Below are 56,147 nucleotides of genomic sequence, written 5' to 3' on the forward strand. Positions count from 1 at the left end.
GTTCAGGTCATTGGCTGCCCTCGCCGACGTCTGGACACGCTCGGCATTCTGCTGCGTGACCTCATCCATCTGGGCGATCGCCTGGTTGATCTGCTCGATACCACGCGTTTGCTCATCCGACGCCGAGGCGATTTCCCCCATGATGTCGTTGACCTTGAGTACCGACGCCACGACCTGCCCGATAGAGGATTCCGCTTTCTTGACCAGTTCGGCGCCACCGCCGATTTCCTGGGCGGAACCGTCGATCAGGGCGCGAATCTCGCGTGCGGCATCCGCCGAGCGACCGGCCAGGTTGCGCACTTCGCCGGCCACAACTGCAAAGCCTCGCCCCTGTTCACCGGCGCGCGCCGCCTCGACCGAGGCATTGAGTGCGAGGATGTTCGTCTGGAAGGCAATCGAGTCGATGACACCGATGATCTCGGACACCTTGCGTGAGCTTTCGGTGATGCGATCCATGGTGGTCACGACCTGCCCCATGACCTCGCCGCTTTCGCGCACGGCCCCGGCGGCATTGCTTGCCAGCCCGCTGGCTTCACGCGCGTTGGCCGCGTTCTGCTTCACAGTCGCTGTCATTTCTTCCATGCTCGAGGCAGTTTCCTCGAGCGAGGCCGCCTGCTGCTCGGTACGCGATGACATGTCCTCGTTGCCTGTAGCGATATCGTGCGATGCCGGACGCACCACGCTGACACTGTGATTCACGTCCTTGACGATGCTGCCCAGGCTCTTGCGCATGGTGTTCAAGGCACTCATGAGCTGGCCCAGCTCATCGTTACGCTGGCTGGGCATGTCAGCGCCCAGGTTGCCGGCCGCAATCTGGCGGGTAAACGCTACCGACTCCGTGACCGGCCGCAGGATGGCGCGAATCATCAAGGCCCCCATGAGGATCAGTAGCGTCAGCCCCACCAGCAGCAGAGCCGCCTGAAACAACCACATGCGTTGCTCTTCAGCAGCAGCCTGCTCGGCCAAGGCGCGTGCCTGCGCCTGCTTTTCGGCGATCAGCTTGTTGATCTCCTGCGAAATGGCGTCACCTTCGGTCTGCAATTCACCGATACTGTCCTGCAGGGCCATAAAGGCCTTGAAGGCATCCTCGCCGCGCAGCACGTCGACGGTAGCCTGAAGGTCGTCAGTCAAGTAACCGGACAGTCGATCGGCGAAGGCCTGGGTCAGCGCCGAGTGGTTGTTCGGGCGATCGAATTCGTTCCACCTTGCGGTAATGCGTTCGATCAGGTCCTGCAACTCATCGGCACGCTCGCCGCGAGTGTCGAGCAACTCGAGCCGCTCGCGACGTGCCAGCGACTGGTGGCTCTGCGTTGCCAGTTGATCGATTTTCTGCAGGCGCGCCACGTCTTCCAGCCCATCCTGATTGAGACGCGTGAAACGTTCCCCGGCTTCGTTCAAGGCATACAGGCCCATCCCGCCACTTGCCAGCACCAGCACGGCGGCTGCGCCGATCAGCGTGACCAGGCGAGCGCGCATGGAGCGCACGTTGGTCCGCGCCAGGCGCGCGACAAGGCCACGTCGACGCAACTGGCCGCGATCCAGCCGGTAATGCTTGGTAGTGCCTTCACGAAGCTGTGCATAGGCCTGTTCGGCGCGCTGGCAATCTTCTTCCGTCGCCTTGACGCGTACCGAGGCGTAGCCCTGGATCTCGCCCCCTTCGAAAATGGGCGTGACACTGGCATGAACCCAATAATGATCACTATTCTTGCGGCGATTCTTGACCAGGCCCTCCCAGGAATTCCCGGCCTCGATGGTCTGCCACAAGTCCGCGAAGGCAGCTTCCGGCATGTCGGGATGGCGGACTATGCTGTGCGGCGCCCCGATCAACTCTTCGGCGCTGAAGCCACTGACCTCGATGAAGGCCGGATTCACGTAGGTGATCCGCCCCTTCAAGTCGGTACGCGAAATCAGATAGCTATCATCATCGAGGACATATTCCCGGTGCGTGACCGGCTGGTTGTTTTGCATGGCGCTTCCCCTGTTCCTGGAATCCGGGCCCCCTCTGGCCCCGATATTTCTTATTGTTCCTAACGCTGACCCGACAGGCCCCGCCGGCTGAAAGTCAGCCGCGCGGGGCGCTCCCCATTGTGAGGGTCGTGCAGCGTTACTTGGCTGTACGGTCGACCAGTGCCATTTCCTCACTGGTCAGCAGCTTGTCGATGTCGACCAGCACCAGCATGCGGTCATCCAGGCTACCCAGGCCACTCAGGTAATCGGAGGACAGGGCCACGCCGAATTCCGGCGCCGGCTTGATCTGGTCGGGCGACAGGGTCATGACGTCGGAGACGCCATCGACCACGATGCCCACTACACGCTCGGCGACATTGACCACGATGACGACGGTCTGGCCGCCATACTCGACCTTGTCGAGGTGGAACTTGATGCGCAGGTCGACGATCGGCACGATCACGCCGCGCAGGTTGGTCACGCCCTTGATGAAGTCCGGTGCATTGGCGATACGCGTGACGTTCTCGTAGCCACGGATTTCCTGCACCTTGAGAATATCGACGGCGTATTCTTCATCGCCCAGCGAGAAGACAAGAAACTCGCTGCTCTGGGTGTCGAGGGCAGCGGCGCTGGCCTGCTGAAGCTGGTTACTGGCCTGGGAGACGGCGGTCATGACGGAAGTACCTCCTGAACGAGCTGGGGCTGTGGGTCGTTGTTACGGCGCGGCGCCTTGCGCCGGCTGAGGCGATGCAGGTCGGCAATATCGAGGATCAGCGCGACGCTGCCATCGCCAAGGATGGTGGCCGCGGAAATTCCCGGCACCTTGCGATAATTGGTTTCCAGATTCTTGACGACAACCTGCTGCTGCCCGACCAGGTCGTCGACGACCAAGGCATAGCGGCGGCCTTCTCCCTGCACGATGACCACGATGCATTCGGTGAGCTTGGTCCGCGCTCCCTGCACATCCAGTACCTGGTGCAGGGCGATGACCGGCAGGTATTCGTCGCGCACCTTGAGCAGCAGGTCGTTGCCGGCCATGGAATACAGGTCGTCCTCGTTGGGCTGTAGCGATTCGAGTACGGCGCCCAGCGGCAGGATGAACACTTCATCTCCGACCTTGATTGACATGCCGTCGAGAATCGCCAGCGTCAGCGGCAGCACAATGCGGGTCGTCGTTCCCTGGCCTTCGCGAGACACGATTTCGACATGCCCGCCCATCGCCTGGATGTTGCGCTTGACCACGTCCATGCCGACGCCCCGGCCGGACACGTCGCTGACCTTTTCCGCCGTGGAGAAGCCCGGCGCGAAAATCAGTTGCCAGACCTCGTCATCACTCATGCTGTCGGACACCGCCAAGCCGTTGGATTCGGCCTTGGCCAGCAGCTTCTTGCGATTAAGACCAGCACCGTCGTCGATGACTTCGATGAGGATATTGCCGCCCTGGTGCTGGGCAGACAGTGTGAGCTTGCCGGTGCGCGGCTTGCCCGCGGCCTCGCGCTTGTCCGGCGACTCGATACCATGGTCGAGGCTGTTGCGCACCAGGTGGGTCAACGGGTCGATGATGCGCTCGATCAGGCTCTTGTCGAGCTCGGTGGACTTGCCTTCGGTCACCAGTTCCACATCCTTGTCGAGCTTGGCCGCAAGATCGCGCACCAGACGCGGGAAACGACTGAACACGTAGTCCATCGGCATCATGCGAATCGACATGACCGCTTCCTGCAGGTCGCGCGCGTTGCGCTGCAGCAGGTTGAGCCCGTTGTGCAACGCACTGTGCGTCACGCCATCGAATTCGCTGGCCGTCTGATCGAGCATCGATTGGGTGATGATCAACTCACCGACCAGGTTGATGATCTGGTCGACCTTGTCGACGGGCACGCGCAGCGAACTGGACTCACTACCGCTCTTGGCCTTGTTCGACGCAGCCTTGGCAGGTGCCTTGGCCGCCTTGTCGGCAGCGGGTTTGGCCTGCTCGGCCGGGGCCGGGACTTGCGCCTTGGTGGCGGCCGGCTTGCTCTCGACTGCCGGCGCATCGTCCGCCCTGGCCTCGACAGCCGGTGTTGCAGGTGCGGAAGCCGCCCCTACGCTACTGATCTGGAGCTGTTCAGGCTCGACGATGAAGCACATGACGGCTTCGATATCGTCAGTGCTGACGCCGGTCTGCAGGATCACTTCGTAGCGCTTGTCATCGCCGCGCTGCTCGCGAATCTCGCCTAGCTGCCCCAGTTCCTCGACCAGCAGCTCGCGATCCTTGTCATTGACGTTCAACAGCGCCACGCACAGGGCACCGCCTTCGACGGATGCTGTCTCGGCGGCTGACTCCTCGGGCGTCTCGGCTTCCGCTACCGGTTCCGGCTCGGGCGGCGGCGTCGGCTGTGCCGCGGCAGTGGCATTACCGGCACTGTCGCCCATCGACTTGCCCAACTCATCCAGGGCCAGTTGCTTGAGGGTCTTGCAGATGCGCTCAAAGGCTTCCGGATCGGGCTCGGCGCCATTGCGATAGGCGTCCAGCTGGTCGTGCAACATATCCTTGGCTTCCAGAAAGGTGTCGACGATATCGCGGCGCAGCGTGAGTTCTCCACGGCGCGTGTGATCGAGCAGGTTTTCGAGAATGTGAGTGGTTTCCTGCAGCACGAGGAAACCGAACGTTCCCGCGCCACCCTTGATGGAATGTGCTGCACGGAAGATGGCGTTGAGCTGTTCCGGGTCGGGATCGTCGACATCCAGCTCGAGCAGGTGGCGCTCCATGTCGCCCAGAAGCTCCTCCGCCTCCTCGAAGAACGTTTCATAGAATTCAGTAATATCCATGTTCTAATCCACTCAGGTCTCAAGGGGCATTGAGCGCATCGTTGAGCGACTCCAATGCCATATTGGGTATCACCACGGCCGATTCGTCCGGCACGTTAGTGCCTGCCGGCGAGGCAATCTTTGGCGGCGCTTCCGACCAGGTCTGCACGCTCTGGTTGGTGATCGACGTGGCTGCGCGCTTGTCCAGCACGAGGATGCTGATCCGCCGGTTGGCGGCATCGCTGCCGTCTACCTCGTGCAGCGGCACGCGAGCGCCCATGCCGGCAACGCGTAGCAGCTTTTCGGCATCGAGCCCGCCAGCGACCAGCTCTCGCCGCGACGCATTGGCGCGGTCCGCCGACAGTTCCCAGTTGCTGTAGCCCTTCTCACCATTGACGTAGGGCAGGCTATCGGTATGGCCACTCAGGCTGATGCGGTTCGGCAACTCGTTGAGCACCGGCGCAATGGCACGCAGGATGTCGCGCATGTAGGGCGCGACGCGGTCGCTGCCCAGCTCGAACATGGGGCGTTTCTCAGAATCGACGATCTGGATGCGCAGCCCCTCCGGGGTCATCGCCATGCGCAACTGCGAACGCAATTCACGCAGGTTCGGCTTGCTCTCGATCACCGACTCGATACGCTTTTCAAGGTTGATCAGCCGGCGCTGCTCGTCGCTGGGACGCGTTTCCTGGCGGCGGTCGATACGCATCTGCTCGCCGTCGACATGCGCCGGATCGGGCCCACCGCCCGGGATGGCACTGGTACTCGCCGTGTTCTTGTCGCCGCCTGCCATGGCCACCGGCAACGGCGTGCGAAAGTACTCGGAAATACTCTTGAGTTCCGCCGGCGATGCCGTCGATAGCAGCCACAGCACGAGGAACAGCGCCATCAGGGCGGTCATGAAATCGGCATAGGCGATCTTCCAGGCACCACCATGATGCCCGCCCTTGACCGACTTCTTGCGCTTGACGATGACAGGACGATGGGCACCGCTCATGGTCCCCCCACTGAGCTTTTCGAGTTGCGGACGTGATCTTCCAATTCATTGAAGGTCGGACGTTCGGCGGTGTAGAGCGCCTTGCGCCCGAACTCCACGGCCAACTGCGGCGCGTAGCCGTTGAGGCTCGCCATCAACGTGACGCGAATGCAATGCAGCATCTTGACCGCTTCAGCGATCTGCTGATGGATACGCGCCGCCAGGGGGTTGACGAAGCCATACGCCAGCAGGATGCCCAGGAACGTGCCGACGAGCGCGTGGGCAATGAGAATGCCCATCTCCGCCGCGCCCTGGTCGGCCGAGCCGAGTGCATGCACGACCCCCATGACCGCGGCTACGATCCCGAAGGCCGGCAAGCCGTCGCCGACCGTCTGCAACGCATGCGCCGGGACTTCCGCTTCATGCTGGAACGTCTCGATCTCGTGCTCCATCAGTGCATCGATTTCGAAAGGGTCCATGTTGCCGCTGACCATCAAGCGCAGGTAATCGGTCAAGAAGGCCATAACCATGGGATCGGCCAGCAGCTTGGGATAATCCGCGAAAATGGCACTGTTCTGGGGGTCGTCGATGTCGCGCTCTATACCCAGCATGCCGTCGCGACGCGCCTTGGTCAGCAGCTTGTATTGGAGTGCCATCAGCTCCATGTACATGAGCTTGTTGTACTTGGCCGTCCGCTTGAGCTTGGAAAATGTGCGGAACGTTGCCTTGATGGCCTTGCCATTGTTAGAGGCCACGAAAGCGCCGACGGCTGCACCGCCGATCATGACCAGTTCGGCAGGCTGATAGAGTGCGCCCAGATGGCCGCCTACCATCAAGTAACCGCCGAAGACCGACGCGATAACGATGAAATAGCCGATGGGGATTAACACGCGTTCATGTCCTCGTCTTGCAGAATGAGTTACTTATTGGTTGTTATCGGCAACACTGCAGTGACCTTGAGGGCAACGAACCCACAGATTTCGCGCATAAAAAAACCGCAGCGTCATTCAGCTGCGGTTGCGTGGAGGGCGGCTTGTTCAGGCCTGGCGAGCCTGCACCATCGGCAAGGCATCGTCATCGCACTTGGCCCGGCGACCCGCTTCGATCGCCTCGCGACGCTTGCGCGTCTTGCCGGCTCGCGACGGCGGCTGGCAAATGCCGCAGACAAAATCGTGAGAGGGGGTATGCGCATGCACCACGAAGCGGCCACTGCAACTGGTGCATTTGCTCAACTCCAGCATGTCGCTTTCGAAGAAACGCACCAGCGTCCAGGCCCGTGTCAGCCCGAGCACCGGCTCGGCGTCTTCAATCGCAAGTTGTTCGAGATAGAGCCGAAACGCCCTGACGAACGCGCTCATGCGCTCGCAACCGTGGTCGTTCACCAGGCGCTCGTAGATGTTGTAGAACAATGACGAGTGAATGTTCGGCAACCAGGTGATGAACCAGTCGGTGGAGAACGGCAGCATGCCCTTGGGTGGAGACATGCCGCGCACCTCCTTGTACAGCTTGATCAAGCGTGCACGACTCAGGTCGGTTTCCGTTTCGAGTACCTGCAGCCTGGCACCGAGTTCAATCAACTCGATGGCCATCTGGACCTGCTGCATCTCGCTGACCAGACTCTTCTCGGCCATGTCGACTTACCCCGCCTGGAGATTGGAGCGGGTCGGCACGGAGGCCATCAGCAGCGCCGCATGTGTCTGCCCCAGGCCCTGCTCGCGCGGGTCGGTGGTGAGCTTGAGCAACTGTTCGGGATCGTCGAAGCACAGGCGGCACAGCAACTGGTTGGTACGCGACAGTTGGCCCAGTTGCTTTACGGACAACGAAGCCAGCATATCGGCCATGGGTTCGCTGATCTTGAGGCGGAACATGGCAGTGGTACGGTCTTCATTGATGAGGCGCTGTACCAGCAGCAGGTACGAGAGGTTGATGTCCTGGATGTCGTTCAGAAGGCTGTCAGTCAACATGGTTTGTCATTCCCTGCGTTTGCGTAATCGATGGCCTAGGGCCATTCGTTTATTATGAGCCTGTCTCCGATAGACGACTCTTGGTACTTCATTGTGTACCTATTGTGAGACGTTTTTATGAAACGTTGCAACACGCTACGCAGAAGAAATGACTAAAGTTCTAATAAATTTGACGGAACGCAAGAATGCTTGACTAACCTGCTGTATCGCAAAGGATATTTTTCTTTATATACATTTAGTCACAATGTACAAAAGTTAAATTCCCAATGGTTCGTTAAACGTTACAAAACCACTTCAACGCAACGTCACTCTTGCTGAGAATCGATGTCATGTACCCAGGCCAGAAGTTCTGCAATGACCTGATACAATGTAGGCGGAATACGTGCATCCAGATCGACCTGCATCAGCAGGCTGACGAGTTCCGGCGCATCGTGAACGAAAATTCCCTGTGCCTGGGCCTGGCTGACAATGCGCTCTGCCAACTCGCCATACCCCTTGGCCAGCACGGTAGGCGCACGATCGCCCCCCTGATAGGCCAAGGTAACGGCCTGGCGGCGCCTGCTGGGTAACTCTCGTTCCTTGCTCACGGCGCGTCTCCCTCTGATGCCTCGCGGCGGGGCAAGATACTGACCTTGATATCAGACAGGCCACAACGGCCAAGGCGGGTCTCGAGATCCTGGCTTGCTGCCTGCAACGTGGCGAGACTGGCAGTGTCGGCACACTCCAGCGTCATGTTCAACGACGACTCTCTGAGATAGACATTGACACCCAGCGTACCCAAACGAGGTAGCTGTAATGTCAGTTGGCTATGCCAGACAGCCTCTTCGTCGTCGTTTCCCTCACCGCTGGGCTCACCACCCTTTCCTCCCTGCCTATCCATCGCCTCGGGCACGTGAATCGCCAGCGCCATGAACATCCCCGACCAGAGATCGCCCTCCCAGCGAAGCGTTGGCGTGACCATGAGTTCAAGCTGATGCCGCACGATACCCTGTAACGCATCGTCCGCCCGCCCATCGCTGCCCGAAATGGATGGCCGCGGTGATTCCTGCATGGCATCGTCCGCCAGGTTGGCTGTCTGCCCCTGGGCAGGTTGCGATTCTCCTGGCGCCGCCGGGACCTGGGCGCCCTGCATCACGGCGGGAGCGGACGACGATGACGTATAGACCAGCGGGGACTGGGCATGAGGTGGGACCTGGGGCTGAATCCGTCCCGGTGCCCCGCCCAGTTCAAGACGGCTGCCAGCCAGAAGACCTCGATCCTGCCCCTCTACCGGCATGGAAGAAGCGGAGGGCTGCGGTCGCTGCAAGAAAAACTGCATCTGGGGTTCACGTTCCAGCAGCGAGCGTGCCATATCGCCGCGGTGCCATCGGGCCAGATGGGACTCGTAGAACAGGCCTGACGTTTCGATACTCTGGCGCAACCGTGAGGCAAGCTGGGCAGGCTCGACCGACTCGCCGGCTGCCGCCAACGGTGCGGTGGACTTGACCACGGAAGGCGGCGCCGGGAACTTGACCAGAATGTCGGCAATGCTGCGCGCCGCCGCACTGAAATGGGTCCGCGTCGAGGCCGGTGCCAGGGACGAGGAATCCGAACCTGGCAGCGCAGATGGACGGTCGCCTATCGCACTCTGGCGCTGGAGCGCCGCCTGCTCGGCATTGAGCCGGGAGTCACTGTGCACCGCCCGGGGAGCGTGCCCCTGGGAAAGCGGCTTGACCGGCTCCAGCATTTCCCGATGGGCTTGCGTCTCGACACGCTTGCCCAACACCTCATGCAGAAGCGTGTCGAGAATCGGCGTGATGATACCGCTCACCGACGCCCTTGATCGATTGGCGTGGGCTTGCCTGCCACGGATCCATAGGCCCGTGACATGTCACGACGGCGGCGGGTGTCGCCGATGAGTCCACTCAACTCATCCCGGCGGGCTTCCAGGCGCTGACGCACTTCGGCATCCTGCTCCAGGATACGTTCGAGTAGATCGGCCTTCCTTTGCATGTCCGCCCAATCCAGTGTGTAACCTGCTTCCAGGCGCTTCAAGTCCTCGACCGCCACCACATATACGGATTCTTCCTGCACGAGATGCGCCCACTCGCCCTGCCGGGCCCAGTCCAGCATCCGCGCAGAGCGCTGCAGCAGCTTCTCGTAGCCTGCAAGCACCTCGTTTGCCGCCGTCATCAAGCTTAACTCCTTGCCTGCGGGGCGATTTCACGCCAGGCAGAACTAATGTCCTCAAGCAGCTTCGCCGCCTCGTCGAGACGCTGCTCGTCATTGCGTAGATTGGCCTGTAGAAGTAAGCGGCTAATGTAATCATAGAGCGAGCCGAGATTGTCGGCGATATCGCCGCCCTTCTCCCGATCCAGCGCCGCCAGCAATCCGTTATTGACGATATCGATCGCCTTGGAGAGCGCCTTGCCCTTCTCCGTCACATTACCCGCCTGCATATGCAGCTTGGCCGCCCGAATCGATGCCTGGGCACCCTCGAACAGCATGACGATCAACTGATGGGGCGATGCCGACATTACTGCAGACTCGACCCCTACCCGGGCATAAGCACCGGCACCACGCATGGAATTCATTTCACGCCTCCCTTACTGGCCCAACTGGGCATTCATGGCCTCGAATTGCTGACTCAGGTAACTTGTCGTCGAGTTCATCTGAGCAACAAGAGAATCCATTGCCGCAAATTGCTTTCGGTAACGCTCGATGGTGGCATTGATACTGCTTTCCACCCTGTCGTAACGTTCGCCTAGGGAGTCAATACTCTTTTCCAGCCCGCTAGTTGCCGTATCGAGAATCCCGTCGCTTTTCAGCATGGGCTCCATAACAGCATCAAGCTTATCCGCAAAACCATCAGTCACTTCATCGCCACTGAAGAATTGGCTCAGGCTTGCCGGACTACTAGCCAGCAAGCCGTTAAGTTTATCCGCATCAAGCTCGAGGCTCCCATCGAGCTTCAGGTCGATACCGATGTCGGAGAGCCGTTGTAGCGTACCCGTACCCAGCGAGTCACTCATGGCACTCCGGAGTCGGTTGTCAATACTTCGAGTAGTGGAATCGCCAAGTAGAGTCCCTGCACTGTCGCTAGCAGCGTTATATGCCGTTAACGTATCCAAGGTCTTTTGCAGGGAGTTGTAACTATCAACGAAGGCCTGAACGTCAGCAGTGATGGTTTCACTGTCTTGCACGACATTGATCGTAGAGGTGCTACCTTCACTCACCAAGTTCAGCGTCACGCCTTGAATGGCTTCTTCTAGCTGATTCGACTGGCTAGTGATGGCCAGTCCATTGACTGTTAACTCCGCGTCCTGTGCCGCAACTGTTTCTGTTAGACGAGAACTGGTTGTACTATGGTGCAGCAGATCATCCAGCGCTGTATTGTCTGTCGAGCTAATCTCCATCGTGGATGTTGTTCCGGTTTCCTTGGAAGACAGCACCAAGCGATGTGGCTTATCCCCTCCTACATTGACTATCGAGGCGGTAACGCCAATTCCTTCACCATTGATCGCATCACGGATGTCCTCGAGCGAGCTGGCGCCATCCGCAACACTGATGTTGTGTGTGGTTCCATTTTGGGTGATGGAAATCGTTCCCGCGCCGGTACCAATCTGAGCAGTCTTATCCGCAACGCCTCCAGTCGCCAGTGATTGCGCCTTGGCCAGCTTGGCCACATTTACAGTATAACTACCCGGCACTGCATCCGTGCCGGCCGCAGCAGTTACCCCATCGCCTGTAACACTACTGGTCACGGCCTGGAATGTATCGGCCTTGTTGAGTTTCTTGGTGGCTTCTTGAAATTCTGTCAGAGCGGACTCCAACTTGCCATAAGCGGATATCTTTGCCTGGTAGCTTTTCTGCTGTTGGACGATCGGGGTCAGTTTTTGCCTTTCAGCAGACTGCAACTGATTGAGCAGGCCATTCAGGTCCAGCCCTGTACCGATACCCAGTGAAGCAATACTCGCCATGCGACTCCCCTATTCATGAGGCCTTTTTACCAGCCCATGGAGAACCCGACGTCTCGAAAAGGCTGGCGATAGCTATTCATTTCACTGTATCGGCGAAAATGGACTGGGCTTTAGGGTAAAAGCAGGGGTCAGTGACAGAGCTAACGCTGTGCGCCATCATAGGGGCTTTTCGTGGCGCGACCGAGCCAGGCCGATGCCCATTGCAGAACAGACACCAAGGAAGCCGTCATGGATTCGACCAACCTGTTTGCCGACTACCGCCGCTGGCAGACATTCCAACGCCAAGACAAGCTGCAGCGCGAACATGCCGCCGCACTGCGCAAGCTGGCCGACTCGGGCGCCATGGCCAGCCGTGTCACTGAAGCCTACCGCAGCATGGCTGACAAGGGTGCCAAGGAAAACGCCTGTTATCGCACGCTTTTCGAGCGCAAGCGCGACAACGGCGAGTCGCTTGCCTGCGAAGGCTGGCTGTTCGTGCGCCGTGTCCTCGCCGAGGGGGGCACGACACGTGTCCGCGCCACCCTGCTGGAATCCTTCACGCTCGAGGATGGCGCCATCGAGCCAGGCAGCAAGCCTGCCAGCAAAGTCACACTGGAAATCTTCGATGAAATCCTCGTCAAGCGCAGCATGACCATGGGATGCCGAATCGACCGCCACGACCAGCCGCAAGACATTCGCTTCGTGACCTTCTTGGATAGCGTGCGTGGCGATCTGGCCAAACTGATGAAGCAATGAATATCCCACTGACTTTCGCGGCGCTTCGCTTCGGACACAACTGAATGGGACTCGCAGGCTGGCTGACACGCAAAAAGCACGTCTCGCTGTGGGTCGTCAAGCAAATCGACGACGGCTTGCTGCATGTTTGCGGCAAGGGCAGCGTAATGGCCGACAGTAAGCTCAGTGAAACGCTTCGCCAGCTGCGTGAAGGCAACTTTCAGGGGCCGGTGCGCATGGGGGGCAATGATGCCGTACTTAATTCGGCACAGTTCGCCACGTTGATTCCCGAGGAGGAGTTTCGCCTCGTCAACGACAACGAAGCCCTGTGGCAGAATCGCCCCTGGCAGCTTGCGTGGGTGCCCCAGCGCTGCTGGCTTCACGAGGGGCGTCTGACCAGCCAGCCGGTCGACTTCCAGGGTCAAACCCGCCGAATCAGTGTGGAAGACACCAGCCAGATTCGCGCCAAGGCCGAAGCGCCGCGGACCAGAAGCGAGTTCGTTTCTATCGAGCCACTCGGCCATACCACACCCGGGTGGCAATTGGTCGATAGGGATGACGACTCATCTCATTCATAAGGACTGCAATGACAGCACCCATTAACTGGCGCCAGCTCGCGCCTTTTCTGGCATTGATGATTCTGGTGGCGCTCAACCTGCGCCCGGCGCTGTCTTCCATGGCGCCGATGCTGGTACGCATCCAGCAGGATATTGGCCTATCGGCCATGGCGATCGGCGCTCTGACTACGCTACCCGTGCTTTGCCTGGGCATCTTCGCCCCGCTCGCCCCATGGCTTATCCAGCGCGTTGGCGCAGAGCGCACGCTCAGTCTGGCCTTGCTGTTGCTAGGCTGCGCGCTCGTACTGCGTGCCAATAATCAGCCTTTTCTACTCTACACAGGTACTTTGCTCGTCGGCGCCGCGATCGGCATCGCGGGGACGCTGCTACCCGCCCTGGTCAAACGCGAACTACCCCAGGGGGCCGATATCGTCACCGGCGTTTACACCATGGCGCTGTGCCTGGGTGGCTCGCTTGGCGCGGGACTCAGCATTCCGCTGGCCAATGCCTTGGGGAGCTGGCAACTCGGGCTGGGGAGTTGGGCCCTGCTGGCTTTCCTCGCCTTGGTTGCCTGGCGATTGCGCATGCCGCACCCTCGCCCAACCCGCCCCACCACGACCACACCGGCCATGCCCAAGGTACGCCTGCTGCGCAACCCGCTTGCCTGGCAGGTCACTGGCTACATGGGCAGCCAGTCGGCGCTAGCCTATATCGTGTTCGGTTGGCTGCCCGTGCTGTTGCAGCGCCGCGGCCTCGGCGAGGCCGAAGCGGGCTGGCTGCTCGCCGCCTCCGTCATGGGTCAGCTGATCACAGCGCTCGCCGCGCCCTGGCTGGCGCGCCTGGGTCGCGATCAACGCCCGACGATCTTGTTGCTGCTCAGTTGCACGGCGGCAGGCATCGTGATTCTTCTTCAAGCCCCACTCGCCTGGCGCTGGCCGGGTGTCATTCTGCTTGGCCTGGGCCAGGGCGGCAGCTTCAGCATGGCCTTGACACTGATCGTGCTGCGCAGCGCCAACTCCCGCCTGGCCGGCAAGCTATCCGGCATGGCCCAAGGGATTGGCTACAGTCTCGCCGCCACCGGCCCACTACTGGTCGGCATCCTGCTGGAATACAGTACCGGCCTCGATACACTGACTGGCGTGCTGCTGGCGTTTGTCGCTGCCGCCATGGCCTGTTCGCTACTGGCTGGCCGACAGCGTCAGCTCGACTTGGACGAGCAAGGACGGCTGATCACTGTTCACCGGTAAGCCTATGGCCTTTGACCTGACAAAGAAGGTGGCAAAATGCCACCTTGCGCGCCATAATGCGCCAAATAGCGTGAGGACCCACCATGGCTATCAGTATCAAGCTATCCGATGAACTCGTTGATCAGGCACGCCGCTATGGTCACGTTTTCCAGCGTTCGACACCCAAGCAAATCGAGTACTGGTCTCGTATCGGCCAGATTGCCGAGGAAAATCCCGACCTACCCTACGCCTTCATCAAGGAAATACTGCTGGCTGATCAGGAAGCCAAGGACGGCCAGCTCACCTCTTACGAGTTCGGCCCCAACGAACGATGAAGGTGATGCAAACGCCCCGTTTCCAGCGGGCCGCCAAGAAACTCAAGCGTAGTCAAAAAGCGGACCTGGATAACGCGATTCGCTGCCTGATCGAAGAGCCTGACATTGGCGACGTCAAGGTAGGCGACCTGGCAGGCATTCGTGTCTACAAATTCAAGATGACCGGCCAGCTCACCTTGTTAGCCTATCGCTACGACGATGGCGAACTTACCTTGACGCTGCTCATGTTAGGCAGCCATGAAAACTTCTATCGCGACCTAAAACGCTAATGAGCACAGCCCCAGCCCCTATTCTTGTCATCTATGCCGGCGGTACGCTGGGCATGGTACCGGGTGAACGAGGCCTTGTTCCGGGCCGAGATATCGAGTCGCGGCTGCGCAAGGCACTGGCGCAATTACCCCCAGATCGCCAGGCCTCGCTGCCCGAGTTTCGGATACACGAAACCACCCGGCCGATCGACTCCAGCGCCGCCACACCCGCCGACTGGCAACAGCTGGCACGGGATATTGTTGAGCACTACTCCTCCGCCGATTACGCCGGGTTCGTCATCCTTCACGGCACGGACACCCTGGCCTGGACGGCCTCTAGCCTGGCATATCAACTGCAGGGCATCGACCGTCCCGTCGTCGTCACCGGCGCGCAACGCCCCCTTGAAGCCGAAGACAGCGACGCCTTGGCCAATATCGAAGCGGCCTTGCGCTTCGCCGCGCAGCCAACACTTCAGGAAGTCGCGGTATGCTTCGCGGGTAAGCTGATGCGCGGCGTCTGCACACGCAAGTGGGATACCCATCAGTTCGATGGCTTTACCAGCCCCAATTACCCGCTGCTGGGCGAGATGGTGGATGGCGCGGCGATCCTCTACCCGTCCCGCGGGCTCGAAGCCCAGCAACGCGGCCTGCCACGTTTCGAACTGCCCGACTATGCTGCCCTGGGTGATTCACCGGTCGTGCGTGTCGCCCTGTGGCCAGGCATGCCGGCGCGTCTGCTTGCCGCCTGGCTGCTCGACGACAGCGTTCACGGTGCCTTGCTGGAGGTGTGGGGCAGCGGAAACATCCCCGATGACCCGGCACTGATCGGCGTACTCGCCCAGGCCACCGGCGAGGGTAAACTCATCGCAGCCATCAGCCAGTGTCCGCACGGGCCGGTAGCTATCAGTACCTACGCCGCGGGCCAAGGGCTGGTCGAAGCCGGTGTGTTATCAGGCGATGCCATGACACCCGAATCCGCCATGACCAAGCTGATTCATCTGACTGCCCAGCCGCTGCCCTTGGAAGAAAAGCGCAGGCGCTTCGTCACCTCGTTGGTGGGCGAACGCTAAGCCCTGCCTCACATCAGCCCTGCCTCAGCTCGGCAATCGACTCAAATCGCCCGTCGTCGGTAAAGACGAGCCGAAAGACCCCTTTGACCCCATCGCGGCGCAGGATGCGCCGCAGCGCCCTGGCAGGAAACAGTACGCGTCGCCCATCGAGGCTATAGGCGTACACCTGCTGTACTTCTCCCCGGTAATGCCTGAGACACTCACTCGCCGACAGCTGAACGTCCACATCGATACTTGGCATGCGCCATTACCCGCCTTCTTCAAAAAAATCGCATTTGACCCTAAAGCATTTTTCGCCAGCGACGATATACAGGGTAACGGCCAACGGCGCCGTTGTGGCGAGAGGGGCAAACAGAGCCTACCCGCCACTGGAGCCCCCAAGACCTAGATAGGTTTCGAAAGAAGGAATACACAAATGTCAGTGATCAATACCAACATTACCGCTCTGATTGGTCAGAACAACCTGAGCAAAGCCCAAGACGCTCAGCAGACTGCCATGGAACGCCTGTCTTCCGGTCTGCGCATCAACAGCGCCAAGGATGATGCGGCCGGTCAGGCCATCGCCAACCGTATGACTGCCCAAATTCGCGGTCTGGATCAGGCAGCACGTAACGCCAACGACGGTATTTCTGTAGCTCAAACTGCCGAAGGCGCATTGAACCAGATTAATGATAACCTGCAGCGTGTGCGAGAGCTGACTGTTCAAGCATCCAACAGTTCTAATTCTGATTCTGACATGGCTTCGATTAGCAAAGAAATCGAGGCTCGTATGAATGAGATTGATCGGGTCGTTAAAGATTCTAAATTCAATAACACTCAAATTTTTGGTACAGATGGTACTGGTAAGGACTTCATGATCCAGGTCGGCGCTGATTCTGGCTCCGACCGAATTAATATTGCTGCAATAGATGCTACGGCATTCAGTGCGGACCCGCTTGGCGACGATAGTAATTCAGGAACTCTCGGTGCCTTTGTTGGTACTACCTTTGCAGCGATTACTGGCGCTGCAGATAGTACAGCCAGAGCTACTGCCTCTGATGCAGCTCTGACTGCTCTTGATACTGCAATAGGCGCAGTTGATACAGCTCGTAGTGGCCTAGGTGCGACTCAGAATCGGCTTGAATCTGCTATTGACAACATCACCTCTACTTCTACCAACCTTTCTGCAGCTCGTTCACGTATTGAAGACGCCGACTACGCTGTCGAAGTCTCCAACATGACTCGCGCCGGCATCCTGCAGCAGGCCGGCACTTCCGTCCTTGCCCAGGCTAACCAGGTGCCGCAGGGCGTCCTGTCTCTGCTGGGTTAATCCCACGCATCGCGGTACACGCACCATCCGCAGTACCGGGCGGGGCTTCGGCCCTGCCCACCTCAAAACAGGCTCTCGATTCGGGGGCCTGTCTTTTTAGGAAGTAACCATGCTGGCTAGCATTGATCACGTCACCGCCAAGTGTCTTCTTGACGACGTCCTCCCCAAGCTCAAAGCCGTGGAAGATCTCGCCTACAATACACTCTCTCAGCTCATCGCTCAGGCAACGAGCGATGAGGTTCGACAACGTCACGAACTGCTCCAGCAGGAATTCGAGCTGGAAATCACCATGATCCGCATGAACCTGGACCACCTGACGACCCGCTATGCCAAGGAGCTACACGATGCAGCAACCGGCAGCGGTAACGTATCGCTGACGCTGGATCGCCATGAGCAACTTGCCATTCACAGCGCCAACACGCTTTATGATCGCGCCCGCGCCATACAAACCGGTGGATAATAAATGAGCGAGCCAGCAAAAGCCGATCACACGCTCGATGTAGAGGATTGTCAGCATATCCTCAGCGAACTGGAGTCGGTAATCAGCGATGCCAAGGCGCTGATGGCGCGTTTCGAGGCTGCCGGCTTCGACGAGTCCCAGCCTGATGACTACTTCGCCTTGCACGAGTTGTATACCCGTTCGGTCAAGGAGCAGCAGAAATACACGCAAATTCTGCTCGACCTGTAACCTTCCCGCTTTCGACGATCAAGTTTCCCCTCGCCCCGCCGATAGAACGCTAAAGTGTCTCCAGTATTAGCGATTCAAGAAGGCGTCTCCCATGCCCTACCGGCTGTTCACTCGACCTCGTAGTCTTCTGGCCTTGCTTGGTGCCGCCCTGCTTGGCGGCTGTGGTTTCAACAACACCCAGGTCCCCATGGCAGCGACCTACCCCTACAGCGAACAGCGCAAGATGCAGGCGGCGCATCACTGGGAGGTGCTGGCCGCCTACGAAGCCGAGCGGATCACGCGCAGTGCGCGCCTCGAGGGGCAAGCCCTGTTCGTATCGCAGGCCAGTCAGGACTCGCCCTTTGCCAAAGGGTTCAGTTCGATGCTCGTCACGCATTTGGTCGCCAACGGCGCCCTGGTGCGTACCGACCCGATCGGTGCCGCCCAGGTCGATTACCAGGTGCAGGTCGTGGAACACGACGATCGCGATTTCATCCGTCCGCCCCGTGGCGCGTTGACGACGATCGCCACCGGCATTGCCGTGGCAACCTGGCCGATCAATCACTGGAGCGAACCGGCGTTGGCCCTGGTGCCGGCAGCCGCCGGTGTCGATGCCTTCAGTGGTGGCTGGGCAGGTGTGACCGACAAGGAGGTGATCATCACCACCCAGGTCATCGATGTAAATCGCGTGCTCTATTCTTCGTCCAACGTGTACTACATCAATCCGGAAGACGAAGCGCATTACCGCGACGAATCAACGTTCCTCAAGACGATTCCCATAACCAATCGCTGGTAAAAAGGAGCCGCGAGACATGACGACCCCGCTTTGGCGCAACCGTTTTCTGGCCTTGGCCCTGTCCGGCATGCTGGGGCTCTCCCTGGCAGGCTGTGCCACACACGATCCCGCGCCCCTGATCGTCAAGACACCGGAAACGCACATGATCGAACTGGTCGAGGAAGCCTCAGCCACTCTGCTGGCGAATACACGGGGTATATCACCTGACAAGCCGATCATCGCAGCCACGTTCGTCGATATCGACGACCTGCAGCGCTCTTCGACGCTGGGCCGTACCCTGTCGGAACTCTTTACATCGGGCCTTGTTCAGGCTGGCCTGACCGTCATCGAAGTGAAGATGCGCAACAGTCTATTCATCGAACAGAACACCGGTGAGCTGATGCTCTCCCGTGATGTGCAACGTCTTTCCCTGGCGCATGATGCCCAGGCCGTGCTCATCGGCACCTATGCGCAAGCGGAGCGTTCCGCCTACGTGAACGTACGCATCGTGCGAGCGCGGGATAACGTCATCCTTGGCGCCACCTCGATCAGGTTGCCGCTGGACCGGGACATTCGTGCGCTACTGCCTACCGCCTGGTAACCAGGCCCGCTAAATTTTGCGGCACGCTTGCCGATAACGATGGTTAAGACAGGGTCCTGCCTGCGATGCCGCTGAGGCAGCGCAGGCATGTTCGATAACGACAACAACTCACGGTACGCACAATGACACTTTCCCAGGCGCTGGAGGCATCGGCTCACCATCCGTTCACCGGGGCACTCGACACTGCCGTGCACTCGCTCATCGACAGGGACCGCTACCTGCTCGGGAACGCCAGGGTCAACGAGCGAGCCCTGTCCTTTCGCCTTGCGCTTCACCTGCAGGCGCAACTGCCCGACTGGGATGTGGATTGCGAATACAACGGCTGGAATACGCCGTGTCATGCCATGAAGCATGTAGTGACGCCCACGCATGCCGCAGCCACCGAGGCGCGCACTATTTACCCCGATATCGCCGTGCATCGGCGCGACACCGGGCACAACCTGGCGCTGATCGAGGTCGTCAAGAGCGAAAGCCGTTTTGGCCACCATCAGGACGTGAAAAAACTGAAGGCCTACAAGGCCCAGATGGGTTACGAATTTGCCCTGCTGCTGACACTCGGCGTCGGAGTCGATGCCGGCACGCATCATGTTGAAGTCATCGTGTGAGCGCAGGCGCTCGAACGGTTTCACCTTCCACGCAAGCCATGTAGGGATCGTATGACGTCGTCACTCATCGAGGCTGCCGCCATGTCAGTCACACCAGACACCTCGGCCACGCCATCCTCCGTCGCGAGACTGACGCCCCACCAGCGTTTGGAAAGCGTACTCGCTCACTTGCCAGTTCCGTCGGGCAGTCTCGCTACCGAGCAGGTCAATGCCAGCGACGCTGCCGCGGAATCCTATTATCGTCAACTGCTCGAGCCGGTGCAGCGAATCAACGACGTCATGCGCAACTACGGCGTCGAGTTTCAGTTGCATGAATTTTCGCAGGGCCAGCGCGTGGTGACACGTATCGTCGACCGTGACAGTGGCGAGATTATCAGGCAGATTCCCAGCGAAGAAGTGCTGCGGATTGCCGAATCGCTCGAGCAGATGCAGGGGCGATTGATACAGTTGAAAGCATGAGCCCGCACATTCAGGTAAGACTGAACGAGGCCTACGGTTTTTCCGCAAGTTGCCGATAACCATAAACAGGAAAACCGATTGGAAATTACGTTCTGCCTGAAAAATCGGCGAGCGATAGCCAGACAAGGCAAAATTGACGAAAGATGGACCGGGCTCGCGCTCGAGTTTACGAGGATAAATGAGCATCTTGAGCCAATTTTTAACGCTGTATGGGTTAGCGCAGACATTTTTAGACAGAACGTAGATAAGGCTGCATGGAAGACACCAGACCGGGCAAACCAATGACACAACAGGACACGCCACCTAACAGCAGCGCTCGGCACCGGGCGGGTGTTCAGGACAGCCTGCGTCTTGCTGCACTGCAGTCGACCGGCCTGCTCGACACACCGCAAGAGTCGCGCTTCGATGCATTGACGCAGTTGGCTTGCCGGCTTTTCGACGTGCCTATCGCCCTGGTCAGCCTGGTCGATAACAAACGGCAGTGGTTCAAGTCCCGTTGCGGCCTGGACGCCGAAGAAACGCCCGTGGAACAGGCCTTCTGCGCGCACGCCATCGAGTCGAACGTCTTGCTGGTAATCAACGACGCCACGCAAGACGAACGCTTCCAGGACAACCCGCTGGTTACCGGCCCGCCGCATATCCGTTTTTATGCGGGTGCGCCCATCTATGGGCGCAGCAACATGCCGCTCGGCACGTTCTGCATCATCAGCGATACGCCCCGTGAACTCAGCGACAGCGAAACCGAGACACTACGCAGCCTGGCCCGCCTGGTGACCATCGAGATCGCCCATGGCATGGAGTTTCCCCTCCTGGCGCCCTCATCGCAGGGCGAAGCTGCCTTGCGCCCGACGGTCGAGGCGTTGATCAACCGAGCGGAACAGCGCCATCTCGCTGGCACGCCGCCGCGCCTGGCACTGCTCGAGTTGCTCGACGACCTGCTGCGCCTGCTGCAATGCCAGTATGGGCTCGTCGGTGAGGTGCAGCACATCGAAACGACGCCAATACTGGAGATCATTGGTATGTCGTTTGGCGATGTCACCGAAAAGATGCATGAGTTCTTCATGCACGGCAGACGCCGCTTGAGTCTGCCCCTCATCGATGCCATCACTGGCGGGCGTTTCGCGAAATCGGAGATCCAGGTGTTCGATGGCTGCGATTTTGCCGCCATCATGGAGAAGCTGCCGGCCAATCATCCCCCGCTCGATAATGCGCTGATGATCCCCTTCGTCTCGGGTGACAGAAACATTGGCGTGATGCTGCTAGCCAACCGCGATGGAGGATTCGACAGTATCAGCATGCAGTGGCTGCTCAAGCCGCTGATGGATGTGGGCAGCCGATTGTTGCTGTCGCTGCAGGAAGAACAGGAAAAGGCGGCGCTGCACTCCACCCTCGAGGAGTTTCGCGCCACGCTGGATGCCACACTGGACCTGATCCTGATCTTCGACGAGCAGACGCAGCGTTTCACCTACTGCAATCAGGGCGCGCTGGAGCACTTGGGATACACTCATCAGGAGTTTCAGGCCATGGCGCCGGCAGAGCTGCTGGATGCGCATAATGCCGAGGGGCTGACCAGCCGCCTGGCTCCGCTCAAGCAACACATGCGCTCCATCAGGCTGACCACCACCCTGCGTTGCCGCAATGGCGATACCCTGCCCGTGCAAGCCGTGGTCCAGCGCATCGAGCACCCGGGCTCGGGCAGAACCAACTATGTGATTGTCGCCCGGGACCTGCGCGAATCGCTCAAGGCCCAGCAGGAAATCGACTGGATCACCTACCACGACCCCTTGACGCGTCAGCTCAACCGAGCGGGATTTCTGCACTCGCTTGCGGACAACACGCCACATGCCAACGACCTGGCGCCGCTTCAAATGGTGCTGGTGTGCGGCATCGACCGCTTCAAGCGGCTCAACGATGCACATGGCACGGCCGTAGCCGACAAGGTACTGTGCGAGCTGGCCGAGTCCCTGGCCAGTGCGCTGGCCAGTTATCCCAATGCCCTGCTCGGGCGCTTGGGCGGTGATGAGTTCGCCATCAGCGTCAACCTGCCGCACGACAGCAACGCGGTGCATCTCGCCGACTGGCTGCGCCAGCAGGTCGAACAGTATCGGTTCTCGATAGTCGATGGACTGCAACTGACAGTCAGCGCCGGACTCGCCACCTCCACGGGCGGCAAGGTGCAACCCGAGGAACTGCTGCGCCGCGCCAATGCCGCACTGGTGCGGGCCAAACGGCAAGGGCGCAACCGGGTACGCCAGTACATCAGCGGCATGCTCGACGAGGCCAGCCGACACCAGACGATCGAACGGCGCCTGTCGGGGGCCTTTGCACGCGGCGACTTCCACCTGTTCTTCCAGCCGCAATGGCTATTGTCGGACCTGTCCGCGCCCATCGGTGCGGAGGTTCTGCTGCGCTGGCGGGATGCCGAGCTGGATTCCATCGGCCCCGATGTGTTCATTCCGATTCTCGAGGAAAGCGGCATGATGGTCGAGGTCGGGCGCTGGATCATCGACCAGGCGCTGGATCACCTGAAGGCCAACCGGGAGCGCCTGCCGGAGGACTTTTTCCTCAGTGTCAATGTCAGTGCCATCCAGTTGATGGACGATGCACACTTGGCGGACCATGTCATCGAGGCCCTGCAGCGTCGCAACCTGCCGACGAGCGTGCTCGAGCTGGAAATCACCGAGACGGCGCTGATCCAGTCGCCCCACTGGGTCGGTCAGCAACTGCAAGCACTGTACGAACAGGGTATCTGTATCGCCCTGGACGATTTCGGCACCGGCTTCTCGTCGCTCTCGCACCTGAAGCAATTCCCGTTCGATACGGTCAAGATCGACAAGTCGTTCATCGCCGGCCTGCCCGATTCCGCTGAAGACCGCGCCATCATCGAGTCGCTGCTGACGCTTTGCCGTGGTTTCGGCCGCGATGTCTGCGCCGAAGGCATCGAAACCCATGCCCAGCTCGATTTCCTGCGCCGCCTCAACTGCGCTCGCGCCCAAGGCTACCTGCTCGCCCGCCCCAGCCCCGAGCTTCCCTACAATCTGCCGGTAAAAGAACTCGACCTTTGAACGCCCAAACAAAATCGCCAGTGCTCTTTCGAACACTGGCGGTTTGGCAGAAAAGTCGGAAGTCGATCATTATGAGCAGTGCTCAATCGCTTAGCTCAGGTCTTATTCGAAAAGGCGCCGAGCGACGCTTGGTACAAGGCGAAAAAAGCCGCAAGGGCGGAGTTTACATGTCGTAAATGAGCACCTTAAGGCTGTTTTCAACGCCGTAGCAGCGAGCGCAGGCCCTTTTCGGAAAGACCCTACACCTGCATGTTCATGATGTCCTTGTACGCCGTCACCAGCCGGTTCCTTGTCTGCACCCCCATCTGAAACCCGACGCTGGCTTTCTGCATGTCGACCATCACGTCATTCAGCGCCACGCCCGGGTCACCCGACTGGAACGCCTTGAGCTTGGCATCTGCCGTCTGCTGCAGGCGATTGATGCGCTGGATCGAGGACTGCAATTCACTGGCGAAACCGCCCTGACCGACGGCCGTCGCGACGTGTTGCCCTTTTGCCGCCTGGCCGGCGGCTTGCGTGGCCAGACTCTGCATCTGGTTCAGAGCGGATTGAATGGCAGGTGTCGACATGCAATGGCTTCCTGGCGGATTACGAATGATGGCAAGCCTACCAAGCCCCCGGAATCGTCATGTCGGTAAATGATAGAGAAAAAAGGGGCTTTTCTTCCCTTTAGCCTTGCCGTCCCTACGCATAATGGCACCCATCACCCGACCGCCCATGCCTGACACCCCCGTTAGCGGGACAACCTGACAGGCGCAGGGCGATGAACCGAGACGGATGCTGGAGCCGGACACCGAATGCACTCTGGACCGACCCGCGGCTACCGGGCCGACATCGTTACCACCGCCCAGACGGGCTTCATTGATTTCGCCGGGAGGCGCGCATGACCGACGCCGTTTCGGCCAGCCAGACGACACCCCCGCAAAACGGACGTGACAAGGCGGCCAACACCAAGGGGGGGCAAATGTCAGGCGTCATGTCTTCATTGCGCAGTAACCCCCGCATTCCCTTGCTCATTGCCGGGGCGGCAGCGATTGCCATCGTTGCAGCGTTGTTGCTGTGGGCCCGTGCCCCCGACTACCGCGTGCTGTACAGCAACCTCAGCGACGCCGATGGCGGGCGTATCGTCAACGAGCTGGATACGCGTGGCATTCCCTATCGCTTCACCGAAGGCGGTGGAGCCTTGCTGGTTCCCGGCGACCAGGTACATGCGCTGCGCCTGCAATTGGCAGAGCAAGGCTTGCCCCAGGCAGGCGATGTCGGTTTCGAGCTGATGGACAACCAAGCGTTCGGGATCAGCCAGTTCGCCGAGCAGATCAACTACCAGCGCGGCCTTGAAGGCGAGCTGGCACGCTCCATGGAATCACTGGGGCCGGTCGCCCACGCGCGCATTCATCTGGCCATGGCCAAGCAGTCGGTCTTCGTACGGGAAAACGAACCAGCCAAGGCCTCGGTCGTGCTCACCCTGCACCCCGGTCGCACGTTAAGCGATGGTCAGATCAGCTCTATCGTTCACATGGTTTCCAGCAGCGTACCGGAGCTGTCCGCCGACGCGGTGACCGTCGTCGACCAGGCCGGCCGTTTGCTTTCGCAGAGCGGCGGTAGCCTGGGCAGCCTGAACGGCACGCAACTGGATTATGTGCAGGAAATCGAGCGCTCCTACCAGATGCGTATCGAGCGCATCCTGGCGCCGATTTTGGGCGCCACCAACATCCGTGCCCAGGTGGCCGCCGATGTCGATTTCTCCACCCGCGAACAGACCGCCGAACGGTATGGCCCCAACCAGGGCAACAACGCCGCTGCCGTGCGCAGCCGTCAGCTCAACGAGAACTATACCGGTGGCGACGAGCTGGCCATGGGCGTACCGGGTGCGCTGACCAATACCCCGCCGGGCGTCGCGCCGTCACCCATCGACGAAGGCCAACCGGCCGAAGGCGAGGACGCTGCCGAAGGCAATACGGAAACTACGCAAGCGACCACTCCCCCGAGTCGTCTGAACCGTGGCGACGTGGTCAATTATGAAGTCGACCGCAGCGTCGAGCATATCCAATACCAGCGCGGCCAGGTCGAGCGCCTGTCTGCCGCGGTGGTCATCAACTACCGCGATACCGTCAACGACGAAGGCAAGCCGGTACGCGCGCCGCTCAGCGAGGCGGAACTGGAGCAGATCGAGCGCCTGATCAAGCAGGCCATGGGCTTCTCCGAAGCGCGCGGCGATGAGCTGGCACTGGTCAACAGCGCCTTTGCACAGAACGCGACTGGCGCCGAGCCGCTGCCGTGGTGGCAGACACCGCAGGCCATCGAGCTGGGCATGACCCTGGGCCGTTACCTGCTGGTCGCACTCGCTGCCCTGTTCCTGTGGTTCATGGTACTGCGCCCGATGGTCAAGCGTTACAGCCAGCCGGCAACCGCGTCCAGCCTGGCAATGGACAACCTGTCCAACGCCCCGGCGACCGCTATCGGCACGTCAGATGAGGATGATGAGGATAACATCGAGGAGAGCTCACCCCGTCGCCGTCGCAAGGCCAACGCCTACGAGCAGCACCTCAAGCAAGCCCGTGAAATGGCCCTGGAAGACCCCCGTATGGTCGCCATCGTTGTCAAGAGCTGGATGAACGAAAATGAGTAAGATGAGCGGCGTCCGCCGCAGCGCGATCCTGCTGCTGTCACTGGACGAGGACAGCGCAGCCGAAGTCTTCCGCCACCTTTCTACCAAGGAGGTGTCGGCGATCAGCCGCGAGATGGCGACCATCGACCAGATCTCTCATGAAGAGATGCGCCTGGTGCTCGACGAGTTCCATGACGAGGCCGAACAGTTCGCTGCGCTCAACCTGCACTCCAGCGACCATATCCGCGCGGTGCTGACCAAGGCGCTGGGGACCGAGCGGGCCTCGAGCCTGCTCGACGAGATTCTCGATGCCCAGGGCGCCAATACCGGTATCGAGTCGCTCAACCTGATGGAAGCCTCGATGGTGGCTGAACTGATCCGCGACGAGCATCCGCAGATCATCGCCACGATTCTGGTGCACCTCGAGCGCCACCAGGCCGCGGATATTCTCGAACTGTTCGACGACAAGCTGCGCAACGATGTCGTGCTGCGCATCGCCACGTTCAGTGGTGTACAGCCGGCGGCACTGCAGGAACTGACCGAAGTTCTCGGCGGTATGCTCGATGGCCAGAACCTTCGCCGTAGCAAGATGGGTGGCGTGAGAACGGCCGCCGAAATCCTCAACCTGATGAACTCGTCGCAGGAAGAAGCCGTCATCGAGACCGTACGGGCCCACAACGAGGACCTGGCGCAGAAGATCATCGACGAGATGTTCCTGTTCGAGAACATCGTCGACATCGACGATCGCGGCATCCAGCTCATTCTCAAGGAGGTCGACACCAATTCCCTGGTGGTGGCGCTCAAGGGTGCCCCGGATGCGCTGCTCGAGAAGTTCATGGCGAACATGTCCCAGCGCGCAGCCCAGTTGCTGCAGGAAGATCTCGAGGCGCGCGGCCCGATCCGGGTTTCCCAGGTCGAGGCCGAGCAGAAATCCATCCTGCAGATCGTGCGCCGTCTGGCGGACAGCGGCGAGATTGTCATAGGCGGTGGAGACGATAGTTATGTCTGAGCGTCTGGTCATTCCTGAGCATGATGTCGGCGACTGGCGTCGCTGGGAAATGGACGAACTCGGCACCCCCGAGCGAGAGCAACGCCGCCAGCGCGAGCGTTCGCGTCAGGAAGCCATTCGCCAGCAACTTTTCAAGCGCAATGCCGAACTCGAGGCCCTGCGCGAGAAGGCTCGCCAGGAGGCCTACGACGCCGCCTACAAGGCAGGTTTCGAGGAAGGCCGACAGGCCGGCTACGAGAAGGGACTGGAAGAAGGCCGCGTGGCGGGCGAGCAGGAACTGCAGCGCCAGACCCAGCAGGCCCTGGCCCCGCTGCTGCCCCTGGCCGAAGGCTACCGCGAGGCGCTCGATGCCCTGGACGGCGACGTCGCGGAGCGTCTGGTCGACCTGGCGCTGACCACTGGCAGACAGCTTGCCGGCGAGGCCCTCGACGCCCATCCCGAGGTCATTCTCGATATCGTGCGCGAATTGCTGCATGCCGAACCGTCCCTGTCGGGCCGGCCCAGGCTGTGGCTACACCCGGCCGACCTGACACTGGTCAAGGGTCACCTGGGGGCGGAATTCGACGCCGCCGGCTGGCAACTGCAGCCCGACGACACCATCAGTCGTGGCGGTTGTCGCGCCACCAGCGCCAGCGGCGAGCTGGATGCCACGCTGGAATCGCGTTGGGAGAGCATTTCCCGCCAGGTTCGTCGTCGTCACAATGACGGCCATGACGAGGGTCAGGCATGAGCATGGCAACGACCGCCGGCGACCTGCACCGGCAACGCTGGCAAGACGCCATTGGCGGCGTGCAGCGCCGCGTTGCCGGCGTGGCCTCCTACCGCACCAGTGGACGTATCGTGCGCGCGACCGGCCTGGTTCTCGAAGCGGTGGGACTGCGTGTACCGCTGGGCAGTGCCTGCCGCATCGAGCTCTCCCCCCACCCGGTGACGGGCCTTCCGGGCTCGGAGCAGCCGCGTTTCGCCGAAGCGGAGGTCGTCGGGTTCTCGGGGGAGAAGCTGTTTCTGATGCCGCTGGAAGAAATCAGTGGCCTGCTGCCCGGCTCGCGCGTCTTTCCCTTGGGCGAAGGCAGCGAGCACAGCAGCGCCAGACGTTTTCCGCTGGGCGATAGCCTGCTCGGCCGTGTTGTCGATGGTAACGGTCGCCCGCTGGACGGTAAGGGTGAGTTGACCGATGCTCCCCACGCTCCACTTGCCACTCCCCCGCTCAATCCGCTGTCACGCGCACCGATCGACACCCAGATCGACGTCGGCATCCGTGCCATCAACGGCCTGTTGAGTGTCGGTCGCGGTCAGCGCATGGGCCTGTTTGCCGGCTCCGGCGTGGGCAAGTCGGTATTGCTTGGCATGATGGCCCGCTATACCGAGGCCGACGTGATCGTCGTCGGTCTGATCGGCGAGCGCGGACGCGAAGTTCAGGATTTCATTCATAATATTCTCGGTGCCGAAGGCCGCCGCCGCTCGGTGGTCGTCGCCGCACCTGCCGACACGTCACCGCTGCAGCGTCTGCAGGGTGCCGCCTACGCCACACGACTGGCTGAGGGGTTCCGCGATGCAGGGCGCAACGTGCTGCTGATCATGGACTCGCTGACGCGCTATGCCATGGCGCAGCGCGAGATCGCACTGGCCATCGGCGAACCCCCGGCCACCAAGGGCTACCCGCCCTCGGTATTCGCCAAGCTGCCGAGCCTGGTCGAGCGTGCCGGCAACGGCATGCAGGGCGGCGGCTCGATTACGGCATTCTATACCGTGCTGACCGAGGGCGATGACCAGCAGGACCCCATCGCCGACTCGGCACGCGCCATTCTCGATGGGCATATCGTGCTGTCTCGCTCCCTGGCCGAAAGCGGGCATTATCCGGCCATCGACATCGAGGCCTCGATCAGTCGTGTCATGACAGCCGTCGTCAGCGGCGACCAGCTGCGCCAGGCCCAGCGCTTCAAGCAGATGGTGTCGCGCTACCAGCGCAACCGCGACTTGATCAGCGTAGGGGCCTATACCCCGGGTCACGACCCGCAGCTCGACCAGGCAGTGGCAATGTACCCGAGACTCGAGCAGTTCTTGCAGCAACGCATCGACGAACGCGCCGACATGCCACAGACGCACCAGGTTCTCAGCGCCCTGGTGCCGCCGGGACATTGAGAGCCTTGACTCGTCAGGGCACGAATTCGATGAGAAAGCGACGTTTCCCCCCAGTATCCGTCGCTTTGCTGCAGCGGGGCATACGCAACAATGCTATGACGCCGCTGCTGCGGCTTGGCCGAAGTCTACCCAGAAGGAACGATCCCGTGGCCCAAGCAACGACACCGTTGGATACGTTGATTTCCCTGACACGCGACTCGCGAGACAGCGCCAGCATCGAGCTGGGAAACTCGCGTCGCGACCTGCAGAATGCCAAGTCCCAGCTCGAGACCCTGACCCGATATCGCCTGGAATACCGCCAACGTCTCCAGCAGGCGATGGAATCGGGCATCGGGCCCGATAGCTGGCGTAACTATCAACAGTTTCTCGCGTCGCTGGACGCCGCCATCGCCCGAGCCCGACAGACCCTCGGCGAGCGCGAGACACGCGTGAACCAGGGCCAGAAACGCTGGCAGAACGAGCAGCGCAAGCTATCCGCCTACGACACCCTGGCGACCCGCCGGGACACCGCAGCACAGCAGCGCGCCAACCGCCAGGAACAGCGCCTGGCCGATGAGATGGCAGCCGGCCTCGTCCTGCGTCGCCAGCGTCAAGACACGAATTCCGAATCCAGTCACTGAGGCAGCCCGCTTCCATGGAACTCTCTCAACTGCTCGCCGGTAGCAACGCCGCCGCCTCACTGCCCCAGACCCATGCCGACGGCAAGACCGGCAGCAAGGGCGATGCCGAGTTCGCCCGGCTTTTCAAGCAGGCCGGTGAGGCGGGCAAGGGCAAGACAACCGATGCGCCGACGCTGGCGTCTGCCACCGGAAAAACCCTGCTTACCGAGGCCAACACCGAAGCCGGTGTGACGACCAGCCCCCCGTCCGTGCGGGGCGATGCCAAGGAGACTGACCCGGCAGAATTGAGCGATACGCTCCTGACCCAGCCGGGTGAGCTGGCACCGTTGGCTCAGCAGGTTAACCAGGCCATCGAAGGCAACTTGGCGGAAAACGCCCAGAATGAGCAACTTTCGCAAGACGCATGGCGCCAGGGTCAGGCCGAGCCTGGCGATCCTGTGCTGGGCACACTTGCGCCGATGCCGGGTAGCGGTGATCTTGCCGATATTCGTCAGCGCCTGGACATGATCGCCAGTGCACAGCGCGGTGATGCGTTGCCTGCTCAGCCGGGCGCAGCTCTTGCCACCAACGCAGCGCAACTGATGACTCAAGTGGATGCGAGGAACGCATCCGGTGAGCGAGTCATGGCAACCGCCGACGCACAAGCCGCCGGGCTGAGGCACCAGCAACTGACAGCCCAGGGCATGCATACATTGACGCAGCAGGATGCCCCTGTGCAGCCGCTGACGCCGGCCGCGCCCAACTTCACCGACGCCATCGCCGCGGTTGCCGCTGACGAACCCGCCCTGCTCTCCCGACATGGCCCCGACCCAGCGACCAACCTGGGCATGCCTGCTGCGACATCACCGCTGGGCAGCACGGCCAACGGCGGCAATGGTATCGCTCCTAACGCCATGCCAGCCACACCAACCCTGGCAGCGCCCCTGGCCTCGGCCCAGTGGCAGCAAGGACTGGGGCAACAGTTGGTAGCCTTGCACCAGCGTGGCGGACAGCAGGTCGAGCTTCATCTGCACCCTGCGGAACTGGGACCGCTGTCCATCAGCCTCAAGGTCGATGACCAGTTGGCCCAGGCCCAGTTCTTCTCGGCCAATCCACAGGTACGTGCCGCGGTAGAACAGGCCATCCCCCAGCTACGTGAGGCGCTCGAAGAGAGCGGCATTCAACTGGGCGAAGCGATGGTGGGCGAGCACCAGCAGCGTGACGAGAGTCGCGACCAGTCCCGGGGCGAGCGTGCCATGGCCGGCCGGACCGGTGACTCGCGGCTGACGTCGGCAGACGAATCAGCGACAGCCCCCCGGACGACGACGATCGTCCTGGATGACAACGCGATCGACCTGTACGCCTGACGCTACCCTTCAAGAATGGCCAACGCGGCCGATACCCAGTAGAGCCTGCACGCATATCGCGTCAGGCTCTACCGCTGTCTGGAGCGCAACGCGTTCAGCCTTCGGACAAAGCCTAGAGATAAGCGTGTATCGGCAGCTTTTTCCATCCTTGCCGGAGACAAGGCTGCTTGCATAATCCCCACAGAATCATCGACCAAAGACGGCGTGAGCAATGGCCAAGAACCCCAACGCAGGAACGAGTCGCAAGCCCTGGTGGCTGCTAGGAATCATCCTCATCGTGCTTTCGATGGCCAGTTCGGCTGGCGTGTACTTTCTGCTCGATTCCAAGAGCGAGGCAAGTACCGAGACAGCCGAGGAGCCAGCCGAGCCCATCAAGCCGGAGCCGCCGATCTTCGTGACCGTCTCGCCGTTCACAGTCAACCTGCAAAGCGACCAGTACGAGCAGCGCCTGCTGTATATCGGCCTGTCGTTCAAGGTGGGCGATGAAACAACGCGCGAGATGCTCGAGCAGAACATGCCCCAGTTGCGTAGCCGGTTGCTGTTGCTGTTCTCCAGCCAGCATGCCGAAGGCCTGACGACACCTGAAGGCAAGCAGGCACTGTCACAGCAGATCCTGGCGCTTTTCGACGAGCCGTTCAGCGACCCCCAGCCCGAACTGGCGGTCAACGACGTCCTCTACACCGACTTCATCGTGCAATAGGGACACCATGTCTCAAGACGATCTGCTCTCGCAGGACGAGATCGACGCCCTCCTCAAGGGCGTCAGTGGCGAAGACGATGCGAGTTCCGGCAGCGACAACGCTGGCGACTCACGCATTCGCCCTTACGATCCGGCGACCCAGCACCGGATCATCCGGGAACGTCTGCATGCGCTGGACATCATCAACGAACGCTTCGCTCGCCAGTTCCGCATGAGCCTGTTCAACCTGTTGCGGCGCAGTGCCGACATCACGGTGGATAGCGTGCGTTACCAGAGCTATAGCGAGTTCTCGCGCCACATTCCGGTGCCGACCAACGTCAACCTGATCTCGATGAAGCCGCTGCGCGGGACCGCCCTGGTGGTCTTTCCACCCAGCCTGGTGTTCATGGTGGTCGACAACCTGTTCGGCGGTGACGGCCGCTTCCTGACCAAATCGGAAGGTCGCGAGTTCACGCATACCGAGCAGCGTATCATCCAGCGCCTGCTGCACCTGGCTATCGATGCCTATCAGGATGCCTGGAAGTCGGTCTTCCCGCTGGAGATCGACTATACCCGCTCCGAGATGCAGCTGCGGTTCGCCAATGTCACCAGCTCGCCCAACGAGATCGTGGTGACAAGCACGTTCCATCTGGAAGTGGGCAACCTGGCCAGCGATTTCCAGGTTTGCATGCCCTACTCGATGATCGAGCCGATTCGCGACCTGCTGTCGGGCCCGTTGACCGACAACCATGCCGACGAGGAAAGCCAGTGGGGCCAGCGCATGGCGGGCGAGATCAAGCAGTCGCACGTCGAGCTGGTCGCAGATTTCGTCGACCTGGAAACCAGCCTCGGCCGGGTCATGTCGCTCAAGGTCGGTGACGTGCTTCCGCTGGAACTGCCGGAAATCGTGACCGCGCGCGTCGATGGCGTGCCGGTCATGGAGTGCGAATTCGGCAGCCAGCAAGGCCAGCGAGCCCTGCGTGTGCGCCACCTGATCGACCATGTCGCCAACAACGCCAAGTTCAAGTTCACCCCCGGGCTGTTGAAGCAAGCCAAGGAATCCGACAATGACTGACCCCAAGAAACCCGAACAGAACAGTACCGACGACGCTTGGGCGGACGCCATGGCCGAACAGGGGGCCGGCGCACCATCAGCCGACGAGGACGATCCGTGGGCGGCCGCGTTTGCCGAGCAGGCCGAGGTCGAGGCCGAATTGCAGGTCGAAGTGGCCGGCAGCCAGGCCACCGCCGCCGGCGACCAGGTCTTCAAGCCGTTGGATTCCAGTGCCAGCAGCGGTACCATGCGCGACCTGGAAATGATCATGGACATCCCGGTCAAGTTGACCGTGGAGCTGGGCCGCACGCGTATTACCATCAAGCAGTTGCTGGAGCTGGCACAGGGCTCGGTGATCGAGCTCGATGGCCTCGCCGGCGAGCCCATGGACATCCTGATCAACGGCTATCTGATTGCCCAGGGCGAAGTCGTCGTGGTCGATGACAAGTACGGTATTCGTATTACCGAAATCATTACACCGTCAGAGCGCGTGCAGAAACTCAACCGATGAGCCAAGGTTCCGCGACACAAGGCACCGCCGAGGCATTGAGCGGTGCCCAGGGAGACACCCTGCTGGGTCTGGCCACACTGGGCAAGACGGCACTGGCGCTTGCGCTGGTGATCGGCGTGATCCTGTTGTGCAGCGCGTTGCTCAAGCGTGTCGGCCCGGGCCGCACCGGACATAACCGCCATCTCAAACTGGTAGCCAGTACCGCCGTGGGCCAGCGCGAGCGCGTGGTCATCGTCGAGGTCGAGGGTACCTGGCTGGTGCTTGGTGTGGGTGGCGGCGAAGTCACGCGGCTGCATGAGATGCCGGCCCCCGAGCCGCACGAGCCCGCTGGCCCTGCTGCCGACGCCGATGGCTTTGCGGCACGCTTCGCCACGGCCATGCGCCACAATGCACGCAACAAGTTCACGCGTAGCGACAAGCGTAGCGGAGAGGATGTGTGAGGTTGCCAGTCTCCTGCCCACCAAGCGTTGCGGCCCTGCGCCTTGCTCGCCACTTCCTGATGCCGACACTGATCGCCGCGGTCGTCCTCGTGTTCTTGTGGCCCCAGGCCAGTTGGGCGCAGGCAACCATCCCCGGGCTCGTCACGCGCCCACTGGACGATGGTGGCCAACAATGGTCGTTGAGTCTGCAGACACTGCTTCTGCTCAGCTCGATGGCATTCCTGCCAGCCGTGCTGCTGATGATGACCAGTTTCACTCGCATCATCATCGTGCTCGGCCTGCTGCGTACCGCCATGGGCACCCAATCGGCACCGCCGAATCAAGTCCTGCTGGGGCTGGCCCTGTTTCTGACGTTTTTCATCATGTCGCCGGTGCTCAACGAGGCCTACGAGGTTGCCTGGCAGCCGTTTTCGGACCAGCAGATCAATTTCGATGAGTTCCTGCAGCTAGCCAGCCAGCCGTTCCGCGAATTCATGCTGGCCCAGACCCGCGAGCCGGACATCGCCCTGTTCGGACGCCTGGCGGAGGCCGGCACGTTCCAGGGGCCTGAAGACGTGCCGATGCGCGTCCTGCTGCCGGCCTTCGTAACCAGCGAGCTGAAGACCGCATTCCAGATCGGCTTTACTATCTTCATTCCGTTTCTGATCATCGATCTTGTCGTCGCCAGCGTTCTCATGGCGCTGGGCATGATGATGGTCCCCCCGGCAACGATATCCCTGCCCTTCAAGCTGATGCTGTTCGTGCTGGTGGATGGATGGCAGTTGCTGATCGGCTCACTGGCCGAAAGTTTCTACATCTAGGTGCCGTTCGACTCCCGGCGGCGGCAAGCACATTCGCGAGGTAACCGACCATGACACCCGAAATGGTCATGAGCATGGCATATCAGGGCATGAAGGTGACGCTGTTCCTTGCCGGCCCCCTGCTTATCACGGCACTGCTGATCGGTCTGCTGGTCAGCCTGTTCCAGGCGGCCACCCAGATCAACGAGATGACGCTGTCGTTCATTCCCAAGATCCTGGGTGTCTTTGGTGCCCTGGTACTGGCCGGCCCGTGGTTGATTCAGCTGATCACCAACTTCACTACCGAGCTGTTTCGCAACATCCCGCTGATGCTGGGCTGACATGGTCGAGGTCACTTTCGATCAGTTGCAGGCATGGCTGGTCGCCTTCCTGTGGCCTTTCGTTCGCCTGACGGCCTTCATCATGGCCGCCCCGTTATGGGGCCATACCAGCATTCCCCGTCAGGTGAAGATCGGCTTCGCCGCGGTACTCGCCTTCGTCATCGCGCCAACCCTGCCGCCCCTTCCCGACGTCCCCATCGTTTCCTGGCCCAGCCTGGGCATCATGGTCGAACAGATGCTGATCGGGGTGGCCATCGGCCTGGTGATGCGCGTGACCCTGGCGGTGGTGATGGCAGCCGGGGAATACATTGGCCTGCAGATGGGCCTGGCCTTCGCTACGTTCTTCTCGCCGGACATCGGTGCGCAGAGTATGGTGCTCTCGCGCTTTCTGTACATGATCACGCTGCTGATGCTGCTGGCCTTCAATGGCCACCTGATCGTCATCGAGATTCTGGCCGGTTCCTTCGATACCCTGCCCATCGGCTATGCCAGTCTCAACCCGAACGCCTTCGACATGCTGGCCCGCTATGGCAGCACGATCTTCACGGCCGGCCTGCTGCTGTCCCTGCCGGTTGTCGCCGCATTGTTGATCATCAACCTGTCACTGGGCATTCTCAACCGGGCAGCGCCGCAATTGACGATTTTCTCCGTCGGCTTTCCGCTGACCCTGACCGTGGGGCTGGTCCTGCTGATGGTATTGATGACCGACTACGCCAGCTTTCTCGAGCGCCTGTTCGCCAACGGCTTCCAGTTTATCCAGCGCCTCATCGAGACGCTGGCAGGCTAGACCGGTGCAACATCAGCATGCGAGAAGCACCAAGGGCGCCATCGGCGCCCTTGGTGTCGTTAGGTGATAGCGGTCACAGCTGATCGAACAGTGACATCCCCTGGATATCGACAAAGGCTTTCTGCGAGGCCTGCAGCCCCACCTGGCGCAGCGTGTAGTCGGAAATTGCCCGCGCATAGTCCAGGTCGACCAGATCGGACAGGGTCTGCTCATAGTTCAGGGAGCGGTTGCCACCGACCGTGTCCAGGGTATCCAGTTCGTTGAGTCGGGCACCGACCGAGGCACGCACGGTAAGCACGTTGTCCAGGCCGTTGTCGAGCTGACGGCTTGTCGTGGACAGCGTGTTCTGCAGGGCGGCCTTGGCAGCGTCGGTCTCGGTCGTGCTATTGAGAGCCTTGATAGCGTTCTCCAGCGTGGAGAAGATATTCTGGTCCTGAGCCTTCGCCATGCTGAGGGTATCGCCGGCAACAGGTTCGCCTTCGAGAGTCAGCGATACCCCACCGAATGATAGTGTTTTGCCGCTTTCGTAAGCCGCATCCTCAATGACGGGCGTATTCGTCGTTGTGTTGGTCACTGTGTAGGTAGGATTGCCGCCGGCATCCTCACCAAAGACCACTGTATAGCTATCCCCGTAACCGGGGTCACTGGCATTGGATCTCGTCGGACCAGTAAACGTGACGCTCCCGGTATTGCTCTCTGCCGCTTTTGCCACATAGCCCGTACCGCTATGTACACTGGCGAAGATTTCCGAGCCATTGTTGCCCACCGGCATCAGGCGCGAGGAATCGACCTTCTGCTGCCTGACACCGGTATCGCCCTGATAGGACACACGGCCATCGGCATCCTTGACGAACGGCGGTGCATCGTCCTGATACCCACCGAACAGATAGGTGCCATTGCCGTTGGTGACATTGGCCTGGCCGAGCAGGTTCTCGTAGATACCCTGAAGCTCGCTGGCGATGGAGGCCCGGTCGGCATCGCTCAGGGTGCCGTTCTGCGCCTGGACGATCAGCGTCTTGGCACTGGCGATACTGTCACTGACGCTATTAAGGACACTCTCTTCCTGCGACAGCGCATTGCGTGCCGATACACGGGCATCGGCGTACTGCTGGCTGACGGCCATGGACTGCGATACGGCCACGGCACGAGACGCCGCCTGGGGATCGTCGGATGGATTGACCACGCGACGCCCACTGGCGATCTGCTGGCCGACTTTCATGAAGTCGCTCTGTTGCCGGTTCATCGACGACAGGCTGGATTCGAACATGGTGACGGTGCTGATGCGCATGATGTCGTCCCGTTATTGATGCTTAGCGCAGGCCAAGAATGGTGTCGAGCACGGTCGTGCCGATCTCGATCACCTTGGCGTTGGCCTGGTAATACTGCTGGAAGCGAATGAGGTTGGCCGCCTCTTCGTCGAGATTGACGCCCGACTCGGACTGCTGCACGGCGGTCAGCTGCTGGGTCAGTCCTTCCTGAGCGGACAGGTTCACCTTGACGACATTGGTACGGTTACCCACGTCACTGACCAAGGACGAATACGCTTCGCTCAGACTGGCCTTGCTACCCACGAGGTCAACGTTCTGCAGCTCCTGCAGGGCAAGCGCATTGCGATTGTCGCCCGATGCGTTGGTTTCACCAGCAGCGATCTTCGCAGTATCGCTGACAAGGTTCTCGAATTGCCCGGCAAGGTTGCGTGTGGGCTGCAGTTGGTACTTGTCCCCAGCCGCAGGTGTGCCATTAACGGTCAAGGTCACGCCTTCAAACGCCAGTGTCGTGTTTCCTGCCCCGTCGGTGCCCGCCGTAAACGTCACGCTGTCGCCGGAATCCGCCCGTTTGACCGTGTAGTCGGTACCATCGAAGCGGATATCGTAATCGCTCGTGGTGACTTGCAAGGCGTTGCTGAATTCAGCCGTAATGACCGCTGTACTGACATTGCGCTCATTGGCGAAAACGGTCGGCGAGCCGATGGAAAAGAACGCCTCGCCTGTATCGCCATTCAAGTCGATGCCCTGCGCATGCTGCTCATTGAAACCTGCTGCCAGCGCCAGGGCCATCTGACCGATCTGGTTCTGGGTCTTGTCCAGGGTTTCGCGACGGAAGGTCATCAAGCCACCCAGCGTACCACTGTCGAAAGTGGACTCCTTGAGCTCGATGGCATTGCCCCCCGCATCGTGGTAGGCAACCACGGTGCGCGACGGATCGGTCGCGGAGCTGACGGCTTCCAAGGCGAAGCTACGACTGCCGGCCACCAGGGGCTGGCCGTTGCCGATCGTCAGGTTGTAGGTGCCGTTGTCCTGAACGATCAGGTCGACACCGATGCGCTCGCTGATTTCCGCCACCAGTTGGTCGCGTTGATTGAGCAAGCTGTTCGGGGCCTCGCCGGTCTTGGCCTTGGCCAGGGCGATTTCCTTGTTGAGCTTGGCCATCTGGTCGGCCGCATTGTTGATCTGCGTGACTTCGTCACGGAACTGGCCGTTGATGCCCGATTGCATGTCGTCCAGGTAACTGTCGAAGGCACGGAACTGCGCGGTGAGCGTATCGGCGGTCCCGATCACACCCTGGCGAGCCGCCGGGTCCGAGGGGGCACCGGCCAGGTCTTCCAGCGAGGAAAAGAAGCTTTGCATCAGCGGCGCCAGCCCGGCATCACGATCGGCCAGCAGGTTGTCGATCTGGCTGACCTGGGTGGCATACGCCTCGAGGGCACTGGCACTCGAGGTGGCGTTGTTCAACTGCGAAGCAATGTAATGGTTGAACTGGCGCTGCACGTCGTTGACCTGCACGCCGTTGGCACCGCTACTGCTTTCGCCCAGCAGGGTGAGCTGGCGGTTATAGCCCGGTGTATAGACGTTGCTGATGTTACTGCCAGTGGTTTGCAGGGCGGTCTGGGCCGCACTCAGGCCGCTGAGGCCGATGGAAAAGAGGCTCATGAGTCCGTTCCGATGTAGCGATTGTTAGGGTTATCGGCATGAAACCGGCAAACTTGAAGGCGAACAACGCTCATGGGGCCGTTGTTCGCCTTGCTGGCCTCACAGCCCGAGACCGCTGACGAGCGGTGCATGGCCGGCCTGCGCCACACTGCGCTCCTTGCTGCCGAGGGAATTCATCACGGCGATCAGCTTATCGGCATAGGCCGGGTCGGTAGCGTAGCCTCCCGATTGCAATGCCCGGGCAGCAGAGGCGGCATCCGGTGCGGCAACCACGCCTGCGTAGCGCGGATTGTCACCGATCAGGCGAGCGTAGTCGGTGAAGGCCTCCTCGAAGGAACCGTAGACGCGGAAACGATCGACCTGCTTGACCGGACGGCCGTTGACGTACTCGGTGGTGGTGATGTCGGTAGTGTCACCCTGCCAGCGGCTGCCCGCCTTGATCCCGAACAGGTTATGGCTGTTACCGCCATCGCGAGTGGGGATCTCGTGGCGCCCCCAACCGGTTTCGAGCGCCGCCTGCGCCAGGATCAGCTCGGCGGGCACGCCAGTCTTGCGGCTGGCTGCCTGGGCGGGCCTCTCCAGGCGATCCAGGAATCGCGTCACATGATCGGCGCGCTCGCCGCGTACCGGCGAGATCGTTGCACTGGCATCCGGCGCGTCAGGCGTTACCGAAGCGCCATAGCCGCCCTGCCCGCCTTGCGGTCGCAGATCGAGTTCCTGGCTCAGCAGCGAGCCGAACTCACTGGGTGCCGGGGTTGGCTCGGTGCGCTTGGCAAGAGGTTCAAGGGCACCATCGGCATTCAAACCGTCATGCAACAAGCGAGGCGTACCGCGCGGGATACCGGCAATCAGATCCTCGGTCGCGCTGCTGCCCTGGGGCACCAGCCCACGCCCCTCCAACTGGTTGATGAGCTGTTCGGCCAAGCCGATACCGTGACCGGACAGATGTTGCGACCACTGCTTGTCGAGCATTTCGGTATAGAACTTGGTCTGCTGGCTATCGAGCAGCCCCGACTCGGGCACAGCCTCGCGCATGCTCTTGAGCATCATCTGCAGGAAGATCGCCTCGAATTGCTTGGCCGCCTCTTCCAGCCCCTGGCTGGGGTCGCTGCCGGCCGTGCGCTTGAGGCGCTGCAGCCCCTGCAGGTCAAGGGCAAATTGCCCGCTCAGGTTCTCGACTGCCATTACATGATCTCCAGCTCAGCCCGCAGCGAGCCGGCTTCCTTGAGCGCCTGAAGAATCGACATCAGATCCTGCGGCGTTGCACCCAGTGCATTCAAAGCCCGCACGACCTCAGCCAGGTCGGCGCTGGTTTCCAGCATCTGCAAAGCGCCCCCCTGCTGGGCTACGGTGATGTCGGCATTGGGCACGACCACGGTTTCGCCTTCCGAGAACGGATTGGGCTGGCTGACCTGCGGGTTGGAATCGATGGTGATCGACAGGTTGCCATGCGCCACGGCAGCCCGGCGCAGGGTCACGGCGCTGGTCAGCACCACTGAGCCGGTCCGCGAGTTGACGATGACCCGCGCCGGCCCTTCGCCCAGCGCCAGGTCGATGTTCTGGACGCGTGCCATGAAGCGCACGCGCTCGTTGCTGTCCATGGGCGCTTCCAGACGGATCACCCGACCATCCAGCGCTGTGGCCACCGGCATGCCGAACTCGCTGTTGATGGCGGTCACGGCACGCTGGACGGTATCGAAGTCGTAGTTGTCGAGCTGAAGATCGAGCGTGCCATCGGCCCCCAGCACCAGCGGCACTTCCATCTCCACGGTCGCGCCACCGCTGATCCGGCCAACCGCCTGGTGATTGACCTGCACGCTGCTGCCACCGGCCTGTGCGCCCACGCCACCCACCAGGACATTACCCTGGGCGAGCGCATAGATTTGCCCATCGGCCCCTTTTAGTGGCGCCATCAACAGGGTACCGCCACGAAGACTCCGGGCATTGCCGACCGACGAGACCACGACGTCGATTTCCTGGCCGGGGCGCGCGAACGGGGGCAGCACGGCGGTAATCATGACGGCTGCCACGTTCTTGAGCTGCATGTTGGTTCCCTGGGGCACGGTAATGCCCAACTGGGACAGCATGTTGGTCAGGCTTTGGGTGGTGAACGGCGCCTGGGTTGTCTGGTCCCCGGTCCCATCGAGGCCGACGACCAGGCCATAACCGACCAGCGAGTTTTCGCGCACCCCGGCAAAGGAAGCCAGATCGCGGATTCGCTCGGCCTGGGCCGGGAGCGTCATCCCCAGCCACAGCAGAACTACTACGCACAGACGCACAGCCAGCACTGAGGAGAAGCGACAGGAAACCATCTTCATCGACCTGTTGTTCCGACGCCGATCAGAACGGCGACACGTTGAGGAAGAAGCGTTGCAGCCAGCCCATGGTCTGCGCCTCGTTGATATAACCATTACCCACATATTCGATACGCGCATCGGCAACCAGGGTCGACGGCACGGTATTCTGCGCCGTGATGGTGCGCGGGTTCACGACACCAGAGAAACGGATGAACTCGGTACCCTGATTGATGATGATCTGCTTTTCGCCGCGCACCCGCAGGTTGCCGTTGTAGAGTACGTCCATCACCGTGACGGTAATGGTGCCGGTAAAGGAGTTGGAGGCCTCGGCCCCACCGCTACCGGAGAAATCGTTATTGCCTTCCACATCGAAGCCGTACTCGGCTAGCTGGTCCAGGGCATCGGGCAGCGTCGCCAAATCAAGCCCCGCCGAGCCGCTACGCCCGGCGTTCGCCGATGCGTTCTTGCTGGCGCTGACCTCTTCGTCCAGGACAATGGTCAGGATGTCGCCGATCATGCGCGGGCGGCGATCCTCGAACAGCGGCTGGTAACCGCGAGCGGGCTGAAATATCGACCCATTGGGTACCGGTGATGGCGGCTCTACGATGACGATGCGCTCCTGCTCACCGACCACAGAGGGCTGAGGCAACTGGGCGCAGCCGCCCAGCACCAGTAAGGCCACCATTGCCAGCACCCAACGCATGAAACGCCCTTGGCCGTTACCTTCTCGCCGTCTCATATACACATTGTCCATGCTTTCGGAACTCACATTACAACTGGGTCAGACGAGCCAGCATTTCATCGGACGTCTGGACGGCCTTGCTGTTGATCTCGTAGGCCCGTTGGGTCTGGATCATGCTGACCATCTCCTCGACCACATTGACGTTAGATGTCTCTACGTAACCTTGGTAGAGCCTACCGGCGCCATTCAGGCCGGGCACGCTGTCATTGCGCGGGCCGGAGGCGTTGGTTTCGAGATAGAGGTTCTCGCCGATACTTTCCAGGCCGGTCGGGTTGGTGAACGTCGACAGCAGAATCTGTCCCACTTCGTTGGACTCGGAAGACCCCGGCTGGGTCACCGAGACCACACCGTCCTGACCGATCGAGATCGACAGAGCGTTCTGGGGAATAAATACCGCCGGCTCGACGGGGTAACCACTGGCGGTAACCATCTGACCGTTCTGGTTGACCTGGAAGCTGCCATCGCGGGTATAGGCCGTGGTGCCATCGGGACGCAGCACCTGGAAGAAACCCTTGCCATTGATCGCCAGGTCACGCGAGTTTTCGGTATTCTCGAGCCCCCCCTGATTATGCAGGCGCTCGGTAGCCACGGGACGCACACCGCTACCGATCTGCATGCCTGAGGGCAGGTTGTCCTGGACGGTATTCTGTGCGCCCGGCTGGCGCATGTTCTGGTACAACAGATCCTCGAACACGGCACGCGAGCGCTTGAAGCCATTGGTGCTGACGTTGGCCAGGTTGTTGGCGATAACGTCCATCTGCATCTGCTGGGATTCGAGGCCGGTCTTGGCCGTCCACAGCGATCTGATCATGGTTGGTTTCCTCGAAAGTCTTGTCCGGTACCGATGGCGCTATCAGCCAGTCACGGAGAGCAGGTTATTGGCACGCTGGTCGTTTTCATCGACGTTCTCGATGGTCTTCATCTGCATGTCGTAGCGCCGCGCGCTGTCGATCATGGCGACCATGGCCTCGGTCACGCTGACGTTGCTGCCCTCCAGCGCACCACTGACCACACGCACGTTGTCATCGGCCTGCAGTGCGGGGATATTGCCGTCGGCATTCGGTGCCGGACGAAACAGACCGTCAATGCCACGCTGCAGGCTGCCCGGTTCGGGGTTGACCAGCTTGAGGCGCCCTGCCGGCCCGCGGGCTGTCGGGTCGGTGCCCGGCACCAGTGCGCTCAGGGTGCCATCGCTACCGATACTGATGTCGGCGCCCAGCGGCACGACGATCGGACCGCCATCCCCCATGACCGGGCGTCCCATGCTGGTAAGCACGCCATTGGCATCGATCTGCAGGTCACCACGGCGGGTATAGGCTTCACCGTCCGGCGTCTGCACGGCCAGCCAGCCGTTACCGTCGATGGCCACGTCCAGCTCGCGGCCAGTGGTACTGATCGCACCATGGCTGAAGTCGCTGCCCGGCGTGGACGCAGCCACTACCGTTCGCGTGGGCAGCCCTTCGCCATTGACCGGTACGGCACGCATGGCCTGCAGCTCGGCGCGAAACCCGGGGGTCGCGGCATTCGCCAGGTTGTGGTTGATGACCGCCTGCAGGTCCATGCTCTGCCTGGCCCCACTCATGGCGGTATAGAGGATGCGATCCATAGTCGTTGGCTCTCGCTCTCCGGTATCTGTGAAAACCCGGTTCAACGATGCCGGGAGACTCTCCCGGCATCAGATGGCATTAGCGCAGGTTGACGGCACTCTGCAGGACTTCGTCCTGCACCTTGATGGTCTGCGAGTTGGCCTGGTAGTTGCGCTGCGCGATGATCAGATCGACCAGTTCCGCCGTGAGATCGACGTTGGATGTTTCCACCACGCCGGACTCGATGGTGCCGAACACCCCGCCACCCGCCTGACCCAGCAAAGCCTGACCGGATGTGCTGGTTTCAGCCCAGGCGTTGTCACCAATCGGCTGCAGTCCTTCCGGGTTGCGGAAGTTGGCCAGAGTGATGGTGCCAAGGACCTGCGACTGCTCGTTGGAGTAGTTGCCGACGATGTTGCCTGCGTCATCGATCGTGATACCGACAAGACTACCCGAGCTGTAGCCGTTCTGATTCAGTGAACTGAGCTCGAAATCGTTGCCAAACTGAGTGGTACCAGTGAAGTCAACGGCATAGTTGAGAGCGGCCGCGCCGCCACCCGGCGTAAAGGAGAAAGCGCTACCCGTCGTCGAGGCCAAGGTACCGTTCGCGTTGAAGCTCATGGTCCCGGTATTGACGGCATCGACGGTGCCATCCATGGACTGCTTGACTTCCCATTGGTTGTCGGCAGTCTTGGTGAAGTACATGGTGACGTTGTGGGATACGCCCAGCGAGTCGTAGACTGTTGCGCTGTTGGCGTAGGAGTACGTATCCGGGTTGGTAGCGTCAAACGCAACGGTACCGCGATCGACGATGTCAGTAGACGCATCCAGATTCAGGCTGGCATCGATTTCCGAGGTTGGCGTCGCCATCAGCGCACCAGACGGCACCTGCAGGGTCTGCGGCTGACCGCCGGCGCCGACACCGGTCGGATAACCGGTCAGACGCGCGCCCTGGGCATTCTCAAGATAACCGTCACTGGTCATGGTCAGCTGACCATTACGCGAATAGACGACCTGATCGTTCTGGACCATGCGGAAGAAGCCAGTGCCGCTGACGGCCAGGTCGAGGTTGCGGTTGGTGGTTTCCAGCGTACCGTCGCTGAAGTTCTGAAGTACCGCGGAAACGCGGGTACCCAGGCCGACCTTGGCGCCGGCGTAGACATCGGAGAACTGAGCACTGGAGCCCTTGAAACCGACGGTCTGCGAGTTGGCGATATTGTTGCCGACCACATCGAGATTGGTGGCCGCGGCGTTGAGACCACTAAGAGCTTGTGAGAAACCCATGGTTTGACTCCCTGCGCGTTACAGAATTCGTTTAATGATTTTGGCTATTCATATGCGTCAGAGAATCTGGCGCACGTCGCTCAATGCCACGGGATCGAGCGTGGCCCCGAGATCCAGTTGCGGGCCGCTGGCCGTCTTCACGACGCCACCCACCTGGGCATAGTTAAGCGCCGTCACGGTGACGGGCTTGTCATCCAGCGTCGCTGCAATGTTGACCCGATAGGAGCCCGACGGCGCCATGGTCTGGCCATCGCTCAAGGTGCCATCCCAAGTGAAGGATTCGACACCGGCATCCAGCGCACCCACGTCGAAGGTACGCACGACCTCACCAGCCTCGTTGGTGATAGTGATCTTGACCTGATCGGCGGCACTGTCCAATTCGACACCGAACGGCGTGGTTGCCACACCATCGACCTCGTCACTACCCTGCCCGACAAGAACGCGATCCCCCGGCACCAGCACCCCCTGGCCGATCAACGCTGCTGCCTGCAGCGTCTGGCCGGCATCGATCTGCCCGGTGATGCCCTCTAGCGTACTGTTGAGATCCTGGATGCCGTTGACGGTATTGATCTGTGCCAGTTGCGAAGTCATTTCCGCGTTTTCCATCGGCTTCAAGGGATCCTGGTTCTTCAACTGCGTCACCAGCAGGGTCATGAAGCTGTCGCTCAACTCCTGACTCGTACCCTGCGTCTGCTTGGCAGCAGCGCCGAGGTTCATGTTGCTGAGGACGCTGTTATCGATAGTGTTGGCCATGCCTGTCTCCGTGCGCTACCTATCAGTTTTCGCCCAGCGTCAGTGTCTTGAGCATCAGCGTCTTGCTGGTGTTCATGACTTCGACGTTGGCCTGGTACGAGCGTGATGCCGCAATCATGTTGACCATCTCGTTGACTGGCTCCACGTTGGGCATCGTCACGTAGCCGTTTTCATCGGCCAGGGGATGCTCGGGGCGGTATTCGGTGCGCATCGGCGAAGGATCGTCGAGGACCTGGGAGACACGCACCCCACCGACGCCGCTGGCGGTCTGCGACTGGGTCTCGAACATGACCTGCTTGGCCCGGTAGGCCTCACCATCGGGCCCCGCCACACTGTCAGCGTTAGCCATGTTGCTGGCGGTGACGTTCATGCGCTGCGCCTGGGCGCTCATGGCCGAGGCGGAAATATCGAAAACGCTAAACATGGACACGTGGCATTACTCCGACTGCATGGCCGTTTTCAGCCCTTGGATCTTGCGATTGAGGATAGTCAGGCCGGCTTGATAGCGGACCGCATTGTCGGCAAACTGCGCGCGCTCGCGGTCCATGTCCACGGTATTGCCGTCCAGGCTCGGCTGGTCGGGCACCCGATAGAGCAGCTCGCGCCCCATCGAGGCCGGGGCCTGTGCAGGGATATGGCGACTGGATGTCGTGGCCAGACTCAACCCGTTTCGGTCACCCCGCCCCTGGTCCATGGCCCTCGACAGTTCGCTGGAAAAGTCGAAGTCACGCGCTTTGTAGTTGGGCGTATCGGCATTGGCGATATTGCTGGCCAGTACTTTCTGGCGTTCGGCGCGCAGGTTGAGCACTTCCTGGTGAAAGTTGAGTGACCCGGCAAGCTTGTCGATCATCATCGAGCCCCTTGGCTTGGATGGGGAAAGATTCAGCGTGGAGAATAGACGCCCCCCTGTCTGCCCAAAGGCAAAAACAGGCCCTGGTTTGGCCATCATTTCGACATTTGATTTTTTCAGTTGGCTCTTAGAATCGGCGACTGTCGAGATGGGAGGTGGCTGATGCGTATGCGTTCACATGCCGATTTGCAAAGACAGCCAAGCCAGATGATGGCGAGGTTCGTGTCAGGACTTCTATTAGCGTTTGGCTTGTGGCTGGTTTCCGCGTCAGCATCCTGGGCAGCGACCGACAGTCACTCATTGGCGGAGTCTCGAGTCACGGCATTTCTTCTCGAGCAGGCAGCGGGCCTGGGACGTGACATCGGGATTACCGTGCATCCGGCGTCGGCCCGCTTGCCTGACTGTATCGATCCGCAGCCCTTCCTTACCAATCCCGGACAGCGCCTTTACGGGCGGGTTTCGGTTGGCCTGCGTTGCGGTGAACAAGGCCAGCAGACACGCTATCTACAGGCCAGCGTTTCCGTGCTCGTCGATCATGTCGTGGTCGCTCGCGATATCGACGCGGGAAGCCTGATTACCGCCGGCGACTTGATGCTGGAGGAAGCACGGCTGGAACGCCTGCCCCGTCATGCCCTGCTGGGCATCGATGATGCCTTGGGCATGACTGCGGCACGCCCGTTACGTGCCGGGACGACACTGCAGACGCATTACCTTCGTCGTCCGGAATTGGTGTCGCGGGGAGCCCACGTGACCGTGACGGCTCACGGAGCGGGTTTCTCGATCAGTCGCAAGGCCAAGGCGCTCGATAGCGGTGCCCTGGGAGACACGGTCCGCTTGAGCACCGACAATGGCGAACAATTAATCGCCACCGTAACGGGCCCCGACCAACTGAAGATTACGCTCTAGCACGCCGCCGCCCGATAGACAGAGGAAGGCCAACGAGCAGGAACCTAAATTCCCGGCTGGGGACTAAAGTATTCGTGGCCAACGCCGATAGACAGGGAAAGCGACCTATCGTGAGGATGTTTGCGTGAAAATCGACAGTTCTCAGCCCCTGAACCCGATTGCCCAGGGCGAAACCGGCAAGAAGCCGCAAGCCGATGCGGCAGAATCGGTAAAGAGCAAGACTCAACCGGCGACCGTCACCCACTTGAGTGACAGTGCCAAGGACGCCAGCCAGGATGTCGATGCGGCGCGTGTCGCCGAGATTCGCCAGGCGATCAGCGAAGGACGTCTCGATATTCGCGCCGAGCGTATCGCCGACGGCTTGATCGACAGCGTCCGGGACCTGCTCGGTGACAAGTCGTCCTGAAACGTAGTGGAGTACTGACCATGAGCCTGGCCCAGCATATTGCCCGTCAACGAACTTACCTCGAGACCCTGATTGCACTGCTCGAAACCGAGCGTGAATCCCTGGCTCATGGTCAGGTCGACGGGCAACGTCTTTCGCAACTCGCCAAGGACAAGCAGCAGGCCATTGCCCAGCTCGAGCAACTCGAGTCCCAGCGTATCAGTGCACAGCGCAAGCTGGGTTATGGCGAGGGCCGGTTGGGAGCAGAGCGTGCCGCACAGGACGCTGGCTGCGCGCGGGACTGGCAGGCGTTCCGTGAACGGGCCCAGCATGCCAAGCAACTCAACCAGCTCAATGGTGTACTCGTCGGCTCTCGCCTGACCCAAAATCAGCGAATCCTGGATTTCCTCAACGAAGCGGCCGGCAAGTCACTGTATGGACCCGATGGCCAGTCGCGTCGACGCGGTTTTGGCGGAGTCGCCTCTAGCGCATAAATGTAAACGCAACGTAAAATTTACGTATATTTTCGGTAAGCAATTTGTCTTGACCTGCAGTTAACAATCCGCTGTTATAGTGTGATCGACGGTTATATGCCTTCACTATAAGGATATAATGATGCGCTCGGTCGTTATAGCATCTGTTTTCTGTAGCACCAGCCTGCAGCCAGCGGAGAGGCGTCATCGGAGGGCGATTGCTTGATTTCCGATGCACTGCGCCAGTCCCTGGCCGCCTGCCCCAACCTGCCTTCGCTGCCCGCTGCCGTACTCAAGGTCATCGAACTGGCGCGTGATCCTGACGTCAAGCTTCAGCCTCTGGTCGAAGCGTTGAATCACGACCCTGCCCTGACTGCCAGGCTGATTTCGCTGGCCAACACCGTCTACTACACCCAAGCCGGCCGTCCTGCCAATACGCTACGTGAAGCCGTGGAGCGACTGGGGCTGGACATGTCCGTCTCGCTGGCACTGGGGTTCAGTCTGGCCAAGGGATATGGCAACCGGGCCCAGGCCAATGGGCTGGATCTGCATAGGTACTGGCAGCGCTCACTGACCAGTGCAGTGGCTGCGCGTGAACTGGCTCGTCATGTGCCCGTCAGCCTGGATAGCGACACCATCTTTACTGCAGCGCTGTTACAGGATATCGGCATGCTGGCGCTGGACGCCGTGGAAGGCCCAATCTATGCCGATACGCTGCATGGCACCCTCCAGCACGATGACATCAGCCTGCGTGAGCGAATCGACCTGGGGGCGGATCACACCGAAATTGGTGCCTGGCTGGCGGCTTCCTGGGGATTATCGCCCTTGAGCTGCGAGTGGATACGCTATAGCCACGACTGCCCCGTCAACCGACAAGCGCTGAGCGGGAGCGAGTGCGTGATGTTGTCGGGACGCCTGGCAGACATCTGGCTTGCCCCGGATGGCCACAAGACGTTGGCGTTGCTTGAACCCTGGCTGGGCAACGACAAGTTTCGTGGAGAGTTGCTAAGCAGCATCCAGGAACAGTTACCAGTCATTGCCGAACTGTTCGATGTCGATGCGCCGGGTAAGATCGATCCCCACCAGCTCTTGTTCGAAAGCAAGCAACTGCTGTTGGAGCGCAGCCTCAATCTGCACGAGCAGCTACAGGCGCAGGAAAGGGAACTCGCCCAGCTACGTGAGAGCAATGCCAAGCTCAATGAAGCCATCCGTTTCGATCCGCTGACGCGGCTATTCAACCGCCAGTATCTGGTACAGATGTTCGAGGACTGCTTCTGCGAAGCGCAACACGATGACCTGCCGCTTTCCCTGGTGTTCATCGACCTGGATCACTTCAAGCAGATCAACGATGAACATGGCCACCACTTTGGCGACGAAGTGCTACGCGCCTTCGCCAGCCTGCTCCAACGCAGCTGCGAACCCGGTACCATCGTGGGGCGGTACGGCGGCGAGGAGTTTCTTGCCATCCTCAAGAACAGCACGCACGCAGAAGCCTCGGCCTTTGCCGACGCGCTATGCGCCAAGCTACGTGCCCAACCCTTGCTACAGCGTGCCGGTGCCCCTATCTTCATCACGGCATCCGTGGGGGTGGTCAGCCTGAGTGACGGCAACTTCTCGCTGCCCAAGGAAATGATTCATGTGGCCGATCAACGCATGTATCTTTCGAAACGCCAGGGACGCAACCGAATAACCGCACAGTGACCCGGCTATAGCCGGGCCTCGATTCGCTCGAGTATCTGCTGGCTGACCTTGTTGGCGATGGGCTGGGCCGCCTTGTTGACCGCCTTTTCCAGCAGCCGGTTGCGGATCTGGTAGTCCACGGTCAAGGTCACACGGGTGCCCTCGGGAACGGACTCGAGCAGGTAACGTCCATGGTTGCGCACCCCATCTACCGATTCCCAGGCCAGGACAGTGGGCGCACGCCGCTCCGTAATCTGTACGTCGAAGCTCCAATCCATGCCAATGGCATGGATATGCCAGCGATAGCGGGAATCGCCAAGCGGCTCGATCGATTCGATCATGTCCGAATAATCGGCAAAGCGTTCGACCTGCTCCAGCAGGGCAAACACCCGCTCGCGCTCCGCATGGACAATCGCACTATGCTCAATGGTCGCCATTCACAACTCTCGCTGGTTCGCTGAACTGCTTTCGAGGGTAACGTCAGCCAACCCGAATCGCCAGTCGGGAACACTGGCCGAGGGCATATCCAACAGGTAAGATGACGCCCGCTCGCGACGCGAGCAGTCAACAGCGATGAGCGCTTCGCTTATCGTCCGGACACCCGGATCCCGGACTTCGTCAACGACGAACCAACAAATTCTCCGGCAGGATCAACATGACTGCATTATTCAGCGATGCCACTGGCATCACTTCCCGCAAGGCCGTCGTCATCTATTCCGGCGGCATGGATTCCTACACCGTTCTCCATAAGTCCCTGCGCGAAGGCTTCGAGGTCCACGCCCTCTCCTTCCACTATGGCCAGCGCCACGCCAGGGAACTCAAGGTTGCCGAGCAGGTTTGTCTCGACCTGGACATCCCCCACCGTCTCATCGACATACGCGCCATCCATTCGCTCATGGATGGATCCGCCCTGACGGATACCGAGCGCGCCATGCCCCAGGGCGAGTATGGCCAGGACAACCTGACTGCCACCATGGTCCCCAACCGAAACATGGTACTGCTGTCGCTTGCGATCGCTCATGCGGTGAATATCGGCGCCAGCATCTGCTTCTACGGTGCGCATGGTGGCGACCATGTGCTGTATCCCGATTGTCGTCCTGAGTTCGTCGATAAGATGAACGATGTGGCCGCCATCGCCAACTTCGATCCTGTGCGAATCGAAGCCCCCTATCTGCATTCGGACAAGGCAAGCATCCTGGCCGATGGGCTGAGCATGGGGCTCGACTATGCGCGAACCTGGACCTGCTATCTCGGCGAGGAACTCGCTTGCGGGCAGTGCGGCAGTTGTCGCGAACGCCTGGCAGCCTTTGCAGCCAACAGACTCACCGACCCGTTGCGGTATGCCGCCCATGTATAGTGTCAAGGAAGCGTTTTACTCGCTTCAGGGCGAAGGGGCTCGCGCCGGAAGAGCGGGGGTTTTCTGCCGGTTTTCGGGATGCAACCTGTGGTCGGGGCGCGAACGCGACCGGGCCTCGAGTCTGTGCCGTTTCTGCGACACGGACTTCGTCGGGATCGATGGCCAGAATGGGGGGCGGTTTGCTACCGCAGATGCTCTGGCGGAACATCTGGCAGCGCTTTGGCCTTCCTCCTTGGGGGAAGCGGCCACTCCCTATGTCATCTTCACGGGCGGTGAGCCCTTGCTGCAACTCGATGGCACTCTCATCGACGTCATGCACGATCATGGCTTCGAAGTCGCTGTGGAAACGAATGGCACCCTGCCTCCCCCCGCCGGCATCGACTGGCTTTGCGTAAGCCCCAAGGGGCAGGCCCCACTGGCGCTACACCAAGGGAACGAACTCAAGCTGGTCTACCCCCAGCCGGACGCCATGCCACAACGTTTCAGCGCCCTGGATTTCGAACACTTCTTCTTGCAGCCCATGGACCGTCAGCCTCAGGGGCTCGAGGGAACCACACTGGCGGAGACGGTCGATTATTGCCTGACCCATCCCCAATGGCGCCTCTCCATGCAACTGCATAAATTGGCGGGAATCGATTGATGACACTCTTCGTTAACAACCTGACCCACCTGGATGCCTCGCTATGGTGTCCCCGGCGGGGCCTGATCGGTGCCAGCTGGCACGTCGACGTCGAGCTTGATGGACAGCTTGGCGATGATGGCATGCTTTTCGACTTCGGCGAGGTCAAACCCTGGCTGAAAGCCCATCTCGATGACGGGCCGGATCATACCTTGCTGATTCCGCTGGAAAGCCCGGGCCTCAGCGTACAGGCTTGCCGTGAAGGGCTCTGCATAAGGGCCCAGGCCCCGTATGCCATGGAGGTCCGCGGGCCACGCCAGGCCTTTACGCTATTGCCCTGGCGTGAGATCACTCCGCAGCGTCTCGCTGAACACTACAGCAACCTGCTGAGCCGACGCCCCCCGCCCCGGGTCGATGCCATCCGCCTGCGGCTTCACGAGGAAGCGATTGACGGCGCCGCCTTCACTTACAGCCACGGACTGAAGCGACACGTCGGCAATTGTCAGCGCATCGCACACGGCCACCGCTCACGCTTGTGCCTGTGGGAGAATGGCTCCCGGCAGCCCCTGCTGGAAGCGGCTTGGGCCAAACGCCTCCAGGATCGCTACCTCGTGAGCGAAGAGGACATCAGCGATCCCGGACTGCCGGGACCGCGAGGCCAACTCACGGTGCGATACCAGGCTGGCCAGGGCCAGTTTATGCTCCGCCTGCCGCGGGATCGCTGTATCGTGATGCCAACACCGACCACCATCGAACACATCGCAGCCTGGCTTGCGGCCCGCATCTTGCACGAGACGGGCCGTGAGGTGCGCGTGCAAGCTTTCGAGGGTATCGGCAAAGGCGCTTTCTCGGGTATGTCCCCGTTAACCCGTCACGACTGACAGAATTCATCCCAGGATTCGGCGTCGACAGGGTGTTCTTCTAGGCTAGAGACATGCGAACGCGGAGCCAGCCTCCGCGTAGTCATTTAGCCGATGGAGACAAAGAAATGTATTGGCTCGAACGTCAATTCGGTACTGCGTTATCGAGTTGGACCCTGGCTCTGGCGCTGCTGTTGATCGCTGCCACGGTGTCTTTCGCCCTGCGCCAGTTGCATCGTCGCGTACAGTCCAGCACCTCTTCTCATCTACGTTTGCTACGCGTACTTGGGCAAGCCGTCTATCTGCCGATACAGCTTCTGATCTGGTTATATGGCCCTGCCATTTCGCTGGTCATACTGCTACCCGAGGTCCCGGCAAGAATGGTGCTGATCGTCGCTGCACATACGCTCGGGGCCATTCTCGGTATCTGGCTGTTCCTGCGTCTTGCCAGACGCATGATTGCCTACCTGGACCGCTGGTCACAACGCCGCAGCAACGCCCTTGACAAGTACTTCTTTCCCTTTCTGGCGCGCTGTTGCGCCGTGCTGCTGCCCGTCTTCCTGCTTTTCTCGCTATTGCCGCTGGTCACGAACTCCCCGGGCCTGGAAACCGCGCTACACAACTTGGCCAGCCTGGTGCTCATCGGCGGGATTGCTGCTGTCCTCATGTACATGGTGGGCATTGGCGAAAATATTCTGCATGCGCGCTTTCGTACCGACGTTGCCGACAATCTACGTGCACGACAGGTACACACTCAGGTAGCCATGCTGCGCAAACTGACCAATTTCATCATCGTCGTGCTGGCCATTGCCTCGATGCTGATGGTCTTCGACAAGGTGCGCCAGTTGGGGGCCAGCATCCTGGCTTCGGCTGGGATCATCGGGGTTGTCGTCGGCTTTGCCGCACAGAAGGTATTGGGTAACCTGCTCGCAGGTATACAGATCGCCCTCACCCAGCCCATACGACTCGATGACGCCGTCGTTGTCGAGGGTGAATGGGGCCGTGTCGAGGAGCTGACATTGACCTATGTCGTCATACGCATCTGGGACTTGCGACGCCTGGTCCTGCCGATCAATTACTTCATCGACAACCCCTTCCAGAACTGGACACGCAGCAGCGCCGACCTGATCGGAACCGTGTTCATCTATGCCGATTATACCTTGCCCCTCGATCCGGTCAGAGAGGAGCTGGCCCGGATCCTCGCCGCTTCCAGATACTGGGACGGCAAGGTCAGTGTGGTGCAGGCCACCGATTTCAGTGAGCGTACCATGCAGGTTCGCATTCTCGTCAGTGCCGGGAGTGGTGGCGATGCCTTCGACCTTCGCTGCGAAGTCCGCGAAAAGTTGATCGCCTATATCAATACCCATTATCCCGATGCCCTGCCAAGGCTGCGCGCAGAAACGGGGGAACTGGCACCAGTGCCCCAGCGAAACTCGACAAGCGGTTTCGCGCAACGGCTCGGCGAAGAAGTATGAATGACGTAGACTCCCCCACTGGAATTCGTGGGTGGAGTCTTTCAATGTCGTGTCGTGCCGGTTGCGGTGCCTGCTGTATCGCGCCCTCCATCAGCTCTCCGATTCCGGGCATGCCGCAAGGTAAACCGGCCGGAACGCGCTGTGTGCAGCTCGATGAGCATAACCTGTGCCGCTTATTCGGCGACCCGCGCCGCCCGCTGGTCTGCCATCGTTTCGATTACGATCCCGACCTGTGCGGCGCTAATCGCTCGGAGGCCTTGGAAAATATTGCCATTCTGGAAGCTTCGACGTAAGAGAACCAAGCTAACGGTATAATTATCTAACTGAGACAACACCGCTGCCAGAGTGATTCCAGCTCTTCTACTTCAGGAAGGGTTTCACCTATCAGTTCGACACGCGAATCGCTGCGCCACACGGTATGTTCCAGCGACAGGCAGCCCTGACTGCGATTGAGCGTTTTCCAGCCTGACGACGTATGCCATATACCTTTGAGCCGCACCCCGCTGGGCAGGCTGTCGATGACACATGTCAGGCGATCTAGATCGAACATATCGCTGGGATGCCAGCGCCAGCCCAGGCTTGTATAGCCGAGCGATTCGCCCTGATCGCGTATCGGCTTGCCCGGCTCGGGCTGGCGATACTCGAACGTTTCCAGCACCACAGCGGGTTGTTCGATGAGCCGGTGTGATCCAGGACGTGCCACCTCACTCTGCCCATGGCTCTCAGGCTCAAGGAACTCTTCCATGGACATACGTTGACTTTCGCGTACCCAGCGCTTGGCCGGCCACAAAGTCGCGACATGCTCCCGTGCCGCCTGCAACTGCTGCGGCGAGGCAACATCGGTCATCGAGAGCAAGACACCATCGGCCAGTGACAGCTGGTCTCGAAACGTTTCGTGCTGTAGCGCCCTGTCATCCTCCATGCGCCGCGGATCAAGAAGCGTGATGACCTCGCTGACCTTCAGGGTGGCCTCGAAGGCCTCGCTACGCAGTAGATCGAGCAACCCAGTAGGATGACCAAGCCCCGAGGGCTCGATCAGTAGCCGGTCCGGCTGACTGCGATGCAGAAGGTTGACCAGTCCCGCTTGTAGAACAAAGGCCAACTGACAACAGAGGCAGCCACCAGGCAACCCCTTGATCACCACATCATCGCGCGTTTCGAAGAGCGCCTGATCGATGCCTACCTGGCCGAATTCGTTGATCAGGATTGCCCAGCGCTCTCCGGGCGGTTTCTGGCGTATCAATGACTTGATGAAGCTGGTCTTGCCGCTGCCGAGAAAGCCCGTGATGATATGAACGGGAATGGGTTGGCCGAGGGGCCGGCCGGCGTGTGTACGTGGCATGCTGCCTCCATATTGTTACTATATAACAATACCAGACACTGCCCCGCCCGTCTGCAGCGACGCCGCCGTGCCATTCAAATGATAAAAAGGCGCAGTCTGCGCTGCGCCTTTTCATTACCTGGCAAGCCTCATTACCGGGTCGTCATAACCGCTCGATTTCCGCACTGTCGCGCAAGTTCTCGAGCAGTCCTTGTACCGCCGCCTGGGCACGCAAGCGCTCGGCCATCTGCACGATGAAGGCATCGACCTGCCCTTCGGTGGCGGTATCGCCAGCCTCCACCCGGGTCAAGGCAATCAAGGCCACGCCCTGCGAAGTCGCAGCCTGGCCATAGACAGGCTGATTGCCTTCGGGTCTGGGCAGTCGGAACGCCTGTTGCAGAATCGGTTGAGGAACATCGGTTTGCTGCTGTCGTGAAATGCTATCGACCTCCTGCCAGTCGAGTTCCAGCGATTCACCATTACGCAGGGCCTGTGCCATGTCAGCCGCTCTTTCGCGCAATGCCTCACGAACCTTTTCCTGCTCGACTGCGTTGCGTACCTGGTCTTGCACTTCATCCAAGGACAGCGTTGCCGCCTCGCGATGGTCAATGACACGCAGCACCATGCGACGCTGCTCGTCGAGTTCGATGACCTCGCTGTTATACCCTTCTTCCAGCACATCCGGCTCGAACGCGGCCGCCATGACGCCGGGCTCGGCCAGAACGCCTTCGGCCCCCTCCCGGGAAAGCCAGTCGCTTTGCTGCAATGTCAGGCCAAGGTCTTCCGCGATGCTAGCCAGATCATCGGCAGCAAAGCTTTCATCGATCAGGCGCTGGGCACGCTCATTGAAGACATCCTGCGCTTTTTCCATGGCGACATCGTCACGCAGCGTGTCACGCATTTCCTCGAATGACGGAATATCCAGATCAGTCACCTTGACGAGATGCAAGCCATTGTCGGTTTCGACGATATCCGACACCTGACCGGGCTCCAGGGAAAATGCCGCGTCTTCGAAAGCTTCACCGAAGAATCCCCGGTTGATGAAGCCCAGA

64 protein-coding genes (2 of these 64 cut by a window edge) are annotated in these 56,147 nt (G+C 60.6%); 36 read left to right on the forward strand and 28 right to left on the reverse strand.

From position 1 onward, the window contains the following. From BM194_RS05470 to fliD, 12 genes are all read right to left on the reverse strand, one after another. Positions 1-1,968: the 5' portion of a methyl-accepting chemotaxis protein gene (locus tag BM194_RS05470; RefSeq protein WP_092844558.1), read on the reverse strand. Its footprint begins 207 nt before the window's first position; only the first 1,968 of its 2,175 coding nucleotides appear in the window; it begins with the start codon at positions 1,966-1,968; the stop codon falls past the left edge of the window. Positions 1,969-2,104: 136 nt separating this feature from the next. Next, a complete protein-coding gene (cheW, locus tag BM194_RS05475; RefSeq protein WP_092844560.1) occupies positions 2,105-2,620 on the reverse strand; it encodes a chemotaxis protein CheW in 516 nt (171 codons plus the stop codon). Further along, entirely contained in the window at positions 2,617-4,752 is a 2,136-nt protein-coding gene (gene cheA / locus BM194_RS05480) for a chemotaxis protein CheA (protein WP_092844562.1), read from the reverse strand. Before cheA ends, cheW begins: the two co-directional genes overlap by 4 nt. Before the next feature lie 19 nt (positions 4,753-4,771). Continuing rightward, positions 4,772-5,728 (reverse strand): flagellar motor protein MotB, encoded by a 957-nt coding sequence (motB, locus tag BM194_RS05485; protein ID WP_092844564.1) that lies wholly within the window; start codon positions 5,726-5,728, stop codon positions 4,772-4,774. After that, on the reverse strand, positions 5,725-6,597 hold the full coding sequence (motA, locus tag BM194_RS05490; protein WP_092844566.1) for a flagellar motor stator protein MotA: 873 nt from the start codon (positions 6,595-6,597) through the stop codon (positions 5,725-5,727). Before motA ends, motB begins: the two co-directional genes overlap by 4 nt. Before the next feature lie 147 nt (positions 6,598-6,744). Further along, a complete protein-coding gene (flhC, locus tag BM194_RS05495) occupies positions 6,745-7,338 on the reverse strand; it encodes a flagellar transcriptional regulator FlhC (RefSeq protein ID WP_092844568.1) in 594 nt (197 codons plus the stop codon). A gap of 6 nt (positions 7,339-7,344) precedes the next feature. After that, on the reverse strand, positions 7,345-7,671 hold the full coding sequence (gene flhD / locus BM194_RS05500; RefSeq protein ID WP_092844570.1) for a flagellar transcriptional regulator FlhD: 327 nt from the start codon (positions 7,669-7,671) through the stop codon (positions 7,345-7,347). A 305-nt stretch (positions 7,672-7,976) separates the two neighbouring features. After that, positions 7,977-8,258, reverse strand: coding sequence for an EscU/YscU/HrcU family type III secretion system export apparatus switch protein (locus tag BM194_RS05505; RefSeq protein WP_092844572.1), 282 nt, complete (start codon positions 8,256-8,258; stop codon positions 7,977-7,979). After that, the gene (gene fliK, locus BM194_RS05510) at positions 8,255-9,481 is read right to left on the reverse strand and encodes a flagellar hook-length control protein FliK (protein WP_092844574.1); all 1,227 of its coding nucleotides are present in this window, start codon (positions 9,479-9,481) and stop codon (positions 8,255-8,257) included. The genes BM194_RS05505 and fliK overlap by 4 nt, the downstream gene beginning before the upstream one ends. Next, complete coding sequence (gene fliT / locus BM194_RS05515) at positions 9,478-9,843, reverse strand: flagellar protein FliT (protein ID WP_092844962.1); 366 nt, start codon at positions 9,841-9,843, stop codon at positions 9,478-9,480. Before fliT ends, fliK begins: the two co-directional genes overlap by 4 nt. A gap of 5 nt (positions 9,844-9,848) precedes the next feature. Next, positions 9,849-10,244, reverse strand: coding sequence for a flagellar export chaperone FliS (gene fliS / locus BM194_RS05520; RefSeq protein WP_177223351.1), 396 nt, complete (start codon positions 10,242-10,244; stop codon positions 9,849-9,851). A gap of 12 nt (positions 10,245-10,256) precedes the next feature. After that, positions 10,257-11,630: a flagellar filament capping protein FliD gene (gene fliD, locus BM194_RS05525; RefSeq protein WP_092844576.1), complete on the reverse strand. Its 1,374-nt coding sequence runs from the start codon at positions 11,628-11,630 to the stop codon at positions 10,257-10,259. A 228-nt stretch (positions 11,631-11,858) separates the two neighbouring features. Here fliD and BM194_RS05530 point away from each other — a divergent pair, with 228 nt between their 5' ends. The 6 genes from BM194_RS05530 (at position 11,859) to BM194_RS05555 (ending at position 15,780) form a co-directional block, all read left to right on the forward strand. Further along, entirely contained in the window at positions 11,859-12,365 is a 507-nt protein-coding gene (locus BM194_RS05530; protein WP_092844578.1) for a hypothetical protein, read from the forward strand. A 44-nt stretch (positions 12,366-12,409) separates the two neighbouring features. Continuing rightward, positions 12,410-12,922, forward strand: coding sequence for a hypothetical protein (locus BM194_RS05535; protein ID WP_092844580.1), 513 nt, complete (start codon positions 12,410-12,412; stop codon positions 12,920-12,922). An 8-nt stretch (positions 12,923-12,930) separates the two neighbouring features. Further along, positions 12,931-14,148: an MFS transporter gene (locus BM194_RS05540; protein WP_092844582.1), complete on the forward strand. Its 1,218-nt coding sequence runs from the start codon at positions 12,931-12,933 to the stop codon at positions 14,146-14,148. Positions 14,149-14,231: 83 nt separating this feature from the next. Beyond that, positions 14,232-14,462, forward strand: a complete 231-nt coding sequence (locus BM194_RS05545; RefSeq protein WP_092844584.1) for a ParD-like family protein — start codon at positions 14,232-14,234, stop codon at positions 14,460-14,462. A gap of 5 nt (positions 14,463-14,467) precedes the next feature. Next, a complete protein-coding gene (locus BM194_RS05550) occupies positions 14,468-14,731 on the forward strand; it encodes a type II toxin-antitoxin system RelE/ParE family toxin (RefSeq protein WP_479691173.1) in 264 nt (87 codons plus the stop codon). Continuing rightward, on the forward strand, positions 14,731-15,780 hold the full coding sequence (locus tag BM194_RS05555; protein ID WP_092844588.1) for an asparaginase: 1,050 nt from the start codon (positions 14,731-14,733) through the stop codon (positions 15,778-15,780). The genes BM194_RS05550 and BM194_RS05555 overlap by 1 nt, the downstream gene beginning before the upstream one ends. 13 nt (positions 15,781-15,793) lie before the next feature. On the opposite strand, the gene BM194_RS05560 is transcribed toward BM194_RS05555, so the two are convergent. Next, positions 15,794-16,021 (reverse strand): DUF2835 family protein, encoded by a 228-nt coding sequence (locus BM194_RS05560; RefSeq protein WP_092844589.1) that lies wholly within the window; start codon positions 16,019-16,021, stop codon positions 15,794-15,796. Positions 16,022-16,195: 174 nt separating this feature from the next. Here BM194_RS05560 and BM194_RS05565 point away from each other — a divergent pair, with 174 nt between their 5' ends. The 8 genes from BM194_RS05565 (at position 16,196) to BM194_RS05600 (ending at position 23,261) form a co-directional block, all read left to right on the forward strand. After that, positions 16,196-17,089, forward strand: a complete 894-nt coding sequence (locus BM194_RS05565; protein ID WP_092844591.1) for a flagellin N-terminal helical domain-containing protein — start codon at positions 16,196-16,198, stop codon at positions 17,087-17,089. 109 nt (positions 17,090-17,198) lie between these two features. Beyond that, positions 17,199-17,549 (forward strand): hypothetical protein, encoded by a 351-nt coding sequence (locus BM194_RS05570; RefSeq protein WP_092844593.1) that lies wholly within the window; start codon positions 17,199-17,201, stop codon positions 17,547-17,549. Positions 17,550-17,552: 3 nt separating this feature from the next. Then, a complete protein-coding gene (locus BM194_RS05575) occupies positions 17,553-17,777 on the forward strand; it encodes a hypothetical protein (RefSeq protein WP_092844595.1) in 225 nt (74 codons plus the stop codon). A 91-nt stretch (positions 17,778-17,868) separates the two neighbouring features. Next, a complete protein-coding gene (locus BM194_RS05580; RefSeq protein ID WP_092844597.1) occupies positions 17,869-18,552 on the forward strand; it encodes a hypothetical protein in 684 nt (227 codons plus the stop codon). A 16-nt stretch (positions 18,553-18,568) separates the two neighbouring features. Further along, on the forward strand, positions 18,569-19,132 hold the full coding sequence (locus tag BM194_RS05585) for a FlgO family outer membrane protein (protein WP_177223352.1): 564 nt from the start codon (positions 18,569-18,571) through the stop codon (positions 19,130-19,132). Positions 19,133-19,254: 122 nt separating this feature from the next. Beyond that, positions 19,255-19,737, forward strand: a complete 483-nt coding sequence (locus tag BM194_RS05590; protein WP_092844599.1) for a hypothetical protein — start codon at positions 19,255-19,257, stop codon at positions 19,735-19,737. Between the two features lie 81 nt (positions 19,738-19,818). Continuing rightward, positions 19,819-20,196 carry a flagellar protein FlaG gene (locus tag BM194_RS05595; RefSeq protein ID WP_244890887.1) on the forward strand — a complete coding sequence of 126 codons (378 nt, stop codon included), beginning with the start codon at positions 19,819-19,821 and terminating at the stop codon, positions 20,194-20,196. A 281-nt stretch (positions 20,197-20,477) separates the two neighbouring features. Then, positions 20,478-23,261: a sensor domain-containing phosphodiesterase gene (locus BM194_RS05600; RefSeq protein WP_177223353.1), complete on the forward strand. Its 2,784-nt coding sequence runs from the start codon at positions 20,478-20,480 to the stop codon at positions 23,259-23,261. Between the two features lie 239 nt (positions 23,262-23,500). On the opposite strand, the gene fliE is transcribed toward BM194_RS05600, so the two are convergent. Continuing rightward, complete coding sequence (gene fliE, locus BM194_RS05605; protein ID WP_092844605.1) at positions 23,501-23,830, reverse strand: flagellar hook-basal body complex protein FliE; 330 nt, start codon at positions 23,828-23,830, stop codon at positions 23,501-23,503. Between the two features lie 314 nt (positions 23,831-24,144). Here fliE and fliF point away from each other — a divergent pair, with 314 nt between their 5' ends. The 13 genes from fliF to fliR all read left to right on the forward strand — a co-directional run bounded on the left by fliF (position 24,145) and on the right by fliR (position 35,577). Then, positions 24,145-25,890, forward strand: a complete 1,746-nt coding sequence (fliF, locus tag BM194_RS05610; RefSeq protein WP_092844608.1) for a flagellar basal-body MS-ring/collar protein FliF — start codon at positions 24,145-24,147, stop codon at positions 25,888-25,890. Then, positions 25,883-26,878 (forward strand): flagellar motor switch protein FliG, encoded by a 996-nt coding sequence (fliG, locus tag BM194_RS05615; protein WP_092844610.1) that lies wholly within the window; start codon positions 25,883-25,885, stop codon positions 26,876-26,878. The genes fliF and fliG overlap by 8 nt, the downstream gene beginning before the upstream one ends. Continuing rightward, entirely contained in the window at positions 26,871-27,608 is a 738-nt protein-coding gene (fliH, locus tag BM194_RS05620; protein ID WP_092844612.1) for a flagellar assembly protein FliH, read from the forward strand. The genes fliG and fliH overlap by 8 nt, the downstream gene beginning before the upstream one ends. Further along, the gene (fliI, locus tag BM194_RS05625; protein ID WP_092844614.1) at positions 27,605-29,020 is read left to right on the forward strand and encodes a flagellar protein export ATPase FliI; all 1,416 of its coding nucleotides are present in this window, start codon (positions 27,605-27,607) and stop codon (positions 29,018-29,020) included. The genes fliH and fliI overlap by 4 nt, the downstream gene beginning before the upstream one ends. A 146-nt stretch (positions 29,021-29,166) precedes the next feature. Then, complete coding sequence (gene fliJ / locus BM194_RS05630) at positions 29,167-29,640, forward strand: flagellar export protein FliJ (protein ID WP_208324628.1); 474 nt, start codon at positions 29,167-29,169, stop codon at positions 29,638-29,640. A 14-nt stretch (positions 29,641-29,654) separates the two neighbouring features. After that, positions 29,655-30,986, forward strand: coding sequence for a flagellar hook-length control protein FliK (locus BM194_RS05635; protein WP_092844616.1), 1,332 nt, complete (start codon positions 29,655-29,657; stop codon positions 30,984-30,986). A 211-nt stretch (positions 30,987-31,197) separates the two neighbouring features. Continuing rightward, positions 31,198-31,686, forward strand: coding sequence for a flagellar basal body-associated protein FliL (gene fliL / locus BM194_RS05640; protein ID WP_092844618.1), 489 nt, complete (start codon positions 31,198-31,200; stop codon positions 31,684-31,686). Positions 31,687-31,693: 7 nt separating this feature from the next. Continuing rightward, a complete protein-coding gene (fliM, locus tag BM194_RS05645) occupies positions 31,694-32,740 on the forward strand; it encodes a flagellar motor switch protein FliM (RefSeq protein WP_092844620.1) in 1,047 nt (348 codons plus the stop codon). Continuing rightward, the gene (gene fliN / locus BM194_RS05650) at positions 32,733-33,230 is read left to right on the forward strand and encodes a flagellar motor switch protein FliN (protein ID WP_092844622.1); all 498 of its coding nucleotides are present in this window, start codon (positions 32,733-32,735) and stop codon (positions 33,228-33,230) included. The genes fliM and fliN overlap by 8 nt, the downstream gene beginning before the upstream one ends. Further along, positions 33,227-33,670: a flagellar biosynthetic protein FliO gene (fliO, locus tag BM194_RS05655; protein WP_092844624.1), complete on the forward strand. Its 444-nt coding sequence runs from the start codon at positions 33,227-33,229 to the stop codon at positions 33,668-33,670. The genes fliN and fliO overlap by 4 nt, the downstream gene beginning before the upstream one ends. Before the next feature lie 59 nt (positions 33,671-33,729). Continuing rightward, positions 33,730-34,470 carry a flagellar type III secretion system pore protein FliP gene (gene fliP, locus BM194_RS05660; protein WP_092844970.1) on the forward strand — a complete coding sequence of 247 codons (741 nt, stop codon included), beginning with the start codon at positions 33,730-33,732 and terminating at the stop codon, positions 34,468-34,470. A 50-nt stretch (positions 34,471-34,520) separates the two neighbouring features. Beyond that, entirely contained in the window at positions 34,521-34,790 is a 270-nt protein-coding gene (gene fliQ, locus BM194_RS05665; RefSeq protein WP_026300437.1) for a flagellar biosynthesis protein FliQ, read from the forward strand. A 1-nt stretch (position 34,791) separates the two neighbouring features. Beyond that, positions 34,792-35,577: a flagellar biosynthetic protein FliR gene (fliR, locus tag BM194_RS05670; protein WP_092844626.1), complete on the forward strand. Its 786-nt coding sequence runs from the start codon at positions 34,792-34,794 to the stop codon at positions 35,575-35,577. Positions 35,578-35,650: 73 nt separating this feature from the next. On the opposite strand, the gene flgL is transcribed toward fliR, so the two are convergent. The 11 genes from flgL to flgB all read right to left on the reverse strand — a co-directional run bounded on the left by flgL (position 35,651) and on the right by flgB (position 46,019). Beyond that, a complete protein-coding gene (gene flgL / locus BM194_RS05675; RefSeq protein WP_092844628.1) occupies positions 35,651-36,865 on the reverse strand; it encodes a flagellar hook-associated protein FlgL in 1,215 nt (404 codons plus the stop codon). 22 nt (positions 36,866-36,887) lie between these two features. Continuing rightward, positions 36,888-38,507 carry a flagellar hook-associated protein FlgK gene (gene flgK / locus BM194_RS05680; RefSeq protein WP_092844630.1) on the reverse strand — a complete coding sequence of 540 codons (1,620 nt, stop codon included), beginning with the start codon at positions 38,505-38,507 and terminating at the stop codon, positions 36,888-36,890. 99 nt (positions 38,508-38,606) lie between these two features. Then, positions 38,607-39,692, reverse strand: a complete 1,086-nt coding sequence (gene flgJ / locus BM194_RS05685; protein WP_092844632.1) for a flagellar assembly peptidoglycan hydrolase FlgJ — start codon at positions 39,690-39,692, stop codon at positions 38,607-38,609. Next, positions 39,692-40,825 carry a flagellar basal body P-ring protein FlgI gene (locus BM194_RS05690; protein ID WP_177223354.1) on the reverse strand — a complete coding sequence of 378 codons (1,134 nt, stop codon included), beginning with the start codon at positions 40,823-40,825 and terminating at the stop codon, positions 39,692-39,694. The genes flgJ and BM194_RS05690 overlap by 1 nt, the downstream gene beginning before the upstream one ends. Before the next feature lie 22 nt (positions 40,826-40,847). Beyond that, entirely contained in the window at positions 40,848-41,507 is a 660-nt protein-coding gene (locus BM194_RS05695; protein ID WP_092844634.1) for a flagellar basal body L-ring protein FlgH, read from the reverse strand. Positions 41,508-41,574: 67 nt separating this feature from the next. Beyond that, the gene (flgG, locus tag BM194_RS05700; RefSeq protein ID WP_092844636.1) at positions 41,575-42,357 is read right to left on the reverse strand and encodes a flagellar basal-body rod protein FlgG; all 783 of its coding nucleotides are present in this window, start codon (positions 42,355-42,357) and stop codon (positions 41,575-41,577) included. Between the two features lie 42 nt (positions 42,358-42,399). Next, entirely contained in the window at positions 42,400-43,152 is a 753-nt protein-coding gene (locus BM194_RS05705; protein ID WP_092844638.1) for a flagellar basal body rod protein FlgF, read from the reverse strand. A 79-nt stretch (positions 43,153-43,231) separates the two neighbouring features. Beyond that, on the reverse strand, positions 43,232-44,416 hold the full coding sequence (flgE, locus tag BM194_RS05710; protein WP_092844640.1) for a flagellar hook protein FlgE: 1,185 nt from the start codon (positions 44,414-44,416) through the stop codon (positions 43,232-43,234). 57 nt (positions 44,417-44,473) lie between these two features. Continuing rightward, positions 44,474-45,169, reverse strand: coding sequence for a flagellar hook assembly protein FlgD (gene flgD / locus BM194_RS05715; RefSeq protein ID WP_092844642.1), 696 nt, complete (start codon positions 45,167-45,169; stop codon positions 44,474-44,476). A gap of 22 nt (positions 45,170-45,191) precedes the next feature. Then, positions 45,192-45,599: a flagellar basal body rod protein FlgC gene (flgC, locus tag BM194_RS05720; protein WP_092844644.1), complete on the reverse strand. Its 408-nt coding sequence runs from the start codon at positions 45,597-45,599 to the stop codon at positions 45,192-45,194. 6 nt (positions 45,600-45,605) lie between these two features. Further along, positions 45,606-46,019, reverse strand: coding sequence for a flagellar basal body rod protein FlgB (gene flgB, locus BM194_RS05725; RefSeq protein WP_092844646.1), 414 nt, complete (start codon positions 46,017-46,019; stop codon positions 45,606-45,608). A gap of 222 nt (positions 46,020-46,241) precedes the next feature. On the opposite strand from flgB, the gene flgA reads away from it, so the two are divergent. From flgA to BM194_RS05745, 4 genes are all read left to right on the forward strand, one after another. After that, positions 46,242-46,925: a flagellar basal body P-ring formation chaperone FlgA gene (gene flgA / locus BM194_RS05730; RefSeq protein WP_177223355.1), complete on the forward strand. Its 684-nt coding sequence runs from the start codon at positions 46,242-46,244 to the stop codon at positions 46,923-46,925. Positions 46,926-47,049: 124 nt separating this feature from the next. Further along, entirely contained in the window at positions 47,050-47,331 is a 282-nt protein-coding gene (flgM, locus tag BM194_RS05735; RefSeq protein ID WP_092844649.1) for a flagellar biosynthesis anti-sigma factor FlgM, read from the forward strand. A 20-nt stretch (positions 47,332-47,351) separates the two neighbouring features. Then, complete coding sequence (locus BM194_RS05740; RefSeq protein ID WP_092844651.1) at positions 47,352-47,804, forward strand: flagella synthesis protein FlgN; 453 nt, start codon at positions 47,352-47,354, stop codon at positions 47,802-47,804. A 201-nt stretch (positions 47,805-48,005) separates the two neighbouring features. Then, the gene (locus tag BM194_RS05745) at positions 48,006-49,484 is read left to right on the forward strand and encodes a GGDEF domain-containing protein (RefSeq protein WP_092844653.1); all 1,479 of its coding nucleotides are present in this window, start codon (positions 48,006-48,008) and stop codon (positions 49,482-49,484) included. 5 nt (positions 49,485-49,489) lie between these two features. Here BM194_RS05745 and BM194_RS05750 read toward each other — a convergent pair whose 3' ends face one another. Then, positions 49,490-49,900: an SRPBCC family protein gene (locus BM194_RS05750; RefSeq protein ID WP_092844655.1), complete on the reverse strand. Its 411-nt coding sequence runs from the start codon at positions 49,898-49,900 to the stop codon at positions 49,490-49,492. A gap of 218 nt (positions 49,901-50,118) precedes the next feature. On the opposite strand from BM194_RS05750, the gene queC reads away from it, so the two are divergent. From queC to BM194_RS05775, 5 genes are all read left to right on the forward strand, one after another. Then, positions 50,119-50,820 carry a 7-cyano-7-deazaguanine synthase QueC gene (queC, locus tag BM194_RS05755; RefSeq protein ID WP_092844657.1) on the forward strand — a complete coding sequence of 234 codons (702 nt, stop codon included), beginning with the start codon at positions 50,119-50,121 and terminating at the stop codon, positions 50,818-50,820. Further along, the gene (gene queE, locus BM194_RS05760; protein ID WP_092844974.1) at positions 50,813-51,460 is read left to right on the forward strand and encodes a 7-carboxy-7-deazaguanine synthase; all 648 of its coding nucleotides are present in this window, start codon (positions 50,813-50,815) and stop codon (positions 51,458-51,460) included. Before queC ends, queE begins: the two co-directional genes overlap by 8 nt. Beyond that, complete coding sequence (locus tag BM194_RS05765; protein WP_092844659.1) at positions 51,460-52,320, forward strand: 6-pyruvoyl trahydropterin synthase family protein; 861 nt, start codon at positions 51,460-51,462, stop codon at positions 52,318-52,320. Before queE ends, BM194_RS05765 begins: the two co-directional genes overlap by 1 nt. 107 nt (positions 52,321-52,427) lie before the next feature. After that, a complete protein-coding gene (locus BM194_RS05770) occupies positions 52,428-53,774 on the forward strand; it encodes a mechanosensitive ion channel family protein (protein WP_092844661.1) in 1,347 nt (448 codons plus the stop codon). A 44-nt stretch (positions 53,775-53,818) separates the two neighbouring features. After that, a complete protein-coding gene (locus BM194_RS05775) occupies positions 53,819-54,067 on the forward strand; it encodes a YkgJ family cysteine cluster protein (protein WP_092844663.1) in 249 nt (82 codons plus the stop codon). 26 nt (positions 54,068-54,093) lie between these two features. On the opposite strand, the gene BM194_RS05780 is transcribed toward BM194_RS05775, so the two are convergent. Next, complete coding sequence (locus BM194_RS05780; protein WP_092844665.1) at positions 54,094-55,116, reverse strand: CobW family GTP-binding protein; 1,023 nt, start codon at positions 55,114-55,116, stop codon at positions 54,094-54,096. 142 nt (positions 55,117-55,258) lie between these two features. After that, positions 55,259-56,147, reverse strand: the 3' end of a protein-coding gene (locus tag BM194_RS05785; RefSeq protein ID WP_092844667.1) for a SurA N-terminal domain-containing protein. The gene runs 938 nt beyond the window's last position; 889 of the gene's 1,827 nt are visible here — the last part of the coding sequence; its start codon lies off the right edge, out of view; the stop codon is at positions 55,259-55,261.

It is taken from the genome of Modicisalibacter xianhensis, assembly GCF_900113605.1.
GTDB lineage: Bacteria > Pseudomonadota > Gammaproteobacteria > Pseudomonadales > Halomonadaceae > Modicisalibacter > Modicisalibacter xianhensis.

Coding starts and splice junctions, on each gene's coding strand:
- cheW (WP_092844560.1), bottom strand. CDS start 2,620: ATGACCGCCGTCTCCCAGGCCAGTAACCAGCTTCAGCAGGCCAGCGCC.
- cheA (WP_092844562.1), bottom strand. CDS start 4,752: ATGGATATTACTGAATTCTATGAAACGTTCTTCGAGGAGGCGGAGGAG.
- motB (WP_092844564.1), bottom strand. CDS start 5,728: ATGAGCGGTGCCCATCGTCCTGTCATCGTCAAGCGCAAGAAGTCGGTC.
- flhC (WP_092844568.1), bottom strand. CDS start 7,338: ATGGCCGAGAAGAGTCTGGTCAGCGAGATGCAGCAGGTCCAGATGGCC.
- flhD (WP_092844570.1), bottom strand. CDS start 7,671: ATGTTGACTGACAGCCTTCTGAACGACATCCAGGACATCAACCTCTCG.
- fliT (WP_092844962.1), bottom strand. CDS start 9,843: ATGACGGCGGCAAACGAGGTGCTTGCAGGCTACGAGAAGCTGCTGCAG.
- fliS (WP_177223351.1), bottom strand. CDS start 10,244: ATGAATTCCATGCGTGGTGCCGGTGCTTATGCCCGGGTAGGGGTCGAG.
- fliD (WP_092844576.1), bottom strand. CDS start 11,630: ATGGCGAGTATTGCTTCACTGGGTATCGGTACAGGGCTGGACCTGAAT.
- BM194_RS05530 (WP_092844578.1), top strand. CDS start 11,859: ATGGATTCGACCAACCTGTTTGCCGACTACCGCCGCTGGCAGACATTC.
- BM194_RS05535 (WP_092844580.1), top strand. CDS start 12,410: ATGGGACTCGCAGGCTGGCTGACACGCAAAAAGCACGTCTCGCTGTGG.
- BM194_RS05540 (WP_092844582.1), top strand. CDS start 12,931: ATGACAGCACCCATTAACTGGCGCCAGCTCGCGCCTTTTCTGGCATTG.
- BM194_RS05545 (WP_092844584.1), top strand. CDS start 14,232: ATGGCTATCAGTATCAAGCTATCCGATGAACTCGTTGATCAGGCACGC.
- BM194_RS05550 (WP_479691173.1), top strand. CDS start 14,468: ATGCAAACGCCCCGTTTCCAGCGGGCCGCCAAGAAACTCAAGCGTAGT.
- BM194_RS05555 (WP_092844588.1), top strand. CDS start 14,731: ATGAGCACAGCCCCAGCCCCTATTCTTGTCATCTATGCCGGCGGTACG.
- BM194_RS05560 (WP_092844589.1), bottom strand. CDS start 16,021: ATGCCAAGTATCGATGTGGACGTTCAGCTGTCGGCGAGTGAGTGTCTC.
- BM194_RS05565 (WP_092844591.1), top strand. CDS start 16,196: ATGTCAGTGATCAATACCAACATTACCGCTCTGATTGGTCAGAACAAC.
- BM194_RS05570 (WP_092844593.1), top strand. CDS start 17,199: ATGCTGGCTAGCATTGATCACGTCACCGCCAAGTGTCTTCTTGACGAC.
- BM194_RS05575 (WP_092844595.1), top strand. CDS start 17,553: ATGAGCGAGCCAGCAAAAGCCGATCACACGCTCGATGTAGAGGATTGT.
- BM194_RS05580 (WP_092844597.1), top strand. CDS start 17,869: ATGCCCTACCGGCTGTTCACTCGACCTCGTAGTCTTCTGGCCTTGCTT.
- BM194_RS05585 (WP_177223352.1), top strand. CDS start 18,569: ATGACGACCCCGCTTTGGCGCAACCGTTTTCTGGCCTTGGCCCTGTCC.
- BM194_RS05590 (WP_092844599.1), top strand. CDS start 19,255: ATGACACTTTCCCAGGCGCTGGAGGCATCGGCTCACCATCCGTTCACC.
- BM194_RS05595 (WP_244890887.1), top strand. CDS start 19,819: ATGTCAGTCACACCAGACACCTCGGCCACGCCATCCTCCGTCGCGAGA.
- BM194_RS05600 (WP_177223353.1), top strand. CDS start 20,478: ATGACACAACAGGACACGCCACCTAACAGCAGCGCTCGGCACCGGGCG.
- fliE (WP_092844605.1), bottom strand. CDS start 23,830: ATGTCGACACCTGCCATTCAATCCGCTCTGAACCAGATGCAGAGTCTG.
- fliF (WP_092844608.1), top strand. CDS start 24,145: ATGACCGACGCCGTTTCGGCCAGCCAGACGACACCCCCGCAAAACGGA.
- fliG (WP_092844610.1), top strand. CDS start 25,883: ATGAGTAAGATGAGCGGCGTCCGCCGCAGCGCGATCCTGCTGCTGTCA.
- fliH (WP_092844612.1), top strand. CDS start 26,871: ATGTCTGAGCGTCTGGTCATTCCTGAGCATGATGTCGGCGACTGGCGT.
- fliI (WP_092844614.1), top strand. CDS start 27,605: ATGAGCATGGCAACGACCGCCGGCGACCTGCACCGGCAACGCTGGCAA.
- BM194_RS05635 (WP_092844616.1), top strand. CDS start 29,655: ATGGAACTCTCTCAACTGCTCGCCGGTAGCAACGCCGCCGCCTCACTG.
- fliL (WP_092844618.1), top strand. CDS start 31,198: ATGGCCAAGAACCCCAACGCAGGAACGAGTCGCAAGCCCTGGTGGCTG.
- fliM (WP_092844620.1), top strand. CDS start 31,694: ATGTCTCAAGACGATCTGCTCTCGCAGGACGAGATCGACGCCCTCCTC.
- fliN (WP_092844622.1), top strand. CDS start 32,733: ATGACTGACCCCAAGAAACCCGAACAGAACAGTACCGACGACGCTTGG.
- fliO (WP_092844624.1), top strand. CDS start 33,227: ATGAGCCAAGGTTCCGCGACACAAGGCACCGCCGAGGCATTGAGCGGT.
- fliP (WP_092844970.1), top strand. CDS start 33,730: ATGCCGACACTGATCGCCGCGGTCGTCCTCGTGTTCTTGTGGCCCCAG.
- fliQ (WP_026300437.1), top strand. CDS start 34,521: ATGACACCCGAAATGGTCATGAGCATGGCATATCAGGGCATGAAGGTG.
- fliR (WP_092844626.1), top strand. CDS start 34,792: ATGGTCGAGGTCACTTTCGATCAGTTGCAGGCATGGCTGGTCGCCTTC.
- flgL (WP_092844628.1), bottom strand. CDS start 36,865: ATGCGCATCAGCACCGTCACCATGTTCGAATCCAGCCTGTCGTCGATG.
- flgK (WP_092844630.1), bottom strand. CDS start 38,507: ATGAGCCTCTTTTCCATCGGCCTCAGCGGCCTGAGTGCGGCCCAGACC.
- flgJ (WP_092844632.1), bottom strand. CDS start 39,692: ATGGCAGTCGAGAACCTGAGCGGGCAATTTGCCCTTGACCTGCAGGGG.
- BM194_RS05690 (WP_177223354.1), bottom strand. CDS start 40,825: ATGAAGATGGTTTCCTGTCGCTTCTCCTCAGTGCTGGCTGTGCGTCTG.
- BM194_RS05695 (WP_092844634.1), bottom strand. CDS start 41,507: ATGCGTTGGGTGCTGGCAATGGTGGCCTTACTGGTGCTGGGCGGCTGC.
- flgG (WP_092844636.1), bottom strand. CDS start 42,357: ATGATCAGATCGCTGTGGACGGCCAAGACCGGCCTCGAATCCCAGCAG.
- BM194_RS05705 (WP_092844638.1), bottom strand. CDS start 43,152: ATGGATCGCATCCTCTATACCGCCATGAGTGGGGCCAGGCAGAGCATG.
- flgE (WP_092844640.1), bottom strand. CDS start 44,416: ATGGGTTTCTCACAAGCTCTTAGTGGTCTCAACGCCGCGGCCACCAAT.
- flgD (WP_092844642.1), bottom strand. CDS start 45,169: ATGGCCAACACTATCGATAACAGCGTCCTCAGCAACATGAACCTCGGC.
- flgB (WP_092844646.1), bottom strand. CDS start 46,019: ATGATCGACAAGCTTGCCGGGTCACTCAACTTTCACCAGGAAGTGCTC.
- BM194_RS05740 (WP_092844651.1), top strand. CDS start 47,352: ATGAGCCTGGCCCAGCATATTGCCCGTCAACGAACTTACCTCGAGACC.
- BM194_RS05750 (WP_092844655.1), bottom strand. CDS start 49,900: ATGGCGACCATTGAGCATAGTGCGATTGTCCATGCGGAGCGCGAGCGG.
- queC (WP_092844657.1), top strand. CDS start 50,119: ATGACTGCATTATTCAGCGATGCCACTGGCATCACTTCCCGCAAGGCC.
- queE (WP_092844974.1), top strand. CDS start 50,813: ATGTATAGTGTCAAGGAAGCGTTTTACTCGCTTCAGGGCGAAGGGGCT.
- BM194_RS05765 (WP_092844659.1), top strand. CDS start 51,460: ATGACACTCTTCGTTAACAACCTGACCCACCTGGATGCCTCGCTATGG.
- BM194_RS05770 (WP_092844661.1), top strand. CDS start 52,428: ATGTATTGGCTCGAACGTCAATTCGGTACTGCGTTATCGAGTTGGACC.
- BM194_RS05775 (WP_092844663.1), top strand. CDS start 53,819: ATGTCGTGTCGTGCCGGTTGCGGTGCCTGCTGTATCGCGCCCTCCATC.
- BM194_RS05780 (WP_092844665.1), bottom strand. CDS start 55,116: ATGCCACGTACACACGCCGGCCGGCCCCTCGGCCAACCCATTCCCGTT.